Source organism: Dyella ginsengisoli, from assembly GCF_044904665.1.
Lineage (GTDB): Bacteria > Pseudomonadota > Gammaproteobacteria > Xanthomonadales > Rhodanobacteraceae > Dyella_A > Dyella_A ginsengisoli.
On record NZ_JADIKM010000005.1, the window covers coordinates 220885 to 278555 of the forward strand.

The window sequence follows — 57671 nt, forward strand, 5'->3', positions numbered from 1 at the left end:
GGCGCGTCCTCCAGCGTCACGATGGCCGGATGCCGCGCCACGTATTCCATCGCGTAGGCCAGCTCGCCGGGGCTCTGCGCGTGCACGGTGAACAGGGGTTGGCCGGTGCTCACGCGATCGCGCCCGTGCGCCTGCAGGGTGAGCCCGGCCAGCGGCGCGGAGGGCGCGCCGGCCAGCTTGGCCACGCGCGACAGCCGGCGGTTGTCGATCGCCGCGACGACGCCGTCGCGCGGGGCCAGCACCGGTTGCTGCCAAGGGGCGCTGCCCGGCACGCGCAGGCCACCCTGCGCCGTGCAGATGGCCTGGAATTGCACCCACGCGCGGCCGGAGTCCAGGCACTCGGCGGCCACGGCGCCGGCACCCAGTGCGCTGGCCACGCCGCCCAGTTCGAGCACCGCGGCGGCAATCTGCAGCGCGCGCGTCCGTAGATCGGCCGGGGCGTCGGCGTGGTTCTGCAGCACGGCGAGCACGTCGTGTGCTTCCAGCGCGGGGCCGATGCCGCGCCCGATCGGTTCACGGCCGTCGCTGAGCAGCACGCGCAGCTGCAGCCCGAACGCCGCGGCCACTTCTTCGAGCAGGCGCTTGAGATCGCTTGCTTCGGAGTCGCTGCGTATTTTTGCGGTGGGACCGACCGGCACGTCGATGACGACGTGGGTAGAGCCGGCGGCGATCTTCTTGGACAGCACCGAGGCCACCAACTGGCCGATGCTGTCCACGTCGAGCGCGCGCTCCACCCGGATCAGCACGTCGTCGGCGGGCGCAAGGTTCATCGCGCCACCCCAGACGATGCAGCCACCGCAGCGCTCCACGGTGTGGCGCATCCGGGCGAGGTCCAGCTCCACCGGTGCGAGCATGGCCATGGTGTCGGCGGTGCCGGCCGGCGAGGTGATGGCGCGGGAGGATGTCTTGGGCATCACCAACCCCAGCGCGGTGACGATCGCCACCACGATCGGCGTGGTGCGGTTGCCGGCCAGGCCGCCGATGCAGTGCTTGTCCACCACCGTGGGCTGCGGCCAGCGCAGCCGGGTGCCGGTGTCCACCATGGCGCGGGTCAGCGCGATCACTTCGCCGGTGCCCAGGTGATCGCCGCTGCAGGCGGTAATGAAGGCGGCCAGCTCCAGATGGCTGTAGCGATGCTCGACGATGTCGCGCACGATCCCATGCAGTTGGGCATCGTCCAGCGTCTGACCATAGATCTTGGCGCGTACGCAGGCGAGCGATTCCACGCTGGCCGGATGGGCTATCACCACGTGTTCGTGCGGCTGCGGCTGCAGTGCGCTCCACGCCGATTCGCTGAGGCCGGCCTCATCCGGCGCCAGCAGCTCGCCGTGCACGATCGCCAGCGTGGCCAGCAGCCGGCGCTCGCCCACCTGCAACTGCACGCGCGCATGAGCGCCGAGCCCCTCGCTGCGGCAGATCGGTGAGGCGTGGTGCAGATAGACCACGTGCTCGGCGCCGGTATCGATGCCCAGCCGCCGCAGGCGGTCGCCGCCCACGGTGGGACGATGCGTGGTGGTGCCTGGATCTGCCATGCCGATCTCCATCGACTCGCCTCCGCCGGACCGCTGCCGTGCGCGTTTCGCGTCCTGCCGTGTGGTGGGCATCCCTAGTGTCGCATCAGCACGGCCAGCGGGGCGTGTCCCAGCACGTGGCGGGTGGCTCCGCCCAGTACGCGCTCGCGCACCGGCGAGTGGCTGTAGCCGCCCATCACCAGCAGGTCGGTGCGGTCCTGCTCGGTGGCTTCGAGCAGCGCCTCGCCGGCGTGCGAGGCTGGCGTGCGCAGCACCCGGCGTTGCGCGGCGATGCCGTGGCGGGCGAGGAAGGCGATGGGATCGAAGCGCAGCGGCGGCTCGTCCGCATCTTCATCCGGCAGCGCCGAGGCGCCGTCGAGCAGGGTGACGTGTTCGGCCGCGTGCAGAAACGGCAGCGCGGCGTGGATGGCGCGGGTGGCCTCGATGCTGCCGTTCCAGCCGATCGCTATCCGCGGAAATTGTCCGTCGCGCTCGCCGCTGTCCGCCGGCAGCAGCAGGCAGGGCATGCGGCAGCCCAGCAGGGCCTGACCGAAATGCTCGAACGGATCGTCGCCGGCGAGCGAGTCCCGGTCGAGGATCACAAGGTCGTGCCACGCGCCAAGCCGGTGCAGGGTGTCGGCGAGGCCACCGCGACAGAGCAGCCACTCGGCGTGCGACACGCCGCCCGTCTGGGCGAGGCGGGCGAAGGCGCTCGCGTCGGCTGGGTTGCTCGATGCGTCGTCGGCGCGTTCGAGCAGTGCCAGCACGGTCGGTTCGTGCGCGCGTGCGGCGGCTTCCGCCGGCAGCCGGCACGCCGACAGCCGGCTGCCCCAGCGCGCGGCCAAAGCGATACCCGTCAGCAGTGCGGCATGCGAAACACCCTGTCGCACGGCCAGCAGATCCGCCGGCAGGCCCTGCGGGATCGGCCTGCCCGCGCCGTGCGCCGCGCCCGGGGCATGTAGCGTCTGCGGCGGTACGGCACGGGCATCCGACATCGGCACACCCGTCACAGTGCGAGGGTGTGGATGACCTGCGAGCCGTCGTCCGGATCGAGCTGGCGCTCGAAACCCAGATGGTGGGCCAACTCGCGCATCGGCTCATTGTCGGCCGCGTCGATCGAGAACATCTGCTTGAAACCGTTGCGTCGCGCCAGGTGGATCAGATGCTGCATCAGCAGCACGCCGAGGCCGCGATGGCGCCAGTCGTCCGCCACGGTCACCGCGCACTCGCAGCGCTTGCCGTCCTCGGTGGCGCTGTAGCGGCTCACGCCGACCTCGCGCAGCTTGCCGTTGTCGTGGGCGAGTGCCACGAAGGCCATCTGCTCGGGGTAATGCACGTCCATCAGCTGCTTGATCAGCGCCGGACTGGCCTTCTTGAAGTCGCTCAGGAAGCGCAACCGCTTCGATTCGCCCGACAGGCGGGCAATGAACTCCTCCTCGCGCTCGTGATCTTCCGCGCGCAGCGGGCGGATCAGCACGCGCGTGCCGTCGCGCAGGGCTTCGATCCAGTGCGTGCCCTCTAGGGCTTCCGGTTGCAGTGGCGGTTCGTGCGGACGAGCGGGGGGCTGTGCGCTCATGACGGGCTCCCGTGAGAATGCCATCGCATGCTAGGCCGCCCGCACGGGAGGAGGGTTGACCTCGGTCAAGAACGCAGCCCGGCGGATCGGCCGGCGCCGCCCTTGCTACTGCTGCTACTGCTGCTGCGGGCACCATGCTGCAGATTGCCTCGAGCAGATCCGGGCGCGGAATGGTGATCGCCTTGCGGCTCACTCTCGAGATCCAGGCTCCCTCCCTCCGGACGGACAACCGGCTCACCATCTCTACCGCCAGGCCGAGCTGGCTGGCGATGCCGTAGCTCGGCATGCGGAGGTTCAACGCACTGTCCTCGCGCTGCTGCCGCGCATCGCAGTCGGCCAGACCGCGCAGGAATAGCGCCATGGGTTTGTGCGCCTGCTGCTGGAGCATCGCGATCATGCTCTGGTGCTCTGCAGCGACTTCGCGCCAGGCCATGCGTGTCGACTGGCACAACGGGATCACCCAAGCCGACAGGAGCCTGGGCCGGTCGTCGCAAGTGCGCAGATGTTCGAGCGCTCCGGCGCCACGGCCTGGCGGACATGCGGACCGTTGTCAGGGCGTCTACACCGACCGGCTCGATCGGCAGGCGGGGCTCGGCATCTGCGCTACCCGAGGCACCTTCGACGAAGGTGCGCAATGAGCTGGGGCGGGCCGGATCTGACGGGTGGAACTGATCGCCCTGGCGGAGCAGGGCACTCGCCTCGATGCAGTGCGCGCTTGTACCGGGGCGGTGTCGTCCAGTTGCCTGAGGTGTTCTTCGTCGATGCTGGACGGGATGCAGGGCAGGTTAGTCGCTCGTCGCGCAGTCAACGCCCGTGGCGGGTGCGCAGTAGCTGCTGTGCAGTGCCTCGATCACTCGCAGTGCGGGACCGGGTGGGAGCGCGTAGTAGATCGTCTGCGCCTCCCTGCGGGTGGTGACCAGCCCGTCCTGGCGTAGACGCGCCAGGTGCTGGGACAGCGCCGACTGGCTCAGGGTCATCGAAGCATGCATGTCGCTGACCGAGCGCTCCCCGCCCAGCAGCAGGCAGAGGATCCGCAGCCGTTGCCCGTTGGCAAGCGCCTTCAGAAGCGAGGCGGCCCGGTCGGCATTTTCGCGCATGGCATCGATGTCCATCGCGGCTGGGAAGGGTGCGGGGCGTCGTTTCATAGGGTGCATCTCGGGAATGTTGTACCGGAGGGCGGACTGCCTTGCAGGAACTGTTGACATCTTAAACGTTCTCTAATTAAGATCAAGCTAATTTAGAAGATTCTAATTTAGTGTGCGTTTGATCGGCGGCAAGACGGTGCTCTTTGCGCGGGTCCATCGTCTAACCCGTCACGATCTTTCCGCTCGAGCCACCCGTCAAGGAGTCCACTCATGGCAAACGTCATCGTCATAGGCGCCGGTATCGGCGGCATGTGTGCGGCCTACGAACTGCGGGCTGCGATAGGCAGTACTCACACCATCACGATGGTCGGGGAGGCACCGACCTTCTCTTTCACGCCGTCCAATCCGTGGGTGGCCATCGGGTGGCGCAAGCCATCGGACATCCAGGTGGAGGTGGCGCCTGCGCTGGGTCGCCGCGGTATCGACTACGTTGCATGCGGCGTAGCCCGGGTCGTGCCGCAGGAAAGCCGCATCGAGCTGACGGATGGCCGCAGCCTGGCCTACGACTACCTGGTGATCACCACGGGCCCACGCCTGGCCTTCGACGAGGTGCCGGGGTTGGGACCTCATGGGGGGCACACCCAGTCCGTGTGCACCACGCCACACGCCAACGACGCCTGGACGAACTACGAGGCCTTCGTGAAGAACCCGGGGCCGGTGGTGATCGGCGCGGCGCAGGGCGCCAGCTGCTTCGGGCCCGCCTACGAATTCGCGCTGATGCTCGACACCGACCTGCGCCGGCGCAAGATCCGCGACCGGGTGCCGATGACCTTCGTCACCAGCGAGCCTTACATCGGCCACATGGGGCTGGGCGGCGTCGGCGACTCGCAGGGCCTGCTCGAGCGCCAGTTCCGCCAGCGCCACATCCGCTGGATCACCAGCGCGAAAATCGACAAGGTCGAGGCGGGCCAATTCCACGTCTCCACGCTCGACAGTGCCGGCAAACCGGCTGGCGAGCACACGCTGCCATTCGCCTACTCGATGGTCATCCCGGCGTTCACCGGCGTCGACGCGGTGCGCGGCATCGAGGGGCTGGTGAACCCGCGCGGGTTCGTGCTGATCGACAAGCACCAGCGCAACCCGACCTTCCGCAACATCTTCTCGGCCGGCGTGTGCGTGGCGATTCCGCCGGTGGAGGTCACGCCGGTGCCGACCGGTGCGCCGAAGACCGGCTTCATGATCGAGTCGATGGTGACCACGCTGGTGGCCAACCTGAAGGCCGACCTGGAGGGGCGCGAGGGCAAGGCCGAAGCCACCTGGAACGCGGTGTGCCTGGCCGACATGGGCGACAGCGGCGCGGCGTTCGTGGCGCTGCCGCAGATCCCGCCGCGCAACGTCACCTGGGCCCGCGAGGGCAAGTGGGTACACGTCGCCAAGGTAGCCTACGAGAAGTATTTCCTGCGCAAGATGCGCGCCGGCACCAGCGAGCCGCTGTATGAGCGGTACGTGATGAAGGCGCTCGGCATCGAGCGCATCAAGCCGGGCACCGGCAAGCACTGATCCTGATCCCTTTTCCACCAGAGAACCGTCATGAACATCGATCGTTTCGTCCTCGCGTTTGCCGGCAGCGTGGTGCTGCTGAGCGTGGCGCTGGCCCACTTTGTCTCGCCTTGGTGGCTGCTGCTCACCCTGTTCGTCGGCGCCAACCTGCTGCAGTCGGCCTTCACCGGCTTCTGCCCGCTGGCGATGATCCTGCGCAAGGTCGGCCTCAAGCCGGGCTGCGCATTCGGCGACCGCTGATCCTCCTTCCCCAAGAGAGACCGACATGATCGTGCGTGTGCGTCACCTGGTTTCCCTTTTCGCGCTGGCCCTGCTTGCCGGCTGCGGCGACAAGTCCGCGCCCTCGGCTGGCCAGGCGCCCCGGCCGTCGCTTGCCTCGCAGGTGATCCATGCTGGCGACGCGTCCCGCGAGCAGACGTGGGATGGCGTCGTCGAGGCGGTCAACCAGGTCACCCTGACCGCGCAGACCAACGCCCGCGTGCTGGCCTTGCCCCACGACGTCAACGACGTGGTGGCGGCCGGCGCGGTGCTGGTGCGCTTCACCGACGTGGAGCAACGGTCCTCGCGTGACGCGGCGCTGGCGCAGCTCGCCTCGGCGCGGGCCGGCTACAGCGATGCGCAGGCGTCGTTCGAACGCTTCTCCGCACTGTTGCCCAAGGGCTACGTGTCCAAGTCGGACATGGACAGCGTGCGTGCCAGGCGCGATGCTGCCAAGGCCGCTCTGGAGGCCGCGCAGGCCCAGCTCGCGCAGGCGAAGCAGAGCGTGGACTACACCGAAGTCCGTGCGCCCTACGCGGGCGTGATCACCCGCCGCTTCGTGCACGTGGGCGAAGCGGTGCAGTCGGGGCCGCCGTCGCCGCAGCCGTTGATCGCGATGGAATCCCTTGATGCGCTGCGCGTCAGCGTGCAGGTGCCGCAGAGTTCGGTCGACGCAATCCGCGCCGCGAAGAGCGCTACCATCATCGCCGACGGGCACCGCGTGCCGGCCAGGGACATCACCGTGTTTCCGTACGCCGACCCGGCCACGCATACCTTCACGGTGCGCGTCGAGGTGCCGGGACAGGACAGCGGCCTGCGTCCGGGCACGTCGGTCAAGGCGGCCTTTCCCGTCGGTGACGCGAAGCAGTTGCTGGTGCCGGCGTCCGCGCTGGTGCGGCGCGGCGAGCTGATCGGCGTCTACGTGATAGGCGATCATGGTGTTTCGCTGCGCCAGTTGCGCGTGGGCGATCAGGCAGGCGACCGGGTGCAGGTGCTGGCCGGCCTGGACGACGGCGAGACCATCGCGACCGATCCGGTGGCCGCGCTGAACTTCCTCGCGCAGCAGCGCGCCAAGGATGCGTCCGGCCATGAGTGAAGCAGGGAAGATGGGTATTTCCGGGCGCATCGCACGGGCGTTCCAGGCTTCGCAGATCACCCCGCTGCTGGCCCTGGCAGGCCTGCTGCCGGGCATCGCCGCGGCGATCATCACGCCCAAGGAAGAGGACCCGCAGATCGAGGTCACCATGGCCAACGTCATGGTGCCGTTTCCCGGCGCCAGCGTGGACAACGTCGAGCATCTGGTCTCGTTCCCGCTGGAGCAGAAGCTCTCGGAGATCCGCGGGATCAAGCATGTGTACTCGATGAGCCGCCCGGGCATGGCGGTGGTGACCGTCGAGTTCCAGGTCGGCGTGCCGCGCCAGGAGGCACTGGTCCGCCTGTACAACAAGATCTATTCGAACGCCGACTGGGCGCCGCCCGGCCTCGGCGTTGGCCAGGCGCTGGTCAAGCCGTACGGCATCGACGACGTGCCGATGATGGCGCTCACGCTGTGGTCGGACCGGCCCGAGGTGGACGCCGGCCAGCTCGCCCGTGTCGCGCACACGCTGGAGACCGAGGTCAAGCGCGTCCCCGGTACGCGCGACGTCTACACGCTCGGTGTGCCCGATCGCGCGGTGACGGTGGAGATCGATCCGTCGAAGCTGGCCAACTACCAGCTCACCGTCGGGGATCTCGGCCAGGCGCTGAAGGCGGCCAACATGGCCGCCGAGGTCGGGAGCGAGATCGGCGACAACCGCAACGTGCCGGTGAAGGCCGGTCGCCTGCTGATGAATGCCGACGAGGTCGCGCACCTGGTGATCGGACTGTCCGGCGGCAAGCCGGTGTACCTGTCCGATGTGGCCAGGGTGACGGCGGGTGCCGACCAGCCCAGCCAGTTCGCCTCGTTCTGGGCGCCGCCCGGCGAGGCCGGGCCGCTCACCGGGCTGGTGCCGGCCGTGACGATTGCGATCGGCAAGAAGGCCGGTACCAACGCGCACACCATCGCCAGCGAGGTGCAGGCGCGCATCGCTGCACTGCGTAACGTCTCGATTCCGGACAGCGTGCACGTCACGGTAACCCGCGACTACGGCCAGACCGCCAACCAGAAGGCCGACGAGCTGATGCTGCACCTGGCGCTGGCCGCGCTGGCGGTGGTGGCGCTGGTGCTGTTCGCGCTGGGCTGGCGCGAGGCGGTGGTGGTCGGCGTGGCGGTGGTGGTGACACTGGCGATCACGCTGTTCGCCTCGTGGGCGATCGGCTTCACCATCAACCGCGTGTCGCTGTTCGCGCTGATCTTCTCCATCGGCATCCTGGTCGACGACGCGATCGTGGTGGTGGAGAACATCCACCGGCACATGGCACAGGGCGGCAAGCGCCTGCTGGAAGCGATTCCGCAGGCGGTGGACGAGGTGGGCGGCCCGACCATCCTGGCCACCTTCACGGTGATCGCGGCGCTGCTGCCGATGGCCTTCGTCGGTGGCCTGATGGGTCCATACATGCGGCCGATTCCGATCAACGCCTCGGCCGGCATGCTGATCTCGCTGGCGGTGGCCTTCGTGGTCACGCCGTGGCTGGCCTTCCGCCTGCTCGGCCACCACGAGCACCACGCGCCGCCAGGTCATGCCGAAGCGGTCAAGCCCTCGCGCATCGACGCCTTCCTGCAGCGCTTCTTCATGCGCCTGATGACGCCGTTCCTGGCGGGCCGCGCCGCGTCGCGCAAGCGCCGCATGTTGTTCGCCGGCATGGGCCTGCTGGTCGTGCTGGCGGTGGGCCTGGTGGGCGTGAAGGCGGTCGTCCTGAAGATGCTGCCGTTCGACAACAAGAGCGAGTTCCAGGTGGTGCTCAACATGCCCGAGGGTTCCACCCTCGAGCAGACCCAGCGCGTGCTGGTGGAGATGAGCCAGGTGATCGACAAGGTGCCGGAGGTGAAAGACTTCCAGATCTATGCCGGCACCTCCGCACCGATGAACTTCAACGGCCTGGTGCGCCAGTACTACTTGCGCAACCAGCCGTACCAGGGTGACATCCAGGTCAACCTGGTAGACAAGGACGAGCGTTCGCGGCAGAGCCACGAGATCGCCAGCTCGGTACGTTCTGCGCTGGCCGCGGTGGCGCGCAAGTACCACGCCCACATGGTGCTGGCCGAGGTGCCGCCGGGTCCGCCGGTGATGGCGCCGATCGTGGCCGAGATCTACGGGCCGTCCTACGGCGGGCAGCGCCAGCTGGCGCAGACGATGGAGCAGATGTTCGGCAAGACCGACGGCATTGCCGATATCAATTCGAGCGTGGAGAGCCCGGCTGCCCGCCGCAAGGTGTTCGAGATCGACCGCGAGCATGCCGCCACGCTGGGGGTGAGCCAGGCCGAGATCGTCTCCGTGCTGCAGGCGGCGATGGGCGGCGACCGCGCCACCTACCTGGGCGAGCCCGGCATCAAGTATGCGGTGCCGGCGCTGCTGCGGCTGTCGCCGGCGGCGCTGGCGTCCACCCAGACCATCCTCTCGCTGCGGGTGCGTTCGCGCAGCGGCGCGCTGATCCCGATCTCGGAGGTCGTGAAGGTGGTCGACGAGCCGTGGGCCGGTGCGGTCTACCACAAAGACCTGCGGCCCTATGCCTTTGTCACCGCGGACGACGCCGGCAGCGAGGACAGCCCGATCTACGGCATGTTCCGGCTGGTCGGCAAGCTGGGGGCAGGCAAGGTGGACGGCGACACGCTGACCCAGCACTTCACCGGGGCGCCGCTCGGCGACGACCACTACTCGATCAGCTGGAGCGGCGAGTGGGAGATCACCTACGAGACCTTCCGCGACATGGGCATCGCCTATTCGGTGGGTTTGGTGCTGATCTACCTGCTGGTGGTCGGCCAGTTCCGCAGCTACCTGGTGCCGCTGGTGATCATGTCGCCGATTCCGCTGACGGTGATCGGCGTGATGCCAGGGCACTGGCTGTTCGGCGCGCAGTTCACCGCCACGTCGATGATCGGCATGATTGCGCTGGCCGGCATCATCGTGCGCAACTCGATCCTGCTGGTGGACTTCATCAACCACGCGATCGCCAGCGGCCTGTCGCTGGAAGAGGCGGTGGTCGAGGCCGGCGCGGTGCGCGCCAAGCCGATCATCCTGACCGCGATCGCGGCGATGCTCGGCGCGTTCTTCATCCTCACCGACCCGATCTTCCAGGGCCTGGCGGTGTCACTGGTGTTCGGCGTGCTGGTGTCCACGGTGCTCACCCTGCTGGTGATCCCGCTGCTGTATTACGCCATGCTTGACCGTCGCCGCCGGAAGACCGCGGCGATCACCGATGAAGGAGCGCATGCATGAGCGAGACCCAGGAGTTCACCCTGACCCTGACCCAGGAGAGCGACTACGTCTTCCGTATCGCCTTCGACGACACGCCGATCCCCGAGCTGGTCACCGACGAGACCGCGCCGCTGGGTACCGATCACGGTCCCAACCCGTCGCGCCTGCTGGTGGCGGCCGTGGCGAACTGCCTCAGTGCGAGCCTCCTGTTCGCGCTGCGCAAGTTCAAGAACAACCCGGGCACGCTGGTGACTCGGGCACGCGCAACGCTGGGCCGCAATGAGGAAGGGCGCCTGAGGGTGCAGCACATCGCCGTCACGCTGGAGCTGCCCGAGGCGGCTGCCGACTACCAGCAGGCCGAGCGGCTGCTGGCGCAGTTCGAGCACTTCTGCGTGGTGACCGGCAGCGTGCGAGATGGCGTGCCGGTGGAGGTGAGCGTGCGCGACCGCGACGGCCAGCTGGTCCATCACAGCGAGGCGGAGTAGGGCCACAGGTCGATGATGTCTGCGGCAGGGCGTCGCAGCGGGCCGGATTACATCGAGAGAACTGACGGCGGTCAAAGGGTGAAACGAACGGCTGGTGACAATGCATCCGCCTTTCGACTCAACAACAAGGGAACGCCCCATGAAAGCATCCGCTCTAGCCCTGACCGCCCTGGCCCTCGCCTTCGGCACCGCGTCGGCCGCCTGTGCCGCCGATACCTCTCCGTGGGTGCTCCGCGTCGGCGTCCACACGGTCAATCCGAAGTCGAACAACGGCACCCTGGCCGGCATGAAGGCAACCGTCGAAAGCGACACCACGCCGACCTTCAGCCTCGAGTACATGTTCGACCGCCACTGGGGCGTGGATGTCCTGGCTTCGTTGCCCTTCAAGCACACCGTGCGCCTCGACGGCGTGTCCGCCGCGACCACCAGGCACCTGCCGCCGACGATCGGCGTGAACTACCACTTCATGCCCGATGCCACGGTGTCCCCGTTCGTCGGCGTCGGCCTGAACTACACCCGCTTCTTCGAAACCCGTGGCGTCGGTCCGCTGCAGGGAGCGCATGTAAGCATCGCAAACAGTTTCGGCGCAGCCGCGCACGCCGGCCTCGATCTCCGCATCAACGATCGTTGGCTGGCCACTGCGGATGTACGCTGGATGAGCATCGCCGGTGACGTGAAGGTAAACGGCACCAAGGTCGGCACGGCCAACATCGATCCGCTGGCTTACGGCCTGAGCATCGGTTACCGCTTCTAATACCGGAGAGGCGATCACTTTCGTCCACTAGGGAACCAAGGACATGATCGACAGCACGGTCGTTGAACTCTCGCGGTGGCAGTTCGCTGTCACCGCGCTCTATCACTATCTGTTCGTTCCGCTCACCCTCGGCTTGAGCTTCTTCATCGCCGCGGTGGAGACGGTCTATGTCACTACCGGTCGCGCCGTCTACCGCGAGATGGCGGAGTTCTGGAGCAAGTTGTTCGTCATCAACATGGCGCTCGGCATCGCCACCGGCCTGACCATGGAGTTCGAGTTCGGCACCAACTGGTCGTTCTATTCGGGCTTCGTCGGTGACATCTTCGGCGCGCCGCTGGCGATCGAGGGCCTGATGGCGTTCTTCATGGAGTCCACCTTCGTGGGCCTCATGATCTTCGGCTGGAAGCGGCTGACCAAGGTGCAGCACCTGCTGGTGACGTATCTGGTGGCATTCGGTACCAACCTGTCGGCGCTGTGGATCCTGATTGCCAACAGCTTCATGCAGAACCCGGTGGGCGCGAAGTTCAACCCGGTCACCATGCGCATGGAGCTGGCCAGCTTCTCCGATCTGATCTTCAGCCACGACGCGCAGGCGAAGTTCGTGCATACCAGCATCGCCGGCTATGTCACCGCGGCGATCTTCGTCACCGGCATCAGTGCCTTCTACATGTACCGCAACCGGCACATGGCGATGGCGCGGCGCTCGTTCCGCATGGCCGCGCTGTTCGGCGTGCTGGCGACCGCCGGCGTGATCACCCTGGGCGATGCGCTCGGCTTCATCGGCGGCCAGGCGCAGCCGTCCAAGCTGGCGGCGATGGAGGCGATGTGGGAGACCGCCCCGGCCCCGGCGCCGTTCAACGTGATCGCCTGGCCAGTGCAGGACGAGAAGCGCAACCGGTTCGAAGTGCAGGTGCCTTACGTGCTGACCCCGCTCCTGACCCACACGATGACCAAGGAAGTGCCCGGCGTGGACCGCATCCAGGCGGACGCGGCGCGGCGGATCGCCAACGGCATTCCGGCGGTGGCGGCTTTGAAGGTGCTCAGCGGTGACCCGACCAATGCCGATGCGCTGGCCAGGTTCGACGCGCACCAGTCCGATCTCGGCTACGGCTTCCTGGTCAAGCGCTATGCCGCCGACCAGGACGTGGAGAAGGCCACCCCGGCGGATATCCAGAAGGCGGCGAACGACGCGGTGCCCAACGTCTTTGCGATGTTCTGGAGCTTCCGCGTGATGGTGGGCCTGGGCCTGCTGATGCTCGCCTACTTCGTGCTGGCGGTGATCTATTCGGTGCGCAACGACGTGCAGCACAAGCGCTGGTTCCTGCGGCTGGCGCCATGGATGATCCCGGTGCCGTTCATCGCCAACGAGTTCGGCTGGCTCACCGCCGAGATCGGTCGTCAGCCCTGGACGGTGTACGGGCTGCTGCCGACCTGGATGTCCGCCTCCAGCCACAGCGTCGGCTACATGGTGTTCTCGCTGGTCGGCTTCATTGCCCTCTACACGGTGTTCATCGTGATCGAGATGTTCCTGATGGTGAAGTTCATCAAGAAGGGTCCGCATGACGCGGATCACCGCCCGGCACCGACGCCGCGCCCCGCCGTGGGCGGTGGCCATGCGTCTGCTGTCGCCATGATGCGCCAGGAGGACTGAGCGATGGAACTGTATTTCGCATTCAAGGTGCTCTGGTGGCTGCTGCTTGGCGTGCTGCTGATGGGCCTGGCGATCATGGTCGGCATGGACATGGGCGTGGGCACGCTGCTGCGCTTCGTGGGGCGTGACGACAACGAACGTCGCGTCTGCCTCAACGCCATCGGCCCGCACTGGGACGGCAACCAGGTGTGGTTCATCCTCGGCGGTGGGGCGATCTTCGCGGCGTTCCCGCTGATCTATGCCACGGCGTTCTCCGGGCTCTACATCGTGATGCTGCTGCTGTTGTGGACCATGATCGTGCGCCCGCTCGGCTTCGAATACCGCAGCAAGCTGCAGTCGCCGGCGTGGCGCAATGCTTGGGATTGGGCGCTGCTGGTCAGCGGAGCGGTGCCGATGATCATCTACGGTGCCGGCATGGGAAACATGCTGCGCGGCGTGCCGTTCCATTTCGACTGGGACCTGCGCTCGTACTACACCGGCAGCTTCGTGGCCTTGCTCAATCCGTTCGCCGTGCTGTGCGGCCTGCTCTCGCTGTCGCTGTCGATCTACATGGGTGGCGTCATGCTGCTTGGACGCACGGGCGGAGCGATCGCCCCGCGGGCGCGCAACGCGGCGATGGGCGCGGCGGTGGCGGCGATGGTGCTGTTCACCCTGGGCGGCGTGTGGGTGTCGATGATGCATGGCTTCGTGCTCGATCGCTCGCCGGCGCCGGGCCTGCCGCAGAACCCGTTGCAGCAGCAGGTGAGCGTGGTGGCCGGCGGCCTGCTGGCCAACTTCCGCGCGCAGCCGCTGCTGTGGGCGATTCCCGCGCTGGGCTATGCCGGCATGCTGCTGGGCCTGCTGGCGGTGCGGGCGCGGCGCTCGACGCTGGCCTGGTGGTTGGGTGCGCTGGCGTGGATCGGCGTGATCGGCACGGTGGGGGCGGCATTGTTCCCGTTCCTGATGCCCTCCAGCACCGAGCCCTCGCAGAGCCTGACCATCTGGAACTCGGTATCCAGCCAGACCACGCTGCTGTGGGCGACCGGCTTCGCCGCGGTGTTCGTGCCGCTGGTGATCTGGTACACGAGCTGGGCCTTCTGGGTGATGCGCGGCGAGGTCGATGCCCGCGCCATCGAACACGACGACCACGCCTACTGAGGGGCTCGCCATGAAGACTTTTCTGCAATTCCTGATCTACATGCTGCTGGCGGTCGTGGCCATCGTGATGGGGGTGATCCTGGGCGATTACGGCTCGTGGTATTTCGCCTGGTTCGTGGGCACGGCGATGATCGTGCTGGTGGCCGCCGCCGGCGGCGCCTGGATGGACGCGCACGACGAGACGCCCGAAGGGGACGGCAGCGCCGCCCGCTGAGGGGAGAGTTGTCGGGGGAGGGACGAGGGGACCGGCAACGGTCCCCTTCGTTTTTGTCAGCCCAGCAGATCCTGCAGCGCCCGGTACGGACCGTCGGTGGCGGCCAGCGCAGCCGGACTGCCCCGCTGCACGATGCGCCCGGCGTCCAGCACCGCGACCTCGTCGACGAGACCGGCGAGCGGGCCGAGCTGGTGGGTGATCAGCAGCACGGTACGGCCGGCCATCGCGCTGGCCAGCGAGTCGTACAGCGCGCCGGCGGTGGCGGCATCGAGCCCTTCGGTCGGTTCGTCCAGCAGCAGGATCGGCGCATCCTTGAGCAGTGCGCGGGCGATCGCGAGGCGACGCGCCTGGCCTCCGGAAAGCCGCGTGCCGGCCTCGCCGAGCGGGGTGTGGTAACCGTCGGGCAGGGCCTCGATCACCTCATGCACGCGGGCCGCGCGGCAGGCCGCCTCGATGCTGGCGGCATCGGCATCGGGTCTGGCCAGCAGCAGGTTGTCCAGCACGCTGCCGTTGAACAGGTAGGCGTCCTGCGAGACCACCGCGATGTGGCCGCGTGCGTCGTCCGGCGCATAGGCGGAGAGTGGATGGCCACCGAGCAGGATCCGGCCTTCCTGGCAGTCCCAGAAGCGGGCCAGTAACTGCAGCACGCTGCTCTTGCCGGCACCGCTGGCGCCGACCAGGGCGGTGCGCGAGCCGGAGGCGAGCGTGAGGTCGAACCCGTCCAGCACCCACGGCTGCGACGCGTCGTAACGGAAGCGCACGCCATCGAACACCACGCCCGCGTCGACCGGAGTCGGCGACTCGCCCGGCGGCGAGCCGACGGCAGGTTCGGCGTCGACTATCGCAAAGATGCGCCGCGCCGCGGCCAGCTGCTCGCCGAGCATCTGGAAGGCCAGCGGCAGCGGCATCACCGCCTCGAAGGCCGCCATCGCGAACAGCGCCAGCATCGCCAGTTGCGCCGGGGCGATTGTGCCCTGCGCAACGGCGGGAGCGACCGCGATCACCGCCCACCACAGGGCGAGGTTGGCGCACAGGCCGACGGCACCGCCGGCCAGGCCGGAGAGCCCGCTCAGATGGCGCTGGTCGTCGAGCAGGGCCTCGGATTGTTGCTGCACCCTGGCATGCCAGCGCGCCTGTGCGCCGTAGACGCGCAGTTCGGCGTCGCCACCCAGCGCGTCGGCCACGGTATTGCGCAGGATCGTGCGTGCCTGCACCACGCGGGCGCCGGCGGCCGCACCGCGCCGCTGCAGCCAGCGCGGCAGCCATACGCCGGCCGCGGCCAGCAGCAGGGCGGTGCCCAGGGCCACCGGCACGCTGAAGATCGCCATCACCGCGACGACCGCCACGCTGGCGAGCGCCGCGACCACCACCGGCACGAACAGGCGCAGGTAGAGCTGGTTGAGCGTGTCGATGTCGGCCTGGATGCGCGACAGCAGGTCGGTCGCGCGTAGCGCCTGCAGCCGGGCGGGAGCCAGCGGCTCGAGGCGTTCGTAGAACCACACGCGCAACTGGGCGAGCAGGCGGAAGGTGGCCTCGTGGGTGATCAGCCGTTCCAGGTATCTGCCGCCGGTGCGGGTGAGCGCGAACGCTCGGATCAGCGCCGCCGGCGTGAAATAGTTGAACGTGATCCCCGCAACCCCGGCCAGCGCCATCGACGCGATGAAGTGCCCCGATACCGCCAGCAGGCCGACGTTGGCGAGCTGGGCGGCGAGGGCGAGCAGCGCGCCGGCGAGCATCCAGCCGACGTAGGGCTGGAACAGCGCCCACAGGCGAAGCAGGTCCGCCCGGGATTGTGCGGACAAGTCGCGTCGCTTCATGCGGCCACCTGTGTGGCGGCAAGCAAGCGGGCGAACGGTCCGGAGCCGGTGCGCAGCTGCGCGACCGGGCCCTGCTCGACCACGCGGCCGCCCTCCATCACCACCACATGATCGGCGAGGGCCAGTGCGTGCAGTCGATGGGTCACCAGCAGCACGGTGCGGCCGCGGGCGATCCGCGCCAGCGCGGCGAGCATCTCGCGCTGGCTGTGTGCGTCCAGGTGGGCGGTCGGTTCGTCCAGCAGCAGCACCGGGGCATCCTTGAGCAGGGCCCGCGCCAGTGCCAGGCGCTGGATCTGGCCACCGGAGAGCCCGACGCCACGTTCGCCCAGCGGGGTGTCGTAGCCCTGCGGCAGGGCATCGATGAACGCATCGGCGCCCACCGCGCGCGCCGCCTGGCGCAGCGTATCGAGGTTGGCGTCAGGGCGACCCAGGCGCAGGTTGTCGGCGATGCTGCCCTCGAACACATGCGCGCGCTGCGGCACCCAGGCCACGCGTGCCAGCCAGGCGTCCTCGTCGATCTGGGCGAGGTCGGTGTCGTCGAGCCGGATCGTCCCCGCGCCCGGGGTCATGAAGCCGAGCAGCAGATGGAGCAGGGTGCTCTTGCCCGCGCCGCTGGTGCCGACCACGGCGGTGACGCGCCCGGCCGGAGCGGTGAAGGTGCAGCGGTCCAGCGCGACGGTGCCATCGGCATACGTGAAGCCCAGCCCGTGCAGGGTCAGCGCCGGCGGCGCAGCGGGAGCCGGTGCGCTGCCGGTGCGAACGGCGGGTGCCGGCTCGGCGAGGATCTGCACCATGCGCTCGGCCGCGCCGATCGCCTCCATGCGCAGGTGATAGACCGTGCCCATGTTGCGCAGCGGAGCGAAGAACTCCGGCGCCAGCAGCAGCGCGAACAGGCCCGGCAGGAACGCCAGCTCACCCCACATCAGCCGGAAGCCCACCAGCACCGCCACCACCGCGATGCTGACGGTGGCCAGGAACTCCAGCACCACCGAGGACAGGAACGCCACCCGCAGCACCTGCATGGTGCTGCGCCGATAATCGTCCGACACCCTGGCGACCACCTCCGCCTCACGCCGGCTGGCGCCGAGCAGCTTGAGCGTGGTCAGGCCCTGCAGCGTGTCCAGGAAACGCGCACTGAGAAAGGCGAGCACGCGCCACTGCTTCTGGTTCAGCTCCTCGGTGCCCTTGCCGATCATCCACATGAACAGCGGAATCAACGGCGCGCTGACCAGCATGACCAGCGCCGACACCCAGTCGGCCGGCAACACCGCCACCAGGATTACCAGCGGCACCAGCGCGGTCATGCGCATCGTCGGCAGGTAGCGCGCGTAGTAGCCCTCCAGCGCTTCCACGCCGCCGACCACGCTGTTCACCAGGTCGCCACGTGCCTGCCCTTGCAGCCATGCCGGGCCAAGCCGCTGCAGATGGGCCATCAGGTCGGCGCGCATCGTGCGGCGCACCGTGGCACCTGCCTGGAACGCGACGCGTTCGGCGGCGCGGGCCAGCGCGAAGCGCGCCGCGAAAACCGCCGGCAGCGCGACCAGCGCCGGCCACATCCGGTGCAACGGCACGCGATGCATCACCCCGGCGTCGATCGCCCACGCGACGAGCCACGCCTGCGCCACCAGCAGCACGCCGTTGACCAGGCCGAGCAGCATCGATCGCCGCAGCTGCGCCCGCACCCGCGGCCGGAAGCGCTTGAGCCAGGTTTCGGGACTCGGCAGATCGGAGGCGGCAGGCACGCGGCGGGCACCATCGGCAGCGGGAGCGGGAAGCGTCGCGCCGGGCACGCGAGCCGCCGCAGGATAGCAGTGCCGGTTGCTCAGCCGGTGCGGCGCGCGGGCGTGGGGTCGTGCCGCCAGAGGCGCCGCATGATCGCCAGCCACGCGATCGATGCGACCAGCATCGTGGCGATTGCCAGCACGGTCCGCCCGTCCGGCACCGCCAGCCCCATGACCCGGCGCAGGAACGGCACGGCGATCACCGTCGTCAGCATCACCAGCACCGCGACCAGCATGCGGCCCACCCACGGATTGCGCGCGGCGCCGGGCGCTCCCTGGCGATTGGTCAGGGTGAGCGCGAACACGCCGCCGACCAGCGCGGCAAAGACCGCCGTCCGCGCCCGCGCTATGTCATCGCCGTGGGCGAGCAGCAGGCCATAGCCGGCGAGCAGCACCGACGCCACGCCGGCTCCCTGCAGCACGCCGCGGGCGAGGTTGCGCCAAGCGAACGGCGATGCCCCCGGCGCGCGTGGCGGTTGCCGCATGATCTCGTCCGACGCGGGCTCGGCCTCGAACACCACCGAGCAGGCCGGATCGATCAGCAGCTCGAGCAGCATGATGTTCACCGGCATCATCACCAGCGGCCAGTGCGCCAGCGTGGGCACCAGCGCCAGCGCGATCACCGGCACATGCACGGCGAACACGAAGCGGGTGGCCAGGGTGATGTTGGCGTAGATGCGCCGGCCCTGGCGGATCGCCGCCACGATGCTGGCGAAGCTGTCGTCCAGCAGCACCAGCGCGGCGGCCTCGCGCGCCACGTCGGTGCCGCGCTCGCCCATCGCGATGCCCACATCGGCGGCCTTGAGCGCCGGGGCATCGTTGACGCCGTCGCCGGTCATCGCCACCACGCGGTCGCCGTGGCGCAGCTGCTGCACCAACCGCAGCTTCTGCACCGGCTGCACGCGCGCGCACACGTCGACGGTATCGAGCCGTGTGCGCAGGGCATGGTCGTCCAGCGCGTCGATCTCCGCACCGGTGAGCACCTGCGGGTGCTCGCCCAGGCCGACCATTCGTGCGATCGCCTGCGCCGTGGCCGGGTGGTCGCCGGTGAGCATGATCACGCGCACGCCGGCGGCGCGGCATTCGGCCAGCGCGGCAGGCACCTCCGGCCGCGGCGGATCGATCAACCCGACCAGGCCGAGGAAGGTGAAGCTGAAGTCGTGCTGGCTGGCCGGCCACGCGCCGCCCTGCCAGGTGCCGCGCGCCACGCCCAGCACGCGCAGGCCGCGCTCGGCCATGGCCTGCACCTGCGCATGGATTGCTGCGCGCGCCGATTGGGGCAGATGGCACAGGTCCGCCACCGCCTCGGGCGCGCCCTTGGTGGCGAGCAGGTGGCAGTCCGGCGCGCCGTGCGGGTAGACGCGCGTCATGGCGAGAATGTCGGGCGAGAGACCGTATTCGGTTTCCGGCTGCAGTTCGGCGTGCAGGTGTTCGGTGCCGCGCAGCCAGCGCTGGCCGGTGTCCTGGATCGCCTTCTCCATCGGGTCGAACGGATCGGCGGGCGTGGCCAGCACCGCGAACTCGAGCAGGGCGTGAAAGTGTTCGGGCAGCGTCGGTGCTTCCATCGCGGCGAAGTGTTCGCCGTCCACGGCCAACTCGGCCACGCGCATGCGGTTCTGGGTGAGCGTGCCGGTCTTGTCCACCGCCAGCACGGAGATGGCGCCGAGGGTTTCCACCGCATCCATGCGCCGGGTGAGCACCTTGTGCCGGGCGATGCGCCACGCGCCGAGCGCGAGGAACACGGTGAGGATCACCGGGATCTCCTCCGGCAGGATCGCCATGCTCAGCGCCACGCCGGCGAGCACGCTTTCCAGCAGGCCGTGGCGGTCCCACAGCCACGCGAGCAAGAAGTACGAGACGGCCAGCGCCAGCCCGCCGACGGTGAGCTGGCGGATCAGCCGGCGCGACGCCCGCTGCAGGCCCGAGACCGCCTCGCGGGTGCCGGCCAGCGACTGGCCGATCGCCCCGAAGGCGGTGGTTGCGCCGGTGGCGAAGACTTCCGCCACGCCCACGCCGCGGGTCACCACCGTGCTGGCGGACAGCGTGCCGGCGGCTTCGCCGGGTAACTTGCTGACCGGCACCGGCTCGCCGGTGAGCAGCGACTCGTCCACGTCGAGCTGGCCGTCGAGCAGGTGCGCGTCGGCGGCTATGCGATCGCCTTCGTGCAGCACCAGCAGGTCGCCGACGACCACTTCCACGCCCGGCACGCGCAGCTCCGCGCCATCGCGGATCACCAGCGCGCGCGGTGCGGACAGCTCGCGCAACGCTTCCAGCGCGCGCTGCGTCTTGCGCTGCTGCGCCAGCGTGATGCCGATGACGAAGATTACCGAGGCCAGCAGGAACATCGCCTCGGCGCGGTCACCCAAGGCCAGGTAGATGCCGCCGGCCACCAACAGCATCAGGAACATCGGCTCGGCCAGCACGCCGAGCGCGATACGCCACAGTGATTTGCGTTCGCCGCCAGGCAGCACGTTCAGGCCCTGCGCGGCGAGGCGTCGCGCGGCCTCGTCGCGGCTCAGGCCAGGTCGCGTGGTGGTCGCTGTCGCGCCCGACGAGGGTGACGGCATGCCCGGCTCCGTGCATATCGCGCCGGCCCGCTGCCGGCACGCATGGGCGCATCATCCACCCGCGTCGCTCAGTGGCAAACCAGTACCGGCACGTTCGACTTCAGCAGCACCTTGTGCGTCTCGCTGCCGAGCAGCAGCCGGTTGAGGCCGCGCCAGCCGTGCGACGCCATCACGATCAGGTCGCAGTGCTTGTCCGCGGCCGTCTGCGCGATGGCCTGGTGCGGGCGGTCGTCCAGCACGTAGCTGGTGTCGCAGGCCACGCCGGCCTTGGCCGCCAGATCGCGCACGTCGGCGAGGTAGCGCTCGGCGCGGGCGATGGATTCCTGCGTGTAGCTCAGCTCGGTGGCCGCCAGCATCTCGGCCATGTACGACACGGTGTGAAACGGTGGCACCACGTGCAGGGCGTGGATGCGCGCTTGGCAGGTATGCGCCAGCTCGATGGCCGTCTTCGCCGCGCGTACCGACAGCTCCGAGCCGTCGGTGGGAACCAGCAGGTGCTTGAACATGGGTCGACTCCCGCGAGTAGGTGGCGGCGCCAGCGTGGTCCGCGCGCGATGCGCCCGCCTTGATGGACGTCAAGCGTCCGGCGCGTCAGGCTGTCGCACGCTTGCCCCGATGGATCGCCAGGAGTCGCCCGTGCCGTTACCCGAGTCCGCTTCGTCCGAGCCCGCGGCACCGTCGCTGTCGCGGCGGCTGGGCGCGGGTTTGATCTCCGGCGCGGCGGACGACGATCCCAGCGGTATCGCCACGTATTCGCAGGCGGGCGCGCAGTTCGGGCTGGCGCCGCTGTGGTCGCTGTATCTCACGCTGCCGCTGATGATCGGCATCCAGATGGTCAGCGCCGAAGTGGGGCGCGTGACCGGGCGCGGGCTGGCGGCGAACATGCGCCGGCATTTCCCGCGCTGGCTCACCGCGGCGCTGGTCGGTCTGCTGCTGGGCGCGAACATCTTCAACCTGGCCGCTGACATTGGCGCCATCGGCGAGGCGGCGGCGATGCTGCTGGGCGGCTCGTCGATGGCGTACGCGCTGGGGCTGTCGCTGCTGTCGATGACGCTGGAGGTGGCGGTGCCGTTCCCGCGCTATGCGCCGGTGCTGCGCATCCTCACGCTGAGCCTGTTCGCCTACGTGCTCACCGCGATGGTGGTGGACGTGCCCTGGCGCGAGGTGCTGGCCGCGATGATCTGGCCGCGCTGGGCGCCCGGGCCCGGTTACCTGCTGATGCTGGTGGCGATCTTCGGCACCACCATCAGCCCGTACGTGTTTTTCTGGCAGGCCTCGCAAGAGGTGGAGGAGGAGATTGCCTCCGGCCAGCCTCCGCTGCGCGACACGCCGCTGGTGGCGCCTGGAGCCTTCCGACGCATCCGCTTCGATACCGCGGTGGGCATGGTGTATTCCAATGCGGTGGCGTTCTTCATCATGCTCACGGCGGCGGTGGTGCTGCATCCGCACGGCGTGACCGACATCCAGAGTTCGGCGGACGCGGCCCGTGCGCTGCGGCCGCTGGCCGGGCCGTTCGCCGGCGCGCTGTTCGCGCTGGGCATTCTCGGCACGGGGCTGCTGGCGCTGCCGGTGCTCGCCGGTTCGGCCGCCTACGCGGTGGCCGACGTGTTCGACTGGACCGAAGGCCTGGGCCGTCGACCCAGCGAAGCGCGGCTGTTCTACCTGATCCTGGTCGGCTCGATGCTGCTGGGCCTGCTGCTGAGCTATTCCCCGATCGACCCGATCCGCATGCTGTTCTGGTCGGCGGTACTCAACGGGGTGATCGCGGTGCCGCTGATGGCGGGCATCATGGCGATGGCCTCGCGACGATCGGTGATGGGCGATCTGGTGATCTCCCGCCCGCTGCGCTGGCTGGGCTGGCTGGCGACGCTGGCGATGGCCGCGGTGGTGATCGCGATGCTCCCGTTCTGGCACTGAGCGCAGCTGGCTGACGTCATGCGAAGCGGGCGTTGATGCCGGTCAAGACGCCGACTGCCGCCCGGTGCACAATCGAACCCTCATGACGCCATGCGAGGAACGCCCATGATGGACCTCATCATCAACGTCGAACGGATGGAGGACGACGCCCCCGCCAACGTCGTCGGCATGGCCACGGCGCGCCGGATAGGTGCCTTCGTCACCGGAATGCACGTGGTGGCGGTGTATCCGCCGATCATGACCATGCCCGAGGCGATGGCCCTGCTCGACACCGAGGAACGCGCCGCGCAGGCGCACGGCGGCTGGTGGCAGGGGTTGTGCGAACGCTACGGCGTGCAGGGCGAGTGGGAGGTGATCCGCGGCAGCTATGTGCCGATCCTGGCCAAGCGCTCGCGGTTGGCGCAGTTCATCGTGACGGACCTGCCGGTGAAGAATCCCGATTCGCCGATCGGCTTCGACAACATCACCCGCGCGCTGTTCGGTGACGCCGCGCCGATGCTGCTGGTGCCGGAGACCTGGCAGGGCGTGGCCACACTGGAGCGCGTGCTGATCGCATGGAACGGCTCGGGCGAGGCCGCCGACGCGGTGAAGGCGGCGCTGCCGCTGCTGCAGCGTGCGAGCAAGGTGCGCGTGCTCGATGGCGAGCGCGCCGGCTTGCCGGGCCTGGCACCGCCGGCGCTGTCGCTGCGCGCGTGGCTGGCCAGGCAGGGCGTGACGGTGGAGTGGGAACACTTCGACGACTCGCCCAACACCGGCAAGGCGCTGCTGGACGAAGCGCGCGCGATGGACGCCCATCTGCTGGTGATGGGCGCTTGGGGACGTTCGCGGCTCAGCGAGCTGGTGCTAGGCGGCGCGACCCGCTACGTGCTGGATCACACCCATCTGCCGCTGTTGATGGCGCATTGAGCGCCCGCGCATTCACGGGCTGAGCGCGGCCCGCGTGCCGGCCTGGCCGCGGGCGTGGCCGGCACCGCCGTCCAGGCTGGCGGTGACGCTGGCGCCGCAGTCGCCCAGGGTCGCGGCATTGCCCAGCCAGCGCTTGTCCGGGTAATAGGCAAACACCACCGAGCGCTCGCGGATCGCGTCGATCAGCTTGTGCGCCACGCCCGCACGCACTGCCGGGCAGCCCCAGCTGCGGCCGATCCGCCCCTGCGTCTTGGCGAACGCCGGGCTCACATAGTTGGCGCCATGGATCACGATGGCACGGCTCTCGGCGTTGTCGTTGAAGCCGTCGTCCAGGCCCTTCAGCCGCAGCGAGTAGCCGTTGTGCCCCTGGTAGGTGCCGTCGGTGACGAAGGTGCCCAGGCTGGACATCAGGCTGCCCGGCGCATTGGAAAAGCGCTCGGTCAGGTTGTCGCCGCTGTTGCGTCCGTGTGCCACCCACTCCTTGAACAGCAGGGTGCGCCGGTTCACGTCGAACACCCACAGGCGCGGCTCGGTGGAGGGCCGCGAGTAGTCGATCACGCTCAAGGTGCGTGTCGGCATCGCTTTCTGCACGCACTGCAGCGCACGAGTCGCCAGGGCAATCACCTTGGGATCGGCGGCCGGCGCGGCGCGGGACAGCGCGCTGGCCAGATCGCCCGATGCGTCAGGCGCTGCGGCGGCCGCCCGGGATGCAAACGGCAGCATGAAAAGCAGGGAAACAACGGGGAGCACACGACGCACCAAGGTGCGAGGGGCAAGAATCGACATGGGGGATTACCGCATTCAGCAGGGACGGGCAGCGGCCAGTCTCGCCAGCGCAAGCTGAACGAATTGTCAGGGAAAAATGAACGCAGTCAGCGGCTTCCGTGATTTGTGACGGGTTTCGCGCCGGTGCTGCCACCGCCAGCGGGTTCGGATTCGAGCAGCTTGGCGTAGGGCGGTCCGGCCGGATTGCCGTAACCCGGAAGATCCGTCACCAGCACGGTGGAACCGGGTACCAGCGCCTCCTGCAGGCGCGCACCGAATGTTTCAGGAACCTGCAGGTGGCCGGCCATCTGGCTCGGCTCGGGCACCGGGCCGCTGCCCAGGATGCGGTAAGCCGACCAGTTCGGCAGGCCGCGGGCCACCGCCGTCTCGGTAGCGCCGGGGCGGGCACCGGTCATCACGTAGAGCACGATGCCGCTGGGGGCGGGGTCGGCCACCATTTCGAGCGGCGAGCTGTCGACCAGCAGGCCGCCGCGCAGGACGTAGACGGTGCGGTCGTGGGTGCTCACCACCACGCTGACTGGCGTCGGTTCGCCGGCCAGCGGCAAGGCGCCAGCCGATGCGGATGCGATCACCGTGGCCGCCGACATCGGCGCGCCGTTCAGGTCGATCGGTGCCACGGCCGCCGGGTGGGCGATTCGGGCGGGTGATATGCGGGCGTCGGCCACCACCACGGTGCCGCCGCGCTGGGTGATCGCAAACAGCTTCTCCGCGAAGGCCTGCGGCAGACGCACGCAGCCATGCGAGGCGGGGTGGCCGGGCAGGGTGCCGCCATGCAGCGCGATGCCGTCCCAGGTGAGCCGCTGCATGTACGGCATCGGCGCGTCGTCGTAGAGGTTGGAACGGTGTTCGCGCTTCTTCTGCAGGATGGTGTAGATCCCCGGCGGCGTCTCGTAGCCGGGCTTGCCCGAGCTGATCGGACCGGCGCCGATCGCCACGCCGTTGCGATACACGTAGATCTGCTGCTCGTCGAGGCTCACCACCACCACCACCGGGCCGCTGGGGGCGATTTCCGGATGCCAGAAGAAGCGCGTGTCGCCGCCGGTGGCCCGGATGGCGGTGATCGTGACCAGTGCCAGCAGGGCGCAGAGGATCAGGGCGGGCAGGTGACGGGACGCATGGCGTCGAGGATCGTGCATGAAGTTCAGCGAGGTTGGCGCTCAGGTGTAGCTGCGGTCGAGCAGGGGCTCGACCATCATGGCCTCCGACAACCGCCCCAGCAACTCGGTGATGGCTACCAGTACGTCATCGGCGCTGACCACGCCGACCAGGGTGTCCTCGCCATCCACCAGCGGCAGGCGGCGCACGCCGCTGCCGCGAAGGATGCCCACCACCTCGGCCAGGGTCGCATCGGCGCGGCAGGTGGCGAGCGGCGCGGACATCACGTCTCCCAGCGTGGTGGTGTCCAGATCGCGCCGGGCGGCGATCGCCTCGGTGACCAGGTCGCGGTCGGTGACGATGCCGACCGGCACCGGTACGGTGCCGTCCTCGCGCACCACCACCAGGCAACCCACCTGCTGCCGGCGCATGAGGCACGCCGCGTCGCGCAGGGTGAGCGTGGCGGGCGCTTGGATGACGCGGGCAGTACCGATGTCCGAAGCGCGCATGACGATCACTTCCGCAGGGGCTGGAACCAGCTTAAGCGGCGTATTGCCCGGGGCATTGATGACGGTCAACCCGCGCGCGCCTGTCTCCCGCGCCACGCCAGGAGGCCCATGGAAAGAACGCTGCCGAGCGCGGCCAGCGCCATGTCCTGCTGGGCGTCCCAGGAGTCGCCCTGGGTGCCGAGGTAGGCGGCGCCCAGCTCGCCGCCGAAGCGCAACGCGGCCAGCCACTCCACCAGCTCGTAGATCACCGAGTGGGACATCACGAAGCACACCGGCAGGATCCAGCGCCACACGCCGCGGGGCGGAGCGCGATGGGCGAACAGCTCCACCGCCATCGGCGTCACCAGCGCGCCGTAGAGAAAGTGCACCGCGCGATCGAAGTGGTTGCGGTGCAGCCCCAGCAAGGCGTTGAGCGAGTGGCCGGTGAGGCGGGCGAACGCCTCGTCATACGGCACCTCGGAATAGGTGTAATGCGCGCCGACCTCGTGCAGCAGCAGGAACGCGAACAGCGCCAGGTAGGCGCCCCGCGAGAAGCGCAGGCGCCGCCAGCCGAACACCAGCAGCGGCACCGCCACCAGCACGATCGCGTTCTCCAGCGCCCAGTCCTGGCGATAGCGCGGCGCGATGCCGAGCGCCACCGCGGCGAGCGCGAACAGCGCCAGCAGGGTCAGCCCGAAGCGAGCCGATGCGCCCTCGTACTCTCGATCCATGCGTCCTCCGATGCCCGCTCGCCGCCCACCACCCGCCCCCCCGCCGGACGTGGCGGCAGTCTGGCACGCTGAACCGGCACCCGGCGTATGATGCCGGGCCAAGCGTGGGCCGGATGCCGGACGCTCGTTCAAGTGCCACCAGGGGATGTCGATAAGTCCTGAAGCGTCAGGCGGGTGCCGCATCGGCATCAGCCTGTTGCGTCGAAGCAAGCGGCGATCGGCAGTGGCAATGGACACCGATGTGAATGGGGCGACGAGGCATCACCAGACACGCAGGACGGTCGACGTGGAATCCGGCGAACAGGCAGCGGGGACGAACGGTTTGAAGGCACCGGTGACCGGCGATGCGCAGGCGGCCGGCCTGGAGCTGCGCTCGCGGTTCTACCAGAGCGTCGCCGAAACCCTGACCCTGCTGCACACCGCTCCGGGCTATGACCGCCGGCTGGCGGTGGTGGAGATCGCCCGCATCCTCGCCGCCACCATGAGCCTGCCGCTGGTGTGGATAGGGCGTCGCCCGCCGGAGGAGGCGGCCGTGCAGGTGCTGGCTGCCGCCGGACCGGAATCGGATTACGCCACTACCCTGCAGCTGAGCAATCGCGCCGACGAGCCGGGCGGCAGCGGCCCGGTAGGCATCGCCCTGCGCGAGCATCGGGCGCAGGCGGCGGCGATCGACGCACCGGTGTTCGCGCCCTGGCGCGCCGCGGCGGCGAGGCACGGCTTCAGTTCCTGCATTGTTGCCGCGGCGGATACCCGCGACGGTGGCCAGCTGATCCTTGCCGTGTACGCCGGCGGCTCGGCCGATCTCAGCGAAGACCTGCTGGACTGGGCGCAGCGGCTGGCCGACGAACTGGCGCGCTTCTGGGATCACCAGGCACTGGTCGAACGCAGCGCGCGCATGAGCCGCTATCGGGACGCGCAGCGCACCATCCAGCGCGCGCTGCTCGACCAGCCCGACCCGGACGCGGTCTACCGCACGCTGGCCCAATCCTTGGTGGACATCGCCGGCGCGGCCGCGGTCGACGTGCACGTGGCCGAGCCGCAGACCGGGCTGCTGCGGCGTGCGGCGCTGGTCGGTCCGATCGCCGATGCTCTGCGGCAGCTGTCGCCCTCGCTGCGACACGACGGTCGCGAAGGGCTGACCACGCCGCTGCTCGCCTTGCGCTCGCGCCAGCGGCAGGTCCGGGTGCGCCCGCGCGAGCGCAAGGACATGTCGCCCATGTGGCAGCACGATCCGCTGGCGCAAATGGGTGCGATGGGCTGCTGGCCGATCATGCCGGTGTCCGGCGGCCCGGCTGGACACACCCCCGAGCCGGTCGGCGTGTTCGTCATCGTGACGCGCGAGGAGGACGCCTTCGACGACGACTTGTGCCGGCTGCTGGACGAGCTGGCCGACGCCACCGGACTGGCGTTGAGCCAGCACGAGCGCCGCCGCCTGTTGCAGGAAGAACAGCAGCGCCAGACCTATCTCGCCCTGCACGACGCGCTCACCGGACTGCCCAACCGCCGTGCGCTGGACATGCACCTGGAGTGCGCCATCGCCCGCGCCGAGCGCAGCGGGCGACTGGTGGCCACCGGCATGCTGGATCTGGACGACCTCAAGCCGATCAACGACCGCTACGGCCATGCCGTCGGCGACCGCCTGCTGGTGGAAGTAGCGCAGCGCCTGCAGCACGCGCTGCGCCCGGAGGATTACGTGGCCCGGCTCGGTGGCGACGAGTTCGTGCTGGTCTGCGAAGGCCTGCACCACGAGCGCGAACTGGAACCCCTGCTGGAACGCGTGTGGCAACGCCTGAGCGAACCGTTGGTGATCGACGGCGTGACCTTCCAGCTGGCGGCCAGCCTCGGCATCGCGCTGTTCCCCGACCACGCCAGGGCCAGCGGCGAGCAGCTGCTGCGGCGCGCCGATCAGGCGATGTACCAGGTGAAGGCGCGCAAGCGTCAGCGCGAGCGCTGGTGGTCCACTCCGCTGGTGCCTGCCGAACCGGCACTGGCGCCGGAGGACGATGGCCGCAGTCAGCCGCCGTACGGGCCATCGGCCGAGGCGGTGTTGCGACCTTGGGTCGAGCTGGTCGCACCACGCGTGCCCGCGCTGATCGCCGCGTTCAACGCCGAGCTGCAGGGGCACGAGGGCATCGCGCGCCTGCTCGAGGTACTGCCCGATGCCGATCGCGAACAGCTCACCGATCGCTTCACCAAACACGTGCGGGTGCTGCTGCAACCGGCGCTGGATATCGAGACCCATCGTGCCCAGGCCAGTCGCGCAGGTCGCTTCCACGCGGCAGCGGGGCTGGAGGAGGTATGGCTGCTCGAAGGCATCGAGCGCTTGCGCGACCTGATCGCGGCGATGCTCGGCGACGACGCAAGGCGCGATCGCCGGGCGCTGGGCATCGTGCTGCAGCGGCTGGGACTGGAGCGCCAGTGGCAGCTGGAAAGCATGCGCGACCTGCAGCGCGCGCGCGTGGCGCTGCTGGCCCGGCTCAACGCGTTGGCCTGGTCGGCCGACGGTTTTCTGGAACTGATCCAGGGCGTGGTCGACATGCTTGCCGCGCACGACGAGATCGCCTCGTGTGCGGTGGGACGACCCGATGCGTCCGGCCAGCTCACCTACGAGGCGGTGGGTGGCGAGCCGTCCACCAACTACCTGATCGCGCTGGGACGCGGCGAGGCGGTGCCGATCCGGGTCAATGCCGATAGCCCGCTCGGTGGCGGCCCGACCGGCCGTGCATGGCGCACCGCCACCGTCCAGCGCTGCCTGCATTACGGCACCGATCCGGCGATGGTGGCCTGGCGCGAGCAGGCGCTGGCGATGGGCGTGGTGTCCAGCGTGGCGGTGCCGCTGTGCCCGTTGCCGGCGACGCCATCGGCCGTGCTCACCATCTACAGCCCCTACGCCGGCGGCCTGCAGAGCGAAGACCAGCAGGCCTTCGTCGACCAGCTCAAGAACCTGCTCGATCTGGCGCTGGCCCGCCTCGCGCCGCCGCGGCCGGGCACCGCGCTGCTGCCGTTCTTCGTGCGCCAACGCTGGCGCGCGCTGATCGCTACCGACGCGCTGCAGGTGCATTACCAGCCGGTAGTGCGGCTGCGCGACGGTCGGGTGACCGAGCTGGAAGCGCTGGCGCGCCTGCGCGACAGCGACGACCAGCTGCTGATGCCCGGACGCTTCCTGCCCGCGCTCGGCGACGACGACCTGGTGGGACTGTTCCGGCAGGTGCTGCTGCAGGCGACCGCCGAGCGCGAGCGCCTGGCACAGCTCGGCCACTCGCTGGACATGTCGGTGAACGCACCGGCCGAAGCGCTGCAGGACCCGCGCTATGCCGAGGCCGCTGCCGCGGTGCTGGCCGCGGGCACCTGCCGCGCCGAGTCGCTGCTGTTCGAGATCCTCGAATCGCCGCTCGGCATGGAGCACGACGCACCCGAGGCGATGACCGGCATGCGTGCGCTCAAGGCGCTGGGCGTACGGTTGGTGGAGGACGATCTCGGTGCCGGCTACAGCTCGCTGATCCGCCTGCGCCAGTGGCCGTTTGATCGCATCAAGATCGATCAGGCGATCGTGATGCAGGCCGTGGACGACCCGCTGCGCACCCTGCGCTTCATCCGCCAGCTGATCCGGCTGGGCCACGACCTCGACCTGGAGGTCGTGGTGGAAGGACTGGAGACGCTCGGCCTGAGCGAGGCGGCGCTGCTGCTGGGCGCCGACATGGGGCAGGGCTACGCACTGGCGCGGCCGATGCCGGCCGGGGCGTTGCCGGACTGGCTGCGCAATGTCCACCACGGCTGGACGGCGACCGTACCGAGCACGGCGCTGGGCGCGCTCGCCGGGGCGCTGCTGTGGGAGGAGCATCTGCACGCCCTGCCGCTGGACAGCACGTTCTGGCGACAGCACGTCGATGCCGCCTGCGCGGTCGGCCGCTATCTCGATCGCAGCGTGCTGCCGCTAACGCTGCTGCGCGAGGCGCACGAAGCGATGCATGCCGCGGCCCTGGCCGGCCCGCACGATGCCGGCTACCGACATGCGCGCGAGCGCTTCCTGAGCTTGCTGATCGAGCAGGTCGGGATCGAGGAGAGCCAGCGCGCTGCCGCAGCCTGACTGCGGGGTCAGTACGCCAGCTGGCGCTTGCCAAGGGCCTTGGCGCGATACATCGCCGCGTCCGCCCGGTGCAGCAGTTCCTGCGGAGTTTCCTCGTCGCGACCCGAGTGCAGCGCGACGCCGATGCTGGTGGCCAGCGTGACCGCCACGCCCTCGATCTCCTGGTCCATCACCAGTCGTTCCAGCACCGCGGCAGCCACGCGCCCGGCCGACTGCTCGTCGGCGGGGTCGAGATCCTCCAGCACTACCACGAACTCGTCGCCGGCCAGCCGCGCGACGTAGTCGGTTTCGCGCACCGCGCCGCGCACGGTGGCGGCGAAGTGCTGCAGCACGGCGTCGCCGAACTCGTGGCCGAGCGTGTCGTTCATCTGCTTGAAGCCGTCCAGATCCATGAACAGCACGGCCATCGGCTGCCCGTGCCGGCGCGAGCGGGCCATCGCTTCATCCAGTCGCTGCATCAGCGCGCGGCGGTTGGGCAGCCCGGTGAGCGCGTCGTGCATCGCCTCGTGCTCGATCCGCTGGTACAGCCGCTTGCGCTCGGTGATGTCCTGCGCAAGCAGGTAGAAGCCGGATACCTGGCCGTCGTCCTCGGTGCGCGGCACCAGGCTGGCGTAGAACCACATCGGGCCGGTGAGCGCCTGCAGCTGGTATTCGACGGCGACGCTTTCACCGGACAGCACGCTCTGCAACGAAGGGCGCAGGTGCTCGAACGTGGCCTCGCCCCAGAAGGCGCGCGCGTCGGTGCCCACCAGCGACTCCGGCGAAATGCCGAACCAGTCGGTGTAGGCGCGGTTGTGGAAGCGGTAGTGCAGGGTGTGGTCGATGAAGGCGATCATCGCCGGCACGTTGTCGGTGATGGTCTTCAGCCGCGCCGCGCTCTCGCGCAGGGCCAGTTCATCGGCCTTGCGCCGGCTGATGTCATGCAGGAACGCGTTGATCAGCCACTGGCCGCCGACGCGTGTGCTGCCCAGGGTCAGCTCCAGCGGGAATTGCTCGCCGTTGCGGCGCAGGCCGACCAGTTCGATGCGCTGCCCCATCAGGTGGCCGCTGTCCGGGGCATGCGCGAGGAAGCGGCGGAAGCCGGCCAGGTGCGCATCGCGCAGGTGCGGCGGCACGATCGTCTGCGACAGCGAGCGACCGATCACTTCGGCGCGCGGCCAGCCAAAGATCAGCTCGGCCGAACGGTTCCAGGAAATGATGCGGTCGTCGGCATCCACCTCCACGAATGCGTCCGATGCGTTGCGCAAGGTGTCCTGGAAGCGCTCCTTCTCTTCGTTGAGCGCCCGCTGCGCCGCTTCGCGGATGCCGATCTCGCCTTGCAGTCTGGCGACCACCTCGTGCAGTTCGCCGGTGCGCTCGACGATGCGTTGCTCCAGCGTGCGCTGCAGCGCTTCGAGCTCGTGCTGGACGCGCTTGCGCGGGTTGATGTCGGTGAGCACGGTGACGAGGTTTTCCGGCTGGCCCTGCGCGTCCATCAGGGCCGAGGCGCCGAGCTGCGTCCACGAGATGCTGCCGTCGGCCCGCACGAAACGCACTTCCAGATTGAGCGCATCCACGTCGCCGGCCAGCACCGTGCGCAGCAGGCGCGTGCCCGCATCCAGATCGTCCGGATGCACGATGTGCTGCGCCTGCGCGCCGATCAGGCGCTCGCGCGGGTGGCCGACGATGTCGCAGAAGCGCTGGTTCATCTCCAGCCAGCGCCCCTCGGGCGTGGCCACGGCGATGCCGACCGCGGCATGCGTCACGGTGCGGGCAAACAGCATCTCGCTGCGTTCCAGCGAGGCCTTCACTGCCTGCGCCTCGACCGCCTCCTCCCGGCTGCGCAGGTGTGCCTCGACCATGTCGGCCAGGTCGTCCAGCGCCGCGGCGTCATCGGGGCCGAACGTGCGCGGCTCGCGATCGATCAGGCACAGCGTGCCCAGCACCAGGCCGTGGCGCGAGCGCAGCGGGCGCCCGGCATAGAAGCGGATGTGCGGCGGTCCCAGTACCAGCGGGTTGTCGTGGAAACGCGGGTCCTGCTGCGCGTCGCACACCACCATCGTGCCGGGTTCGAGAATGGCGTGGCCACACATCGAGTCGTTGCGCGGGGTCTCGCGCACCTTCATGCCTACCCGCGACATGAACCACTGCCGGTTGCTGTCCACCAGCGTGATCAGCGCGATCGGCACCCGGAACAGCCGCGCGGCGGTGCGGGTAATCCGGTCCAGCGCCGGATCGGGCGTGTGATCGAGCACGTCCAGCGCGTGCAGCAGCGCGAGGCGTTCGGTTTCGTTCTCGGGCAGGCGGGGGGCTTGCATCGCGGGTATGGATCGGCCTTGGCGCGCCGCCCTGTGGGGCGGAGTTTGGAGAGATCCCTCTGCGTTGAAGTGTGCCGGCGGCCGTCTCCGGTCAACGCCTCGCAGGCATGTTGCCATGCCTTTGCCGGTGAAAAACCGGACGCAAGCGCGCAGGCCGCCGCGCGTTCACTCGCGGGCAGGGCGGCGGTCGGGAAAGGCTTCGGCGTGTCCGGAACGACAAAGGGCCCGGCAATGCCGGGCCCTTTGTCGTCGATTCGGTGGTGGGCGGTACAAGGATCGAACTTGTGACACCTGCCGTGTGAAGGCAGTGCTCTACCGCTGAGCTAACCGCCCGCCGAGAGCGCGCAAATATACGGGGTGTCCGTGCGGTGGTCAACCGGGCATCGACACTTTTTACCGGTTGCGGGTAGGGCAGCGCGCGGGGGGATTGCTAGACTGGCGCGCTTTCCACCCCGGACCTGCCCCGATGGACCTGTTCCAGCACGAACTGCACCGCATCCTCGCCGCCCTGCAGGGCTTCGAACTGACCCCGTGGAAGGCGGTCGGCCTGCTCGGTTCGCTGATGTTCACCAGCCGCTGGTTCGTGCAGATGTACTACACCCGCAAGCTCAAGCGGGTGGTGATGCCGCTGGCGTTCTGGTGGCTGTCGGTGTGCGGCAGCGCATTGCTGCTGGCCTATTTCATCGTGGGCAAGAACGACTCGGTGGGCATCCTCTCGAACTTCTTCCCGGCGTTTGTTTCCATCTACAACCTGGTGGTGCACATGCGCGACGTGAAGCGCCGCCAGGTGGTCGAGAGCGAGGTCTGACGCCGCCCGCTCAGTCAGGATCGTAGTCCAGCACCGGTGCCAGCCAGCGCTCGGCTTCCTCGCGGGTCCAGCCCTTGCGCCTGGCGTAGTCGTCGACCTGCTCGCGGGTGATCCGGCCGACCACGAAGTACTGGCTGTCCGGATGCGCGAAGTACCAGCCGGAGACGGCGGCGGCCGGGTACATCGAGAAGCCCTCGGTGAGCGTGATGCCGGCGTTCGACGGGGCGTCGAGCAGGGCGAACAGCGCAGTCTTCTCGGTGTGGTCGGGGCAGGCCGGGTAACCCGGGGCCGGGCGGATGCCGCGGTAGGTTTCTGCGATCAGCGCATCGTTTTGCAGTGACTCGTCGGGCGCATAGCCCCAGAACTCGCGGCGCACGCGTTCGTGCATGCGTTCGGCGAAGGCTTCCGCCAGCCGGTCGGCCAGTGCCTTGAGCAGGATCGCCGAGTAGTCGTCGTGCCCGGCCTCGAAGCGCGCCACGTGCTCCTCGATGCCGATGCCCGCGGTGACGGCGAAGCCGCCGATCCAGTCGTGCTTGCCGGCGGCCTTCGGCGCGATGAAGTCGCTCAGGCAGAAGTCGGGGCGCTCGGCCGGCTTGTCGACCTGCTGGCGCAGGTGGTGCAGCGTCGTGCCCTGCGCGCTGCCGTCGAGGACGATATCGTCGCCGACGCTGGCCGCCGGCCAGAAACCGATCACGCCACGCGCGGTCAGCCACTTCTCCGCGATCAGCGTGTCGAGCATTTTCTGCGCATCGGCGAACAGCTCGCTGGCCTGGGGGCCGACGATCTCGTCGGAGAGGATGGCGGGATAGCGGCCGGCCAGTTCCCACGCGTTGAAGAACGGCGTCCAGTCGATGTAGCCGCGCAGTTCGGCCAGGTCGTAGTCATTGAACACGTGCAGGCCGGGCTGCTTCGGCTGGGACGGCTCGTACGCCTCCCAGTCGCAGCTGAAGCGCTGGCCGCGCGCCTTCTCCAGCGACACCAGCTGCTTGCCGGGGCCGCGGTTGCGGTGACGCTCGCGCACGTCGGCGTACTCGGCGCGCACTTTGTCCATGAAGGCGTCGACCAGCTCCTTGCTCAGCAGCGACTGCGCCACGCCGACCGCGCGCGAGGCGTCCTTCACCCACACGGTGGGTGCCTTGTAGTGCGGGTCGATCTTCAGCGCAGTGTGCGCGCGCGAGGTGGTGGCGCCGCCGATCAGCAGCGGGATGTGGAACTCCTGACGCTGCATCTCGCGCGCCACCTGGGCCATTTCCTCCAGCGAGGGCGTGATCAGACCCGACAGGCCGATGATGTCCGCGTTGTGCTCGCGCGCGGCGTCGAGGATCTTCTGCGCGGGCACCATCACGCCGAGGTCGATCACCTCGAAGTTGTTGCAGCGGAGCACCACGCCGACGATGTTCTTGCCGATGTCGTGCACGTCACCCTTCACCGTGGCCATGATGATGGTGCCGTTGTTCTTGCCGGCGTCGCCGGTGCGCAGCTTCTCTTCCTCGATGTAGGGGATGAGGTGGGCAACGGCCTTCTTCATCACGCGGGCGGACTTCACCACCTGCGGCAGGAACATCTTGCCGGCGCCGAACAGGTCGCCGACCACGTTCATGCCGTCCATCAGCGGGCCTTCGATCACGTCCAGCGGGCGGCTGGAAAGCTGGCGCGCTTCCTCGGTGTCCTCGACCACGAACTGGTCGATGCCGTGCACCAGCGCGTGGCTCAGGCGTTCGCGCACGGGTTTCTCGCGCCAGGCCAGCGTCTCGACCACCGCCTCGCCCTTCTTGCCCTTGAAGCGCTCGGCGATCTCCAGCAACCGCTCGGTGGCGTCGGCGCGACGATTGAGCACCACGTCCTCGACGCGCTCGCGCAACTCGTCGGGGATGTCGTCGTAGATCATCAGCGCGCCGGCGTTGACGATGCCCATGTCCATGCCGGCCCGGATCGCGTGGAACAGGAACACCGAGTGGATCGCCTCGCGCACGGTGTTGTTGCCGCGGAAAGAGAACGACACGTTGGACACGCCGCCGGAGACATGGCTGAGCGGGAAGCGCTTCCTGAGCTCGCGGGTCGCCTCGATGAAGTCGACCGCGTAGTTGTTGTGTTCGTCGATGCCGGTGGCGATGGCAAAGATGTTCGGGTCGAAAATGATGTCTTCGGGCGCGAAGTCGAGCTTTTCGGTCAACAGCGCGTAGGCGCGCGAGCAGATCTCCACCTTGCGCGCGCAGGTGTCGGCCTGGCCGACCTCGTCGAACGCCATCACCACCGCGGCGGCGCCGTACTGCTGCACCTTGCGGGCCTGCTCCAGAAAGGCCGCCTCGCCCTCCTTCATCGAGATCGAGTTGACGATGCCCTTGCCCTGCAGGCAGCGCAGGCCGGCTTCGATCACCGACCACTTGGAGGAATCGACCATCACCGGTACGCGGGCGATGTCGGGCTCGGCGGCGATCAGGTTGAGGAAGCGGGTCATCGCCGCCTCGGAGTCGATCAGGCCCTCGTCCATGTTGACGTCGATGATCTGCGCGCCGTTCTCCACCTGCTGGCGCGCGACCTCGATCGCCTCGCCGTAGCGGTCTTCCTTGATCAGCTTGCGGAACTGCGCCGAGCCGGTGACGTTGGTGCGTTCGCCCACGTTGACGAACAGCAGGTCCGGCGTGATGACCAGCGGTTCGAGACCGGACAGGCGGGTGTAGCGGGGAGCGTTCATGGAATAGAAAAGCCGGCAGTAAGTGCTCCCTTTCCCCTGGCGAAGCTGGGGGAGAGGGTCGGGGTGAAGGGGCGCTCTGATGCATGGGTAAAGCGGACAGCCAAGAGCCTCCCCCTCACCCAACCCTCTCCCCCGAGCGGGGCTCGGGGGAGAGGGCTCAAGCGTGTGGCGCCCTGAGCTGTTGCTTCCTCGCTTACACGCGAGGCAAGGTTCAGGCGTCGGGGTAGCTGGCAACTCACGCCGCGGCCTCGTCGAGCGACGGCAGCGCGCGCGGCGCGCAGTCCTTCACTGCTTCGGCAATGGCGCGGATGTGCGCCGGGGTGGTGCCACAGCAGCCGCCGACCAGGTTGAGCAGGCCGTCCCTGGCGAAGCCGCGGATCACGCTGGCCATCTGCTCGGGCGATTCGTCGTATTCGCCGAAGGCATTGGGCAGGCCGGCATTCGGATGCGTGCTGACGTAGCCGTCGGCTACCCGCGCCAGGGTCTGGATATGCGGTCGCAGGTCGGCCGCGCCGAGCGCGCAGTTGAGTCCCACCGACAGCGGGCGCGCGTGCTGCACGGAGTAGTAGAACGCCTCGGCGGTCTGGCCCGAGAGCGTGCGGCCGGAGCGGTCGGTGATGGTGCCGGAGATCATCACCGGCAGGCGCGCGCCGCGTTCGCGGAACAGCTCGGCCAGCGCGAACAGCGCCGCCTTGGCGTTGAGCGTGTCGAAGATGGTTTCAACCATGATCAGGTCGGCGCCGCCGTCGATCAGGCCGCCGGCTGCCTCGGTGTAGTTGGCCGCCAGCTCCTCGAAGCTCACGTTGCGAAAGCCCGGATCGTTGACGTCCGGCGACAGCGAGGCGGTGCGGCTGGTGGGGCCGAGCACGCCGATGACGAAGCGCGGCCGGTCCGGCGTTTTCGCCTCCACTGCGTCGCAGGCGGCGCGGGCCAGTGCGGCACCGGCGCGATTGAGCTCGTAGGCGAGGTGTTCGAGGTGATAGTCGGCCTGGCTGATGCGGGTGGAGTTGAAGGTATTGGTTTCGACCAGATCTGCGCCGGCCTCCAGGTATGCCGTGTGCACGCCGCGGATGATGTCCGGCTGGGTCAGCGTGAGCAGGTCGTTGTTGCCCTTCAAGTCGCAGGCGCCGGGGTGGTCGTGCGCGTGGGCGGTGTCGTGTCCGTCGGCGAAGCGGTCGCCGCGGAACGCGGTCTCGTCGAGCTGGTGGCCTTGCAGCATGGTGCCCATGCCGCCGTCGAGGATCAGGATGCGCTCGCGCAGCGCGGCCTGGAGCTTGGCGACGCGCTCGGGATGGAGCCAGGGCAGGGTGGTCATGGGGCAAACTCCGGGGTGGCCTGCGGCTTGCGCGCCAGCAGGCTGATGACTTCGAAATGCGGTGCCTTGCGCTCGCGGCTGAGGCGGTTGGCGCTCACCACGTCCAGCCCTGCGGCCGCGGCGAAGCCGCTGAGCTGCCTGAGCGAAAAGCCGAGATTGATGTGGTCGAACGGCTCCACCACCGCGCGGTGGTCGTGCTCGCCCAGGGTGACCGCGAGCAGGCGCCCGCCGGGGCGCAGCACGCGGGACGCTTCGGCGACGGCCACGGCCGGCTCGGCGGCGTAGGTCAACGCATGCAGCATCAGCACGAGGTCGAAGCGGCGTTCGCCCAGATCCAGCGCCTGCATGTCGCCCTGGCGTACCTCGACGTTGGAAAATGCTTGCAGGCGTCGTGCCGCGGCCTCGACCACGCGCTCGCTGGAATCGATGCAGACGATGGACCGCGCGTGCGGCGCCAGCAGCTCGGCGGTGATGCCGTCGCCGGAAGCGATGTCGAGCACATCGCCGGTTTCCAGCAGTTGCAGCAGCGAGCGGGCCAGCGTTTCCCAGGTGCGGCCCGGCGAGTAGTGGCGCTCCATGTCGCCGGCGACGGTGTCGGCCCAGCCCGCCTCGCGGGCGCGCTGCGCCAGCACGCCTGGAATGCGCGCGGCATCCTCGCGCAGCAGGGCGTCGTCGATGCTCTCGCGCAGCGACTTCAGCAGCAGATGCTGGTGCTCGTCACCTTCGGTGTTGGCGCGGTAGTAGGCTGAGACGCCGGCGCGGCGGTCGCGCACGAGGTTGGCCTCCTTCAACTTGGCCAGGTGCGTGGATACCCGCGGCTGGGCCAGATGGAGCACCGAGGCGAGCTCGGCCACGGTCAGCTCCTCGCCCTCCAGCGCGGCCAGCAGGCGCACGCGGGTGGGATCGGCCAGCAGTCGGAGCACGCTGGAGGCAGTTGCCAGATCCATGCGTCATCCTTTTATCGCGATACAAAGATAAGCAAGGCTAGGCCTGCATTGCCGGGGCGTCAAGGGTTGACATTCGGGGTGCCGCGGCGGGCTGTCGCAGCTCGGCGTCCGGGATGCGCGGTAGACCGTAAGAGTGGGCTGGCGCGCAGCGCTGCTGCAGTTGCACACGGCCCAGTGGGTCAGCCACGTTAAAATGGGCGGCTAAGCCATCGCACCGGAGTAGTTCATGGATTTCCGTTTTACCGAAGACCAGCTGTCGATCCAGTCGATCGCGCGCGATTTTGCCCAGAAGCGCATCGCGCCGGTGGCGGCCGAGCTGGACGCCAAGGGCGAGTTTCCGCTGGACAACATCCGCGAGATGGGTCAGCTCGGGCTGATGGGCATCGAGGTGCCGGAGGAATACGGCGGCGCGGGCATGGACACCATCGCCTACGTGCTGGCGATGATCGAGATCGCCGCGGCCGATGCCGCCACCTCGACCATCATGTCGGTCAACAACTCGCTGTTCTGCAACGGCATCCTCAAGCACGGCACCGAGGAGCAGAAGCAGAAGTACGTGCGCGCCATCGCCCAGGGCGAGGGCATCGGTGCCTATGCGCTGACCGAGCCGCAGTCCGGCTCCGACGCCTCGGCCATGCATACCCGCGCCACGAAGAACGAAAATGGGGACTGGGTGATCAACGGCAAGAAGAGCTGGATCACCTCCGGCCCGGTGGCGCGCTACATCGTGCTGTTCGCGATCACCACGCCGGGCATCGGCGCCAAGGGCGTGTCGGCCTTCATCATCGACACACAGAAGCCGGGCTTCCACGCCGGCAAGACCGAGCCCAAGCTCGGAATCCGTGCGTCGGCCACGTGCGAGATCGAGCTCAACGAGTACGTCTGCTCCAAGGACGACGTGCTGGGCGAGATCGGCAAGGGCTTCTCCATCGCGATGGGCGTGCTCGACGCCGGCCGCATCGGCATTGCCTCGCAGGCGGTGGGCATCGCTCGCGCCGCCTACGAGGCCACGCTGCAGTGGTCGCGCGACCGCAAGGCGTTCGGCCATCCGATCGGCACGTTCCAGATGACCCAGGCGAAGATCGCCGACATGAAGTGCAAGCTCGACTCGGCCATGCTGCTCACGCTGCGCGCGGCGTGGACCAAGATGGAAGCAGAGAAGAACGGCGGTCGCTTCAACACCGAGGCGTCGGTCGCCAAGCTGGTGGCGTCCGAGGCGGCGATGTGGATCGCGCATCAGGCCGTGCAGATCCACGGCGGCATGGGTTACTCCAAGGAGATGCCGCTGGAGCGCTACTTCCGCGACGCCAAGATCACCGAGATCTATGAGGGCACCAGCGAGATCCAGCGCATGGTGATCGCTCGGGCGGAGACGGGTTTGCGATGACCAGCGAGGAGTGAGTGGAGAGGAGTGAGGAGTGAGAGGTAGAGCGTTGTCCGCCTCTCATTTCGGCCCCGGTATTTCTGACCACAAAAAGCAAAATGCCCCGGCCTTGGCCGGGGCTTTTTGTTTGGTTTGCCATTCACGCGGAGAGGAAGAACGAGCGGTCGCTCTCTCTCACTCCTCTCCGCTCACTCCTCGCCTCAAGCTCCCCGCCGCGGATCGGAGTCGAAAGGCTGCATGCCACCGTGGTGACCGGCCGGCTTGCCCGACTCGGGACCGTCGAGCCTGTCGCCGAGCAGGCGGCGCACCACCACGTAGAACACCGGGATCAGCAGCAGGCCGAGGAAGGTGGCGAACGTCATGCCGCCGATCACTCCGGTGCCGATGGCGTGGCGCGAATTGGCGCCGGCGCCGGAGGAAATGGCCAGCGGCAGCACGCCCAGGATGAACGCCATCGAGGTCATCAGGATCGGGCGCAGGCGCAGGCGGGACGCCTCGATCACGCCCTCGCGCAGGCTCTTGCCCTCGGCCTGTTTCTCCACCGCGAACTCCACGATCAGGATCGCGTTCTTCGCCGCCAGGCCGATCACCGTGATCAGGCCGATCTTGAAGTAGATGTCGTTCGGCAGGCCGCGCAGCATCGAGAACACCACTGCGCCGAGCAGGCCCAGCGGCACCACCAGCAGCACCGCCACCGGAATCGACCAGCTTTCGTACAGCGCCGCCAGGCAAAGGAACACGATCACGATGGACAGCACCATCAGCAGCGTGGCCGAGTTGCCGGAGAGGATTTCCTGGTAGGACTGGCCGGTCCAGTCGTAGCCGAAGCCCTTGGGCAGGTCGTCGTTGACGATCTTCTCCATCTCGCCCATCGCCTGGCCGGTGGAGTAGCCCTGCGCGGCGTTGCCCACGATCTCCACCGCCGAGTAGCCGTTGTAGCGGGCCAGCGCCGGCGAGGCGAGGGTCCACTTGGCATCGACCACGCTGGAGATCGGGATCATCTGCGTGCTGCCGTCGCTGGCGACCTTCGCGCTCGGCGTATAGATGTGCTGCAACGCGTCCGGGCCCATGCGATAGGCCTGGTCGGCCTGCATCAGCACGCGCTTCACACGGCCGGCGTAGGCGAAGTCATTGACGTAGACCGGTGCCAGGGTGAGCTGGATGGCGTTGTAGATATCGCTCACCGAAAGGCCCAGCGTTTGCGCCTGCACGCGGTCCACCTTCAGCTGCAGGGCCGGGGCGTCTTCCAGCGCCTGCGGGCGGATGCCCATCAGCTTGTTGTCCTGCGCGGCCTTGCCCAGCAGCGTGTTGCGCGCCTTGGTCAGTTCGCTGCGGTCCTGGCCGGCACGGGCCTGCAGCCACATGTCGATGCCGCCGAACTGGCTCAGGCCGCGGATGGTCGGCAGGTTCACCACGAAGATCTGCGCGTCGCGGATGCCGTGCAGCATGCCGTTGGCCTTGGCGATGAACTGGTCGGCGGTCACGTCGCGCTTGGCCCAGTCCTTCAGGCGGATGAAGGTCATGCCGGTGTTTTCGCCGGCGCCGACGAAGCTGAAGCCGGAGATCTGGAACATGCCCTCGACCGCCGGATCCTTGATCAGCCTGGCGCGCACCTGCTTCATCACGTTCTGGGTGCGCTCCACTGACGCACCCGGCGGCAGCGAGACGATGGCCAGCGCGAAGCCCTGGTCCTCGCTGGGCACGAAGCTCGTGGGCATGCGCACGAACAGCACGCCGCACAGCACACAGATCGCGGCGAACACCATCATCCAACGCGGCGCATGGCTGATCGCGCTGCCGATGTGGCCGCTGTAGATCCGGGTGACGCGCTCGAAGATGCGGTTGAAGCCGCGGTAGACAAAGTTCTTCTTGTGCTCGTGCTCGGGCTTGAGGATGCTCGCGCACAGTGCCGGCGTGAACGACAGCGCCAGCAGGGCCGAGAAGCCCATCGACACGGCGATGGTGAGCGCGAACTGCTTGTAGATCACGCCCGAGGCACCCGGCTGCAGCGCCGAAGGCACGAATACCGCCGCCAGCACCACGGTGATCGCCACGATCGCACCGGTGATCTGGCCCATCGCCTTGCGCGTGGCTTCCTTCGGCGACAGGCCCTCCTCGGTCATGATGCGTTCGACGTTCTCGATCACCACGATCGCGTCGTCCACCACGATGCCGATTGCCAGCACCATGCCGAACAGGGTCAGCTGGTTGACCGTGAAGCCCAGCGGCAGCAGGCCGAGGAAGGTGCCCAGCAGCGCCACCGGGATCACCAGCGTGGGGATGATGGTGGCGCGGATGTTCTGCAGGAAGATCAGCATCACCAGGAAGACGAGGATCATCGCCTCGATCAGCGTGTGCATCACCTCCTCGATCGAGATCCGCACGAACGGCGTGCTGTCATACGGCACGAACCAGCTCACGCCCTGCGGGAAGCTCTTGGCCAGTTCGGTCATCTTCGAGCGAACGGCGGTGGCCACGTCCAGCGCGTTGGCGCCGGGCAGGAGCTGCACACCGAACGCGCCGGCCTCCTTGCCGTTGTATTGGGCGTGGAAGCCGTAGTTCTGCGGGCCGAACGCGATGCGGGCCACGTCGCTGAGCCTGACCGTGGTGCCGTCGCTGTTGGCGCGCAGGATGATGTTGCCGAACTCCGCAGGCGTGGAGAAACGCCCCTCGGCCGATACCGTGGCGCTGAAGCCCTGGCCGGCGGGCGCTGGATCGGCACCGAGCGAGCCGGCGGCGAACTGCACGTTCTGCGCGCGGATGGCTGCCAGCACCTGCGAGGCCGACAGGCTGTAGCCGTGCAGCTTGTCCGGGTTGAGCCAGATGCGCATGGCGTACTCGGAGCCGATCTGGCGGATGCTGCCGACGCCGGAGATGCGCGAGATCTGGTCCAGCACCTGCGACGACACGATGTCATTGAGGCGCGCGCCGTCAATGGCCGGATTGTCCGAGGTGAGCGCCACGAACATCAGGAAGTCCGGGTTGGCCTTGGCCACCACCACGCCCTGCTGGGTCACTTCCGAGGGCAGCCGCGGCGTGGCCAGCGACACCTTGTTCTGCACCTGCACCTGGGCGATGTCGGGGTCGGTGCCGGTCTCGAAGGTGAGGGTGACCGAGGCCGAACCGTTGGCGCTGGAGGACGAGCTGAAGTACAGCAGGTGGTCGATGCCGGTGAGCTGCTGCTCGATCACCTGGGTGACCGTCTTCTCGGTGGTGTCAGCGCTGGCGCCCGGATAGGACGCGCTCACCGTCACCTGCGGCGGCGCGATGTTGGGGTAGGACTCGATACCCATGTTCAGCACGGCGAGCGTGCCTCCCAAGGTGATCAGGATCGCCACCACCCACGCGAAGATCGGGCGGTCGATGAAGAAACTCGGCATGGTCGCGCTCCGTTACTGCTTGTCGGCAGGCGCCTTGCCTGCCGCGCCGGGTGACTGCGCCTGGGCGGAGTTGGGTGAGGCGCCTGCCGCATCCTGCTTCCACGGCTCGGCCTTGGCCGGCGCGCCTTCCTTCACCGTCTGCAGCCCGGAGACGATCACCTGGTCGTTCGCGGCCAGTCCGTCGGTGACGATCCAGTCGGTGCCGCTGACCTGGTCGGCGGTGACGTTCTTGCGCAGCACCTTGCCGTCCTTGCCGACCACCATCACGTAGGCACCCACGGTGTCGCGCTGCAGGGCCGGCTGCGGCACCTCGAACACCTTGTGCTGCTCGCCGAGCTGCGCCTTCAGCGTCACGTACATGCCGGGCAGCAGGCGGTGTTCCGGGTTGGGCACCTTGGCGCGCAGGTCCACCGAGCCGGTGGCGGGGTTCACCGCGGTGTCGGAGAAATCCACGGTGCCCTGATGATCGTAGGGGCGACCGTCCGGCAGGCTCACCGCGACGCTGGCGCGGTTGTCGGCAGCCAGCGTCACGTTGCCGGTGGCCTGGGCGCGGCGCATCTGGTCGAGCTCGCCGATGCCCAGCGTGAAGTTCACGTACAGCGGATCGACCTGGTCCACCGTGGTGAGCAGCGTCGCCTCGCCCTGGCCGACCAGCGCACCCTCGGTGACCTGCTGCTTGCCCGCGCGTCCGTCGATCGGCGAGGTGACGCTGGCGTAGCCGAGGTTGATCCGCGCGGTCTGCACGTTGGCCTGCGCCTGCTGCACGCTGGCGGCGGCGGTGCGCTCGGCGGCCAGCGCGTTGTCCAGATCGGACTTGGACACGTAACCCTTGGGCGCCAGTTCGCGCACGCGGTCGGCGGCGACCCTGGCGTTGGTGTAGCTGGCCCGCGCCTGGGCGAGGTTGGCCTGGCTGGCGTCGAGCAATGCCTTCAGCGGCGCCGGATCGATCTGGAACAGCAACTGGCCCTTCTTCACGTCCGAACCTTCCTCGTACGTGCGCTTGAGCAGCACGCCGGCAACCCGCGCGCGCACGTCGGCGCTGCGATACGGCGAGAGCCGGCCCACCAGATCCTTGGTCAGCGGCAGGCTCTGCGGCTGCACCGTGACCACGCCGACCGTGGGCGGCGGCGGTGCCGCCTGTGGCTTGTCCTTGCCGCCGCAGGCCGCCAATGCCAGCAGGCCCAGGCACAACAGCGGTGTGCGCAGTGAAGAAGGGCTCATGAAAACTCCATAGCTTGCGAGATCGGGGAAGGGGGTGCTGCCATGCCACGTCGCCTGTGCCGTGGCGGGAACAGGGGCGTAGCGGGTCGAGCTGGTTGAGTCCCGCGGCGGCGATGGCCAATGCGGACGCATCGACAGGCGACGGCCGGGGCGGGGCAAGCGGACACTATACCCGGCAGTTCACAATATGTCCCGCCACGACCTGTTGCAGGACGGCCGTCTTTTTGCACTTGCAACAACGCAATGGTTGTGACCCGCGTTGACCGACAGGCATCTCTCCGGATCACGCAGGATCCTCCCGACAATGCCGTGCCACACATGATGCGATCACGGTGGCCGCATATCGCGGCGCGGTCTGTGCGGATCGCGTTTTCTATTGCGCTGCAGCGTGAGGCGATGCGGCGTGACGGCATGTTTTCCATGCGCCCGGGCATGGCGCGAAGCCGCGCCGCGCGGTGGATTCAGGCGGTGGCGGGGCGTATCCTTCGCGGGCTTTTGGTTCCCCCTTTGCCTCCACTGAACAGTAGAAGCCATGAATGCGATCCGCGCGGCCGAAAACGTCTCTCTCGCAGCAGCTGTAGCCGAAGAAATCAGCAAAAAGGAATTGCCCGCCCAGCGCCTCCAGGAGGCGCAATTTTTTATCCGCGCTTTTTTCGCCCGACTCGCCGACGGCGACCAGTCCCTGCACACCGCGGCCGAGTGGGCCGAACTGGTGCTCAACCTGCTCGACTTCATGCGTCAGCGCCGACCGGGTCGTGCCGCGGTGCGGGTGATCAACCCGGCGAGCGGTCATGACGGTCGCAGCGTGGTCGAGGTGGTGACCGACGACACGCCGTTCCTGGTCGATACGGTGAGCATGATCCTGTCGACCGAGCTGCAGATCCACGCCGTCATCCACCCGGTGGTGAAGGTGACCCGCGACGGCGACGGCCAGCTGCTGGCGCTGGGCGACGATGCCGCGGCAGCCGAGTCGGTGATGCATTTCGAGATCGATCGCCTGGGCGACGGCGAGCCGCAGCAGGCGCTGAAGGCGCGCATCGAGACGGCGCTGGACGACGTGCGCCTGGCCGTGCGCGACTGGGCGGCGATGCGCGACAAGGCGCTGGCGATCGCCGCCGAGCTGCGGTCGCGCACCGGCCTGCCGGACACCCTCGCGCGGGAATCGAGTGAGTTCCTGCGCTGGCTGGCCGACGACAACTTCACCTTCCTGGGTTTTCGCGAGTACGAAGTGCGCCAGGGTGAAGCGGGTGACGTGCTGCAGTCGGTGGAAGGCTCCGGGCTGGGCATCCTCGCCGGCAACGAGCGCTCGCTCGCGCCGCGTTCATTGAGTTCGCTCGGCCGTCGCGATGCCGCCAACGCCGGCGCCATCGAACCGGTCATCCTCACCAAGACCAACGCGCGCTCGCAGGTACATCGCCCGGGCCACATGGATTACGTCGGCGTGCTGCGTTTCGACGCCGCCGGCAAGCCGGTGGCCGAGCAGCGCTTCCTCGGCCTGTTCTCCTCCAATGCGTACATGGCCCGCCCGCAGGACGTGCCGCTGGTGCGTGAAAAAGTGGAGGCGGTGCTGGACCGCTCCGGTCTCAAGCGCGACTCCTATTCGGGCAAGTCGCTGCGGCACATCCTGGAGACGCTGCCGCGCGAAGAGCTGTTCCAGTCCAACGAGGACGAGCTTTACCAGGCGGTGAACGGCATCCTCGAACTGCGCCAGCGTGCCCACACGCGCCTGTTCGTGCGCCGCGACCGCTACGGCCGCTTCTTCACCTGCATGGTGTTCGTGCCGCGCGAGCGCTTCAACACCACGGTGCGCGAACGGATCGAGGTGTTGTTGCGCGATGCGCTGCACGGCGAGGAACTGGATTCGGCCGTGCAGATGGGCGAGGCCGCGCTGGCCCGCCTGCACGTGGTGGTGCGTCCGCGCGTGGGCGAGCAGGTGAGCTACGACCTGCATGCGCTGGAAGAGGGCGTGGCGCGCATCGTGCGCAACTGGTACGACGAGGTGCGCGACCTGCTGGTGCGCCAGCTCGGTCCGCACCAGGGCGTGGTGCTGGCCAACCGCTACGCGCGCGCCATGCCGCCGGGCTACATCGACGAGGTGGTGCCGGCGGTGGCGGCCATCGACATCGCCGCACTGGCCAGCCTGGACGGCGACAATGCGATCCGCATGTCGCTATACCGGCACGAAGACGGCTCGCTGCGCTTCAAGGTGATTCACTTCGGCGAGCCGATCCCGCTCTCCGAGGCGCTGCCGATGCTGGAGAACATGGGCGTGCGCATGCTGGCCGAGCATGTCTACAGCCTGGAAAGCAAGGATCAGCCGCTCACCATCCACGACTTCGAGCTCAAGCCCAAGCAACCGCTGAGCTTCGAGCTGGAACACGTGCGCGACCGCTTCGAGCGCAGCTTCGAGGCGCTGTGGCGCGGCCAGGCAGAGAGCGACGGCTTCAACAACCTGGTGCTGTTCGCACAGGCCGACTGGCGCCAGGTCGCCGTGCTGCGCGGCTACTGCAAGTACCTGCAGCAGGTCGGCATCGCCTTCTCGCAGACCTACATGGAAGCCACGCTCAACCGTTACCCGGCCATCGCCGGCGTGCTGATCGAGCTGTTCCACGCCAAGTTCGACCCGCGCCGCGAGCAGCTCACCGCCGAGGAGCTGGCGCGCGCCGGCGACGACCTGCGCCGCGAGATGCTGGCGCTGATTCCCGAGGCCACCCGCGCGGCCCGGCCGGAGCTGGTGGACGGCATGGTCGCCTGCCTGGCCAAGCCGCGTGCCGAGCAGGTGCAGGTGCTGACCGAGGCGCTGCGCACCCTGCTGGACGACGTGGCCAGCCTCGACGACGAGCGCATCGTCAAGAGCTACCTCGACGTGATGGGCGCCACGCTGCGCACCAGCTACTTCCAGCAGTGGAACGGCCAGTTCCGTCCGTACATCAGCTTCAAGTTCGACTCGCACCGCGTGCCCGATGCGCCCAAGCCGGTGCCGTACCGCGAGATCTTCGTGTACTCGCCGCGGGTGGAGGGCGTGCACCTGCGCTTCGGCCCGGTGGCGCGCGGTGGCCTGCGTTGGTCCGACCGCCGCGAGGATTTTCGCACCGAGGTGCTGGGCTTGGTGAAGGCGCAGATGGTGAAGAACACCGTGATCGTGCCGGTCGGCTCGAAGGGTGGCTTCTACGTCAAGAACCCGCCCGAAGGTGGCGACCGCGACGCGCAGCAGGCCGAGGGCATCGCCTGCTACCGTCTCTTCATCGCCGGCCTGCTGGACATCACCGACAACCTGGTCGAAGGCCAGGTGGTGCCGCCGCACGACGTGGTGCGGCACGACCAGGACGATCCTTACCTGGTGGTGGCCGCCGACAAGGGCACGGCCACGTTCTCGGACATCGCCAACGCGATCTCGGTGGCGCACGGTTTCTGGCTGGGCGATGCATTCGCCTCGGGCGGCTCCAACGGCTACGACCACAAGGCGATGGGCATCACCGCCAAGGGCGCGTGGGAGTCGGTGAAGCGCCACTTCCGCGCGCTGGGCCGTGATTCGCAGACGCAGGACTTCACCTGCGTGGGCATCGGTGACATGTCCGGCGACGTGTTCGGCAACGGCATGTTGCTGTCGCGCCACATCAAGCTGGTGGCGGCGTTCGACCACCGCCACGTGTTCCTCGATCCCGCGCCCGACATCGAGCGCTCGTTTGTCGAGCGCGAGCGCATGTTCAAGCTGCCGCGCTCCAGCTGGCAGGATTACGACAAGTCGCTGATCTCCACCGGCGGCGGCGTGTACCCGCGCAGTGCCAAGTCGATCCCGATCTCGCCGGAAGTGCGCGCCGTGCTCGGCATCAAGGGCGACGCCACGCACATGGCGCCAACCGAGCTGCTCAGCGCGATCCTCAAGGCGCCGGTCGACCTGCTGTGGAACGGCGGCATCGGTACCTACGTCAAGGCGACCAGCGAAACCCATGCCGACGTGGGTGACCGCGCCAACAACGCGCTGCGCGTGAACGGCGCCGAGCTGCGCTGCAAGGTGGTGGGCGAGGGCGGCAACCTGGGCATGACGCAGAAGGGCCGCATCGAGGCTGCCCAGCACGGCGTGCTGCTCAACACCGACTTCATCGACAACTCCGCCGGCGTGGACACCTCCGATCACGAGGTGAACATCAAGATCCTGCTCGGCGACGCCTTGCAGCGCGGCGAGCTCACCGAGGAGGCGCGCAACGATCAGCTTCGGGTGATGACCGACGAGGTCGGCCAGTTGGTGCTGTGGGACAACTATCGCCAGAACCAGGCGATCACCCTGATGGAGCACCAGTCGATCAAGCGCATTGGCTCGATGGCGCACTTCATCCGCACGCTGGAGGGCGAGGGCCTGCTCGATCGCCAGGTGGAAAATTTGCCCAGCGATGCCGAGCTCACCGAGCGCAAGACCCGCGGCCACGGCCTGACCCGGCCGGAGCTGGCGGTGCTGCTCTCGTACGACAAGATCAAGCTGTTCCAGCAGCTGCTGGAGTCGGACGTGCCGGAAGATCCGTACCTCTCCAAGGAGCTGGTGCGCTACTTCCCGGAGCCGCTGCACGAGAAGTACGCCGGACATATGCAGCGCCATCGCCTGAAGCGCGAAATCATCGCCACCGCGGTGACCAACTCGACGATCAACCGCATGGGCGCCACCTTCATGATGCGCATGCAGGAGGACACCGGGCAGGGGCCGGCGGCGATCGCCAAGGCGTACACGGCGGCGCGCGAGATCCTCGATGCCCGCGAGCTGTGGGCGCAGATCGAGGCGCTGGACAGCCAGGTGGCCGAAAGCACGCAGATCGACGCGATCCTGCAGATCTGGAACCTGCTGCGCCACATGACGCGCTGGTTGCTCAATCGTCCGGGCGGCACGCTGGACATCGCCGCCAACGTGGAGCGCTACCAGAACCACGTCAGCGAGCTGCGCAAGGCGCTGCCGGCGGCGCTCACCGACACCGGCCGCGGCGACTTCGAGTCCAGCCAGGAGAAGTGGGTGGGCCTCGGCCTGCCGACCGAACTGTCGGTGCGTCTGGCGCGGTTGTCCGAGCTGCGGGCAGCGCTCGACATGGTCGAGGTGGCGCAACAGAGCGGGGCGCCCATTGCCCGGGTCGCCACCGTGTTCTACGAGCTGGGCGAGGCGCTGGACCTGGAGTGGCTGCGCGACCAGATCGAGGCGCTGCCGGTGGAAGGTCACTGGCATGCGCAGGCTCGCGGTTCGCTGCTGGACGAGCTCAACCACCAGCATCGCGCGCTGGCACTGCAGGTACTGACGCTGTGCGGGGAGCGCACCGATCGTTCGCCGGTGCGGGCGTGGCTTGAGCGTGACGACGCCACGCTCAAGTACACCCGCAGCATGCTGGCGGAGATCCTCACGCAGAACGCGGACTACCCGATCGCCTCGGTCGCGGTTCGTCGACTGGCCCAGCTCGCGCAGGTGCCGGTCGGCTGACCGGTGCCGCTGCCCTCCTTCGCGCAAGCGGGGAGGGCATGCCCATGATGGGGACATCCCGCGCCGCGCCGTCGCGAGACGACGCGGCGCTCCTGTAAGCTCGGCCCACCTTCCCGGTTGCCGACACGTCCATGCGATTTGCCTTTGTCGCCAGCGAAACCCAGGTCGCCCAGCAGGCGCGGCGCAAGTTGATCGAGCAGTACGGCGACGTGCCAGTGGCCGACGCCGAGGTGATCGTGGCGCTCGGTGGCGACGGCTTCATGTTGCGCACGCTGCATGCGTACCGGGACCTGCACCTGCCGGTATACGGCATGAAGTTGGGGCGGGTCGGCTTCCTGATGAACAAGCACCGGCTGGATGATCTGGCCGGCCGCATTGCGCTGGCCCACGTCGCCACGCTGTACCCGTTGGAAATGCACACCACCAACGCCGACGGCGAGGTGGCATCGGCGATCGCCTTCAACGAGGTGTCCCTGCTGCGTCAGAGCAATCAGGCGGCGCATCTGGAGGTCAAGCTCAACGGCACGGTGAAACTGGCAAATCTCGTGTGTGACGGCATCCTGGTGTCCACGCCGGCCGGGTCGACCGCCTACAACCTGTCCGCCCACGGGCCGATCCTGCCGCTGGACGCCAACGTGCTGGCGCTTACACCGATCAGCCCGTTTCGTCCGCGCCGCTGGCGTGGCGCGATCCTGCCGCATCTCACCGAAGTGGGGCTGCGGGTGCTCGATCCGGGCAAGCGGCCGGTGAGCGCCACGGCCGATTTTCACGAGGTGCGGCACGTGCGCGAGGTGCTGATCCGGCAGTCGCGCGAGCACGGCGTGCGGCTGCTGTTCGATCCCGAGCACAATCTCGAGCAGCGGATTCTCGACGAGCAATTCGCTGCCGATTGAGCGACGCGTGAGACCGGGCGGGCGAGGAGGAGAGCAGGGCCCGTCATCTCTCATTCCGCACTCCTCTTCACTGACGGCGCGCTCGTTGCGCTAGATTGCCCTCATGACCCGAGCCACCGCCCACGATCCTTCCTCATCCGGTGACAACCGCCTGGTGGTGGCGATTTCCTCGCGCGCACTGTTCGACCTTGGCGACAGCCACGAGCTGTTCGAGCGCGACGGCCTGGACGCCTACCGCAGCTTCCAGATCGAACACGAGGAAGAGATCCTGCAGCCGGGTGTCGCCTTTCCGCTGGTGCAGAAGCTGCTCGGCCTCAACAAGCTGGCGGGCGACGTGCCGCCGGTCGAAGTGATCCTGCTGTCGCGCAATTCCGGCGACACGGGACTGCGCATATTCAACGCCATCCAGCATTACGGGCTGGAGATCAGCCGCGCCGCGTTCACCAGCGGCGCGCCCACCTCCGACTACATCGCGCCGTTCAAGGCGGACCTGTTCCTGTCTGCCAACGCCGAGGATGTCGGGCGCGCGCTGGCCGCCGGTGTCGCGGCGGCCACGATCCTTCCCAGCACGGCGCCGCCGCGAGCCAGCGAGCAGCTGCGTATCGCCTTTGACGGCGATGCCGTGATCTTCGGCGACGAGGGCGAGCGGGTGTCGCGCGAGGAGGGACTCGACGCATTTCACCGGAACGAGCACGAGCGCGCTGCCGAACCGCTTTCTGTTGGCCCGTTCCGCGGCTTCCTCACCGCCGTGCATCGGCTGCAGGCGGCCTTCCCGGCCGAGAATTCGCCGATCCGCACCGCGCTGGTCACCGCCCGCTCAGCACCGGCGCACAAGCGGGTGATCCTCACCCTGCGCAAGTGGGGCGTGCGCATCGACGAGGCGCTGTTCCTCGGCGGCCGCGACAAGGGACCGTTTCTCGACGCATTCGGCGCCGACATCTTCTTCGACGACTCGCCGGCGAACGTGGAGTCGGCCCGCAAACACGTGGCGACCGGCCACGTGCCGCACGGCGTCAGCAATCGCTGACGCGTGCCGGCTTGCGTCGGTCAGGGCACCGGATGTCCCTTGCTGGCCGTCCAGATCGCGTACCAGTCCTCGGCATCAAGGCTGACGTCGAGCGCGGCGACCGCCTCGCGCAGGCCCTCGACGCGACCCGTGCCGGTGATCGGGTATGGCCGCGAGGGATGGCGCAGGATCCAGCCGTAGGCCAGCGTCGCAAGGCTCACGCCGAGACGCGCAGCTATGCCGGTCATTTCATCTCGCACGCGCAAGGCCTGCGCGTCGTCGCCCGCAAACAGTCGTCCGCCGGCCAGTGGCGACCAGATCATCGGGCGCAGGCCCAACTGCTGGGCCTGGTCCAGCGTACCGTCGTCCAGCGCGTGCAGCGCCAGCGGCGAGAGCTCCAGCTGGTTGGTGAGCAGCGGATGGTGCTGGTGGAGCAGGGCGAACTGGCTGGCGCTGTGGTTGGACACGCCCCAGTGCGCCACCTTCCCTTCGCGGGTGAGCGTGCGGAAGGTGTCGGCCAGTGCGGCCGCGTCCATCAGGTAGTCGGGGCGATGGATCAGCACGAGGTCGAGCCGATCGGTATGCAGGTTGACCAGGGACTGCTCCACCTGTTTCCGCACGTAGGCAGCGCCCGTGTCGTAGTGGTTCACCCGATACGGGCGATCGGCGGAGCGCAACCGGATACCGCATTTGCTCACCAGTTGCATGCGCTGGCGCAACGCGGGCGCGGCTTTTAGCGCTTCACCGAACAGGGCTTCGGCCCGGTAGTCGCCGTAGATATCCGCGTGGTCAAAGCTGGTAATGCCAAGTTCCAGCGCCTGCTCGATCCAGCGCACGCGCGCGGCGACATCAAGGTTCCAGTCCGCAATCCGCCAGAGGCCGGCGATGACGGTGGAGAGCGCAAGAGCTGGCTGTGTCATGGCGGGCGTGCGGGGCAGGGTGGGCCAGTCTGCCAACCTGCGCCATGGGCGACAAGCGTAGCTAGACCAGCTTCTGCCGACGCCACCACGGCGTGACTTGCCCCTCGCGCACAAGCGTGAACATGCCTGCGCCGAGGATCAGGGCAATGCCGATCAGCATGGGCCAGTCCAGCCGATCGCCGAACAGCCAGTAGCCAAAGCCGATCGCCCACAGCATCTGGCTGTACTGGGTAGGTGCGATGCGGTTGGCCGGGGCGAGCAGGGTGGCAAGCATCAGGAGGACGCCCGCCAACCCTTGCATCAGGCCATACCCGAGCAGCAGCAGCCAGGCATGCCAGTCCGGCCACACGAAATGCGGCAACATCAGCAGCCCGCCGATCAGCAGCGGGCCAATGACCCCGGCGCCGTAAAGACTGATGCGCTTCTCATGCTGTCCGGCCAGCCGCATGGCCACCATCGACACCGCCCCCGACAGGCCGCACAGGATGGCGGCGAAGTGGCCGAACCCGAGCTCGCGGAAGCCCGGTCGCAACACCACAAGCACGCCCACGAAGCCGGTGACCACGGCGGTCCAGCGCCGCCAGCCGACATGCTCCTTGAGAAAAACCACTGAAAGCAGGGTGACGAAGATCGGCATGAGGAAGATCAGCGCGAAGGTCTCTGCCATCGGCAGCAGGGTGAACGCGATCACCGCGGCGATGTTGCAGATGCCGCCGGTGACTGCGCGGATCCACCACAGCCCGGGGCGATTGGCGATCACCACGTCGCGCAGGCGATCACCCGGCGAGCGGATCAACGGCAGTGCGCCGAGACACAGCAGCGCACCGAAGAAGACCGTTTCATAGGCTGGCAGCGCCCCGTGCAGGGATTTCACGCAGGCATCGCTGATGGCGTAAGCCGCGTAGCAGGCAAAACCGAGGATGACGCCTTTGCGCATGGGGATCCGGCAGGGGAAACGCGGCCGGTAATTGTCCCATAGGCGGGTGCCCTGGCTGCTCCGCGGAGGTTCCGGCGGGTTCCCCGTGAGGCTGTCGCGCCAAAAAAAGAAAAAGCCCGGCAGGTTGAACCGGCCGGGCCTTGAGGTGGCGTCTATCGAACTGTCGCCGCTAAGCCTTGCTGGGCAACGATTATGGAACGTGATCCGTTCGAGCTACCGTCAAAGTTACCGTCAGGCGACTACGGTTGCCTGCCGACCGACGTTGGCATGTGGGCCACCGACTCTGCTCCACCTGACTTGTGCCGTCGGCTCTCGCCGGACGGCCATCGGATCGGTCCAGACTCGCGGGAACAATCAGTATGCGGTAAGCAGAAAGCTCCGTCGTCAGCTCGCGGCCCGGGCGGGTTTAGGTTCAAGCTGAGCAACTTCGCAATGCTAGCCCCACCGGTCTCGATTAACCTGTAAGCAGATTCAGTGCCCGTGGGGCGAAGTTGTATACGGATCTTTTGTTCCCACCTTGCCGCTGTACGGGTTCACATTTGGCTTGCTCGACCAGTTGTCGACCTTCGTATGATTTGGCTCCGTGCGGAAGCTCGGAGCAACGTAAACACCTGCCTTCGTTACATGACCGCGCACATGCACAATTGAGGAGCGTGGCGCGTGATATGCCTTCACTCTGTAGCTTCGAGGCCCCTTGGCGAAGACTGACATGCAGCAAAGTAGCAAGACGGCAACGATGAGAATTTTCATCAAATTTGCTCCATGGCGAGGGTATAGCTACAACCCGCTTCGTTTTTCAAATGCAAAAATCAGATTTTGCTACCTGCCACTTCCTTCCTTCTTGATCCGTTCCATCCTCTGCCACAGGGCCCAAGTAAGGAAAGCTCATTTCGATCAGGCTTGCTTGCCCTTGCGACCAAAAAATTACAACGTAGGTTGCTAGTCCGTTGTAGTTGAGCGTATGTGTTGACTGGTTTAGTTCACTTCCATTGACAATGGTTGCTTCGACTTTGTAGCCGGACGACCATCCGTAGTTAACGGCATATTTGGCGCAGACCGTCGCCCTCTCGCTCGCACCAGCGGAGCCCGCAAGCAATGACAACGCCACTATCGAAAACAGCGTAAAGGCCTTCATGCCATTACTCCCCTTGAGTAAAGCGTCATTCCTAACCCAAATTCTGAACCTGCAAAGACTTATCGTCTAGCGTCCACGCTGCTGACGGAGATCAGTGGCCACAACTCAGCGCGGGAGCCTGCTCGCCACGTCTCTCCGATCTTGCTCGCAGCACCATGATCCGCAAAGGATTTTCCGGGCTGCCTTCCTTACAACTTGCCTGCACTTCATTGTTTTTTATTCCGGAACCTCGCCAGCACTATCCAACACCAGCGCATCAATCACACTGGAATAGTCGCCCCGCCGCGCACCTATGACACGTAGGGCTTCGTCGCTGGGGTAGTAGTCGATTCGAGCATACATAGCGCGGCGGTCGCGCTGCTGCTCCAGCTTTCTGGCCTTGCGCCACGCTTGCCACTCAGCATAGTCACTGGCACTCAAGACCGCTTGTCCGGGTTCCCAACTCATTGCCTCACCTCCTCCCCATGGGCCCGCCACCATGCAGCCGTCTGTTTTTCCTGCCGTCGATAGGCCCAGCGACGAAACGGCACCACGTACAGCGCGCAGGTGCCCACGTCGAACCGACGCACGTCACGCGGGCGATTGTTCCAGCCGGGCGAGCGATCAGCAGCAGCCAGCGCCGCCAGTGCGTCCGGGGGTAGTCTGGTCTTTCCGGTCATCATGGTTTTTCCTCGGTGCCGATAGCCTTGGAAGCTCTCAAGCGCCTAAAGCTGTTCATCTATTTAAGTGTGCTGTTTTGACACTTGGGCCCGTGTGCTGTTTTGACACTTGGGCGAGGTATTTGTCGGGGATTGCGTACATGGCTGGCGTCCTGCCCGTCTGCCCGTTGCGTGACTCGGCCGTCAGGATCAGGAAGCCGGCGGAAACGGCGCGGCGCAGGTAGGCATAGAACCGCCTGCTGGTGTCGATGCCGTGCTGGCCCTTGAAGTCAGACCACGGCACGCAAAGGCTTCCATTGTTGAAACCATCGAACCGCCGATAGAACGCCAACACGATGGCGCAGGAGGCGGCGGGCAGCATTAGCCACTCTGGCGCGTCCAGCAAAGCGTGCGGCAATTGTGCAAAGCCCTGCGAGCCGCAGGCGCTCGCGTTGCGGGCGATGGTGTCCACCTCGTTGGCGCACAGTGGGGGACGGCAACGTGCGGCGTTGATGCGTTGCAGACGGTCGCTCACGCCTTCCGCTGGTATGCCCTTGCGCACCAGACCGCATGCAAGATCGAACAGCGTGCTGTTCCGCTCGCCTTCGGGGATCGTGTCCGCCAGCTTGCGTGCTGGTGTGATGCAAGCGCGTGCTGACGCATCGTTTGATGCTTCGCCGGAACCCAACCATGCCGCGATGGCCGCATACGGATACGGCGGCCTGCCGTGCTGTTCGATGATGCGTGACGAGAACGGCGCGCTCTTGTTGTGCAAGAAGCCCGGCAGACGCATAACGCGCGGCAAGTCGCACACCGTCGGGTCACTGGCGAACCGCGACGCTATCGCCTGCTGCATCGGCTTGAATTGTTCCAGCGGCACACCGTCGGCCAGCCAGTACGCATGCCAGCGTCCGGGCGATGACTCCACGACGATATGGGGCGTCAGCTCCGTGGCGCGAACAGGCGCCAGCGGGGAGCCGTCCAGATCGGCAAACACGGCGCGGATAGCCTGCACATTGCTGGCCTTGCGCGCGGTGCCGTCACCCGCGTTCACCATGACAAAAACACCGGCGCCCTGCTGATTCAATCGGGACAGCGCAGCGCCGTGCTTGTTTAGGTCACCGTGAAATACGCGGATCAGGTGCTTGCGTTTACGGCCGCTGTCATCGAGGGTCTGAAACGTGAAACGGGAACCCAGCGCCGATAAGAACGCGCGTGCCGTCTCCAGATCAATGGCGGGGCTGGCCCATTTTTCAGCGGCTCCCATCGCTACCTCCGATGGCGCTGGAATTGCCGTAAAGGGGGGCTGCTGAGTGCCTGCTAATACCCTCTGGCATCAGATCCACTTTCCGTTCTATGCGCGCCAGCAGCGCCATGATTGCGTCTACACGGTGCGCAGCCTCGGCCGCGTCGGGTTCGGGATCGTCGGTTGCACCGGCATAGTCGCGCAGGTGACCTTGGGCATCGTCCATGGCCATTGCGGCCAGGTGAAGTGGGCCCGTGTAGATCGGGCTTTGCGAGTCGAGCCGGTTCATGCCGCCGCCTCGATCAATGCGCGGATATCCTCGACGCGCCATGCGGTAATGCGGCCACCAAGCGCGCGGGTCGGTTGCGGATAGCGGCCAGATCGGACGCCGGCCCAGAACGTCGATTTACTAACCGGAATGATTGCCGGGATGGCTGGCGCGTTGTCAGTCGCGGGTTTGCCGACTATCTGCCAGATGCGCAGGTATCCGGTCTCGGGGAGTGCGTGCATTGCGGTCTAGCCTCGTGTCGTTGGGAACGAGGTCAGCCTAGGAAGTGCGCCGCGTGTCTTGCCGCTATAGCGGTTTCGTCATCCTCTATAGCGGATTCGTATCCGGCTCCAAAGCGCGCGATTCCTCCAGTAGCCTGCGGATTG

Annotated in this window: 45 protein-coding genes and 1 tRNA gene (2 of these 46 only partly in view); 17 read left to right on the forward strand and 29 right to left on the reverse strand. The window is 67.9% G+C overall.

The window, feature by feature from the left end; translation table 11 throughout:
* The 4 genes from ISP17_RS16915 to ISP17_RS16930 all read right to left on the reverse strand — a co-directional run.
* Positions 1–1532 carry the 5' portion of a thymidine phosphorylase family protein gene (locus ISP17_RS16915; RefSeq protein WP_404635223.1) on the reverse strand. It extends 4 nt beyond the left edge of the window, so only the first 1532 of its 1536 coding nucleotides appear in the window; the start codon lies at positions 1530–1532; its stop codon lies beyond the left edge, outside the window.
* A 74-nt stretch (positions 1533–1606) separates the two neighbouring features.
* On the reverse strand, positions 1607–2506 hold the full coding sequence (locus ISP17_RS16920) for a universal stress protein (RefSeq protein WP_404635225.1): 900 nt from the start codon (positions 2504–2506) through the stop codon (positions 1607–1609).
* An 11-nt stretch (positions 2507–2517) separates the two neighbouring features.
* The gene (locus ISP17_RS16925) at positions 2518–3087 is read right to left on the reverse strand and encodes a GNAT family N-acetyltransferase (protein ID WP_404635227.1); all 570 of its coding nucleotides are present in this window, start codon (positions 3085–3087) and stop codon (positions 2518–2520) included.
* A gap of 785 nt (positions 3088–3872) precedes the next feature.
* Positions 3873–4232 carry an ArsR/SmtB family transcription factor gene (locus tag ISP17_RS16930; protein WP_404635229.1) on the reverse strand — a complete coding sequence of 120 codons (360 nt, stop codon included), beginning with the start codon at positions 4230–4232 and terminating at the stop codon, positions 3873–3875.
* 210 nt (positions 4233–4442) lie between these two features.
* On the opposite strand from ISP17_RS16930, the gene ISP17_RS16935 reads away from it, so the two are divergent.
* From ISP17_RS16935 to ISP17_RS16975, 9 genes are all read left to right on the forward strand, one after another.
* Positions 4443–5732 carry an NAD(P)/FAD-dependent oxidoreductase gene (locus ISP17_RS16935; protein ID WP_404635231.1) on the forward strand — a complete coding sequence of 430 codons (1290 nt, stop codon included), beginning with the start codon at positions 4443–4445 and terminating at the stop codon, positions 5730–5732.
* A 30-nt stretch (positions 5733–5762) separates the two neighbouring features.
* Positions 5763–5972, forward strand: a complete 210-nt coding sequence (locus tag ISP17_RS16940) for a YgaP family membrane protein (RefSeq protein WP_404635233.1) — start codon at positions 5763–5765, stop codon at positions 5970–5972.
* Positions 5973–5997: 25 nt separating this feature from the next.
* Positions 5998–7086: an efflux RND transporter periplasmic adaptor subunit gene (locus ISP17_RS16945; protein ID WP_404635235.1), complete on the forward strand. Its 1089-nt coding sequence runs from the start codon at positions 5998–6000 to the stop codon at positions 7084–7086.
* On the forward strand, positions 7079–10345 hold the full coding sequence (locus ISP17_RS16950) for an efflux RND transporter permease subunit (protein ID WP_404635237.1): 3267 nt from the start codon (positions 7079–7081) through the stop codon (positions 10343–10345). The genes ISP17_RS16945 and ISP17_RS16950 overlap by 8 nt, the downstream gene beginning before the upstream one ends.
* The gene (locus tag ISP17_RS16955; RefSeq protein WP_404635239.1) at positions 10342–10809 is read left to right on the forward strand and encodes an OsmC family protein; all 468 of its coding nucleotides are present in this window, start codon (positions 10342–10344) and stop codon (positions 10807–10809) included. The genes ISP17_RS16950 and ISP17_RS16955 overlap by 4 nt, the downstream gene beginning before the upstream one ends.
* A gap of 139 nt (positions 10810–10948) precedes the next feature.
* Positions 10949–11563, forward strand: a complete 615-nt coding sequence (locus ISP17_RS16960) for an OmpW/AlkL family protein (RefSeq protein ID WP_404635241.1) — start codon at positions 10949–10951, stop codon at positions 11561–11563.
* 43 nt (positions 11564–11606) lie between these two features.
* Positions 11607–13214 carry a cytochrome ubiquinol oxidase subunit I gene (locus tag ISP17_RS16965; RefSeq protein ID WP_404635243.1) on the forward strand — a complete coding sequence of 536 codons (1608 nt, stop codon included), beginning with the start codon at positions 11607–11609 and terminating at the stop codon, positions 13212–13214.
* Positions 13215–13217: 3 nt separating this feature from the next.
* Positions 13218–14351 carry a cytochrome d ubiquinol oxidase subunit II gene (gene cydB / locus ISP17_RS16970; protein ID WP_404635245.1) on the forward strand — a complete coding sequence of 378 codons (1134 nt, stop codon included), beginning with the start codon at positions 13218–13220 and terminating at the stop codon, positions 14349–14351.
* 10 nt (positions 14352–14361) lie between these two features.
* The gene (locus tag ISP17_RS16975; protein ID WP_404635247.1) at positions 14362–14565 is read left to right on the forward strand and encodes a hypothetical protein; all 204 of its coding nucleotides are present in this window, start codon (positions 14362–14364) and stop codon (positions 14563–14565) included.
* 56 nt (positions 14566–14621) lie between these two features.
* Here the strand turns inward: ISP17_RS16975 and cydC are convergent, their stop codons facing one another.
* The 4 genes from cydC to ISP17_RS16995 form a co-directional block, all read right to left on the reverse strand.
* Positions 14622–16382, reverse strand: coding sequence for a thiol reductant ABC exporter subunit CydC (cydC, locus tag ISP17_RS16980; RefSeq protein ID WP_404635249.1), 1761 nt, complete (start codon positions 16380–16382; stop codon positions 14622–14624).
* Positions 16379–18124 (reverse strand): thiol reductant ABC exporter subunit CydD, encoded by a 1746-nt coding sequence (gene cydD, locus ISP17_RS16985; protein ID WP_404635251.1) that lies wholly within the window; start codon positions 18122–18124, stop codon positions 16379–16381. Before cydD ends, cydC begins: the two co-directional genes overlap by 4 nt.
* 80 nt (positions 18125–18204) lie before the next feature.
* Positions 18205–20730, reverse strand: a complete 2526-nt coding sequence (locus ISP17_RS16990) for a cation-translocating P-type ATPase (protein WP_404635253.1) — start codon at positions 20728–20730, stop codon at positions 18205–18207.
* Between the two features lie 68 nt (positions 20731–20798).
* Positions 20799–21236 (reverse strand): universal stress protein, encoded by a 438-nt coding sequence (locus tag ISP17_RS16995; RefSeq protein WP_404635255.1) that lies wholly within the window; start codon positions 21234–21236, stop codon positions 20799–20801.
* A 130-nt stretch (positions 21237–21366) separates the two neighbouring features.
* Between ISP17_RS16995 and ISP17_RS17000 the strand changes: the two genes are divergently transcribed.
* A complete protein-coding gene (locus tag ISP17_RS17000) occupies positions 21367–22647 on the forward strand; it encodes an NRAMP family divalent metal transporter (protein WP_404635257.1) in 1281 nt (426 codons plus the stop codon).
* A 105-nt stretch (positions 22648–22752) separates the two neighbouring features.
* A complete protein-coding gene (locus tag ISP17_RS17005; protein ID WP_404635259.1) occupies positions 22753–23553 on the forward strand; it encodes a universal stress protein in 801 nt (266 codons plus the stop codon).
* 12 nt (positions 23554–23565) lie between these two features.
* Here ISP17_RS17005 and ISP17_RS17010 read toward each other — a convergent pair whose 3' ends face one another.
* The 4 genes from ISP17_RS17010 to ISP17_RS17025 all read right to left on the reverse strand — a co-directional run bounded on the left by ISP17_RS17010 (position 23566) and on the right by ISP17_RS17025 (position 26653).
* The gene (locus ISP17_RS17010) at positions 23566–24339 is read right to left on the reverse strand and encodes a murein L,D-transpeptidase catalytic domain family protein (RefSeq protein ID WP_404635261.1); all 774 of its coding nucleotides are present in this window, start codon (positions 24337–24339) and stop codon (positions 23566–23568) included.
* Positions 24340–24425: 86 nt separating this feature from the next.
* Entirely contained in the window at positions 24426–25475 is a 1050-nt protein-coding gene (locus ISP17_RS17015) for a L,D-transpeptidase family protein (RefSeq protein WP_404635262.1), read from the reverse strand.
* 21 nt (positions 25476–25496) lie between these two features.
* Positions 25497–25943 (reverse strand): CBS domain-containing protein, encoded by a 447-nt coding sequence (locus ISP17_RS17020; RefSeq protein ID WP_404635264.1) that lies wholly within the window; start codon positions 25941–25943, stop codon positions 25497–25499.
* 65 nt (positions 25944–26008) lie between these two features.
* Positions 26009–26653, reverse strand: a complete 645-nt coding sequence (locus ISP17_RS17025; protein WP_404635266.1) for a DUF2238 domain-containing protein — start codon at positions 26651–26653, stop codon at positions 26009–26011.
* A 286-nt stretch (positions 26654–26939) separates the two neighbouring features.
* Here ISP17_RS17025 and ISP17_RS17030 point away from each other — a divergent pair, with 286 nt between their 5' ends.
* Positions 26940–30740, forward strand: a complete 3801-nt coding sequence (locus ISP17_RS17030; protein ID WP_404635268.1) for an EAL domain-containing protein — start codon at positions 26940–26942, stop codon at positions 30738–30740.
* 8 nt (positions 30741–30748) lie between these two features.
* Here ISP17_RS17030 and ISP17_RS17035 read toward each other — a convergent pair whose 3' ends face one another.
* Both ISP17_RS17035 and ISP17_RS17040 read right to left on the reverse strand, forming a co-directional pair.
* Positions 30749–33037, reverse strand: coding sequence for a sensor domain-containing diguanylate cyclase (locus ISP17_RS17035; RefSeq protein WP_404635270.1), 2289 nt, complete (start codon positions 33035–33037; stop codon positions 30749–30751).
* 258 nt (positions 33038–33295) lie between these two features.
* Positions 33296–33370: transfer RNA gene (locus ISP17_RS17040), tRNA-Val, on the reverse strand.
* A 133-nt stretch (positions 33371–33503) separates the two neighbouring features.
* Here ISP17_RS17040 and ISP17_RS17045 point away from each other — a divergent pair.
* Positions 33504–33845 (forward strand): lipid-A-disaccharide synthase N-terminal domain-containing protein, encoded by a 342-nt coding sequence (locus ISP17_RS17045; RefSeq protein WP_404635272.1) that lies wholly within the window; start codon positions 33504–33506, stop codon positions 33843–33845.
* Positions 33846–33855: 10 nt separating this feature from the next.
* On the opposite strand, the gene metH is transcribed toward ISP17_RS17045, so the two are convergent.
* From metH to ISP17_RS17060, 3 genes are all read right to left on the reverse strand, one after another.
* A complete protein-coding gene (gene metH, locus ISP17_RS17050; RefSeq protein ID WP_404635274.1) occupies positions 33856–36540 on the reverse strand; it encodes a methionine synthase in 2685 nt (894 codons plus the stop codon).
* 235 nt (positions 36541–36775) lie between these two features.
* Positions 36776–37855 (reverse strand): homocysteine S-methyltransferase family protein, encoded by a 1080-nt coding sequence (locus tag ISP17_RS17055; protein ID WP_404635276.1) that lies wholly within the window; start codon positions 37853–37855, stop codon positions 36776–36778.
* On the reverse strand, positions 37852–38802 hold the full coding sequence (locus ISP17_RS17060) for an ArsR/SmtB family transcription factor (RefSeq protein WP_404635278.1): 951 nt from the start codon (positions 38800–38802) through the stop codon (positions 37852–37854). The genes ISP17_RS17055 and ISP17_RS17060 overlap by 4 nt, the downstream gene beginning before the upstream one ends.
* A 226-nt stretch (positions 38803–39028) precedes the next feature.
* Here ISP17_RS17060 and ISP17_RS17065 point away from each other — a divergent pair, with 226 nt between their 5' ends.
* Positions 39029–40189, forward strand: coding sequence for an acyl-CoA dehydrogenase family protein (locus tag ISP17_RS17065; protein ID WP_404635280.1), 1161 nt, complete (start codon positions 39029–39031; stop codon positions 40187–40189).
* Positions 40190–40386: 197 nt separating this feature from the next.
* Here ISP17_RS17065 and ISP17_RS17070 read toward each other — a convergent pair whose 3' ends face one another.
* Both ISP17_RS17070 and ISP17_RS17075 read right to left on the reverse strand, forming a co-directional pair.
* Complete coding sequence (locus ISP17_RS17070; protein ID WP_404635282.1) at positions 40387–43566, reverse strand: multidrug efflux RND transporter permease subunit; 3180 nt, start codon at positions 43564–43566, stop codon at positions 40387–40389.
* A gap of 12 nt (positions 43567–43578) precedes the next feature.
* Positions 43579–44787: an efflux RND transporter periplasmic adaptor subunit gene (locus ISP17_RS17075; protein WP_404635284.1), complete on the reverse strand. Its 1209-nt coding sequence runs from the start codon at positions 44785–44787 to the stop codon at positions 43579–43581.
* Positions 44788–45319: 532 nt separating this feature from the next.
* Between ISP17_RS17075 and ISP17_RS17080 the strand changes: the two genes are divergently transcribed.
* The 3 genes from ISP17_RS17080 (at position 45320) to ISP17_RS17090 (ending at position 52162) form a co-directional block, all read left to right on the forward strand.
* Positions 45320–50242 (forward strand): NAD-glutamate dehydrogenase, encoded by a 4923-nt coding sequence (locus ISP17_RS17080; RefSeq protein WP_404635286.1) that lies wholly within the window; start codon positions 45320–45322, stop codon positions 50240–50242.
* A gap of 131 nt (positions 50243–50373) precedes the next feature.
* Positions 50374–51135, forward strand: a complete 762-nt coding sequence (locus tag ISP17_RS17085) for an NAD kinase (protein ID WP_404635288.1) — start codon at positions 50374–50376, stop codon at positions 51133–51135.
* A 103-nt stretch (positions 51136–51238) separates the two neighbouring features.
* The gene (locus ISP17_RS17090; protein ID WP_404635290.1) at positions 51239–52162 is read left to right on the forward strand and encodes a 5'-nucleotidase; all 924 of its coding nucleotides are present in this window, start codon (positions 51239–51241) and stop codon (positions 52160–52162) included.
* A 20-nt stretch (positions 52163–52182) separates the two neighbouring features.
* On the opposite strand, the gene ISP17_RS17095 is transcribed toward ISP17_RS17090, so the two are convergent.
* The 10 genes from ISP17_RS17095 to ISP17_RS17140 all read right to left on the reverse strand — a co-directional run.
* Positions 52183–53061 carry an aldo/keto reductase gene (locus tag ISP17_RS17095; protein WP_404635292.1) on the reverse strand — a complete coding sequence of 293 codons (879 nt, stop codon included), beginning with the start codon at positions 53059–53061 and terminating at the stop codon, positions 52183–52185.
* A 61-nt stretch (positions 53062–53122) separates the two neighbouring features.
* Positions 53123–53998 (reverse strand): DMT family transporter, encoded by an 876-nt coding sequence (locus ISP17_RS17100; protein ID WP_404635294.1) that lies wholly within the window; start codon positions 53996–53998, stop codon positions 53123–53125.
* Between the two features lie 471 nt (positions 53999–54469).
* Positions 54470–54748 (reverse strand): hypothetical protein, encoded by a 279-nt coding sequence (locus ISP17_RS17105; RefSeq protein WP_404635296.1) that lies wholly within the window; start codon positions 54746–54748, stop codon positions 54470–54472.
* Positions 54749–54794: 46 nt separating this feature from the next.
* Positions 54795–55133, reverse strand: coding sequence for a hypothetical protein (locus tag ISP17_RS17110; RefSeq protein ID WP_404635298.1), 339 nt, complete (start codon positions 55131–55133; stop codon positions 54795–54797).
* A 216-nt stretch (positions 55134–55349) separates the two neighbouring features.
* Positions 55350–55580 carry a hypothetical protein gene (locus tag ISP17_RS17115; protein ID WP_404635300.1) on the reverse strand — a complete coding sequence of 77 codons (231 nt, stop codon included), beginning with the start codon at positions 55578–55580 and terminating at the stop codon, positions 55350–55352.
* Positions 55577–55795 (reverse strand): hypothetical protein, encoded by a 219-nt coding sequence (locus ISP17_RS17120; RefSeq protein WP_404635302.1) that lies wholly within the window; start codon positions 55793–55795, stop codon positions 55577–55579. Before ISP17_RS17120 ends, ISP17_RS17115 begins: the two co-directional genes overlap by 4 nt.
* Before the next feature lie 52 nt (positions 55796–55847).
* Positions 55848–57038, reverse strand: coding sequence for a DNA-primase RepB domain-containing protein (locus ISP17_RS17125; RefSeq protein WP_404635304.1), 1191 nt, complete (start codon positions 57036–57038; stop codon positions 55848–55850).
* On the reverse strand, positions 57025–57306 hold the full coding sequence (locus ISP17_RS17130) for a hypothetical protein (protein ID WP_404635306.1): 282 nt from the start codon (positions 57304–57306) through the stop codon (positions 57025–57027). Before ISP17_RS17130 ends, ISP17_RS17125 begins: the two co-directional genes overlap by 14 nt.
* Positions 57303–57527 carry a helix-turn-helix transcriptional regulator gene (locus tag ISP17_RS17135; RefSeq protein WP_404635308.1) on the reverse strand — a complete coding sequence of 75 codons (225 nt, stop codon included), beginning with the start codon at positions 57525–57527 and terminating at the stop codon, positions 57303–57305. Before ISP17_RS17135 ends, ISP17_RS17130 begins: the two co-directional genes overlap by 4 nt.
* Before the next feature lie 85 nt (positions 57528–57612).
* Positions 57613–57671: the end of a hypothetical protein gene (locus ISP17_RS17140; RefSeq protein WP_404635310.1), read on the reverse strand. 523 nt of this gene lie beyond the right edge of the window; the window shows 59 of its 582 coding nt (coding positions 524–582); its start codon lies off the right edge, out of view; the stop codon is at positions 57613–57615.

Excerpts from the sequence above, each read along its gene's own strand:
- ISP17_RS17010 (WP_404635261.1), bottom strand. The coding sequence starts at position 24,339 with ATGTCGATTCTTGCCCCTCGCACCTTGGTGCGTCGTGTGCTCCCCGTT.
- ISP17_RS16940 (WP_404635233.1), top strand. The coding sequence starts at position 5,763 with ATGAACATCGATCGTTTCGTCCTCGCGTTTGCCGGCAGCGTGGTGCTG.
- cydC (WP_404635249.1), bottom strand. The coding sequence starts at position 16,382 with ATGAAGCGACGCGACTTGTCCGCACAATCCCGGGCGGACCTGCTTCGC.
- ISP17_RS17075 (WP_404635284.1), bottom strand. The coding sequence starts at position 44,787 with ATGAGCCCTTCTTCACTGCGCACACCGCTGTTGTGCCTGGGCCTGCTG.
- ISP17_RS16990 (WP_404635253.1), bottom strand. The coding sequence starts at position 20,730 with ATGCCGTCACCCTCGTCGGGCGCGACAGCGACCACCACGCGACCTGGC.
- ISP17_RS17065 (WP_404635280.1), top strand. The coding sequence starts at position 39,029 with ATGGATTTCCGTTTTACCGAAGACCAGCTGTCGATCCAGTCGATCGCG.
- ISP17_RS17060 (WP_404635278.1), bottom strand. The coding sequence starts at position 38,802 with ATGGATCTGGCAACTGCCTCCAGCGTGCTCCGACTGCTGGCCGATCCC.
- ISP17_RS17115 (WP_404635300.1), bottom strand. The coding sequence starts at position 55,580 with ATGAGTTGGGAACCCGGACAAGCGGTCTTGAGTGCCAGTGACTATGCT.
- ISP17_RS17015 (WP_404635262.1), bottom strand. The coding sequence starts at position 25,475 with ATGCACGATCCTCGACGCCATGCGTCCCGTCACCTGCCCGCCCTGATC.
- ISP17_RS17020 (WP_404635264.1), bottom strand. The coding sequence starts at position 25,943 with ATGCGCGCTTCGGACATCGGTACTGCCCGCGTCATCCAAGCGCCCGCC.
- ISP17_RS17110 (WP_404635298.1), bottom strand. The coding sequence starts at position 55,133 with ATGAAGGCCTTTACGCTGTTTTCGATAGTGGCGTTGTCATTGCTTGCG.
- ISP17_RS17120 (WP_404635302.1), bottom strand. The coding sequence starts at position 55,795 with ATGATGACCGGAAAGACCAGACTACCCCCGGACGCACTGGCGGCGCTG.
- ISP17_RS16920 (WP_404635225.1), bottom strand. The coding sequence starts at position 2,506 with ATGTCGGATGCCCGTGCCGTACCGCCGCAGACGCTACATGCCCCGGGC.
- ISP17_RS16925 (WP_404635227.1), bottom strand. The coding sequence starts at position 3,087 with ATGAGCGCACAGCCCCCCGCTCGTCCGCACGAACCGCCACTGCAACCG.
- ISP17_RS16995 (WP_404635255.1), bottom strand. The coding sequence starts at position 21,236 with ATGTTCAAGCACCTGCTGGTTCCCACCGACGGCTCGGAGCTGTCGGTA.
- ISP17_RS17100 (WP_404635294.1), bottom strand. The coding sequence starts at position 53,998 with ATGCGCAAAGGCGTCATCCTCGGTTTTGCCTGCTACGCGGCTTACGCC.
- ISP17_RS16975 (WP_404635247.1), top strand. The coding sequence starts at position 14,362 with ATGAAGACTTTTCTGCAATTCCTGATCTACATGCTGCTGGCGGTCGTG.
- ISP17_RS16935 (WP_404635231.1), top strand. The coding sequence starts at position 4,443 with ATGGCAAACGTCATCGTCATAGGCGCCGGTATCGGCGGCATGTGTGCG.
- ISP17_RS16945 (WP_404635235.1), top strand. The coding sequence starts at position 5,998 with ATGATCGTGCGTGTGCGTCACCTGGTTTCCCTTTTCGCGCTGGCCCTG.
- metH (WP_404635274.1), bottom strand. The coding sequence starts at position 36,540 with ATGAACGCTCCCCGCTACACCCGCCTGTCCGGTCTCGAACCGCTGGTC.
- ISP17_RS17080 (WP_404635286.1), top strand. The coding sequence starts at position 45,320 with ATGAATGCGATCCGCGCGGCCGAAAACGTCTCTCTCGCAGCAGCTGTA.
- ISP17_RS16930 (WP_404635229.1), bottom strand. The coding sequence starts at position 4,232 with ATGAAACGACGCCCCGCACCCTTCCCAGCCGCGATGGACATCGATGCC.
- ISP17_RS17005 (WP_404635259.1), top strand. The coding sequence starts at position 22,753 with ATGATGGACCTCATCATCAACGTCGAACGGATGGAGGACGACGCCCCC.
- ISP17_RS17035 (WP_404635270.1), bottom strand. The coding sequence starts at position 33,037 with ATGCAAGCCCCCCGCCTGCCCGAGAACGAAACCGAACGCCTCGCGCTG.
- ISP17_RS17130 (WP_404635306.1), bottom strand. The coding sequence starts at position 57,306 with ATGAACCGGCTCGACTCGCAAAGCCCGATCTACACGGGCCCACTTCAC.
- ISP17_RS17045 (WP_404635272.1), top strand. The coding sequence starts at position 33,504 with ATGGACCTGTTCCAGCACGAACTGCACCGCATCCTCGCCGCCCTGCAG.
- ISP17_RS17105 (WP_404635296.1), bottom strand. The coding sequence starts at position 54,748 with ATGAAAATTCTCATCGTTGCCGTCTTGCTACTTTGCTGCATGTCAGTC.
- ISP17_RS17025 (WP_404635266.1), bottom strand. The coding sequence starts at position 26,653 with ATGGATCGAGAGTACGAGGGCGCATCGGCTCGCTTCGGGCTGACCCTG.
- ISP17_RS17125 (WP_404635304.1), bottom strand. The coding sequence starts at position 57,038 with ATGGGAGCCGCTGAAAAATGGGCCAGCCCCGCCATTGATCTGGAGACG.
- ISP17_RS17095 (WP_404635292.1), bottom strand. The coding sequence starts at position 53,061 with ATGACACAGCCAGCTCTTGCGCTCTCCACCGTCATCGCCGGCCTCTGG.
- ISP17_RS17135 (WP_404635308.1), bottom strand. The coding sequence starts at position 57,527 with ATGCACGCACTCCCCGAGACCGGATACCTGCGCATCTGGCAGATAGTC.
- ISP17_RS16955 (WP_404635239.1), top strand. The coding sequence starts at position 10,342 with ATGAGCGAGACCCAGGAGTTCACCCTGACCCTGACCCAGGAGAGCGAC.
- ISP17_RS16960 (WP_404635241.1), top strand. The coding sequence starts at position 10,949 with ATGAAAGCATCCGCTCTAGCCCTGACCGCCCTGGCCCTCGCCTTCGGC.
- ISP17_RS17070 (WP_404635282.1), bottom strand. The coding sequence starts at position 43,566 with ATGCCGAGTTTCTTCATCGACCGCCCGATCTTCGCGTGGGTGGTGGCG.
- cydB (WP_404635245.1), top strand. The coding sequence starts at position 13,218 with ATGGAACTGTATTTCGCATTCAAGGTGCTCTGGTGGCTGCTGCTTGGC.
- ISP17_RS17055 (WP_404635276.1), bottom strand. The coding sequence starts at position 37,855 with ATGACCACCCTGCCCTGGCTCCATCCCGAGCGCGTCGCCAAGCTCCAG.
- ISP17_RS17090 (WP_404635290.1), top strand. The coding sequence starts at position 51,239 with ATGACCCGAGCCACCGCCCACGATCCTTCCTCATCCGGTGACAACCGC.
- ISP17_RS17085 (WP_404635288.1), top strand. The coding sequence starts at position 50,374 with ATGCGATTTGCCTTTGTCGCCAGCGAAACCCAGGTCGCCCAGCAGGCG.
- ISP17_RS16950 (WP_404635237.1), top strand. The coding sequence starts at position 7,079 with ATGAGTGAAGCAGGGAAGATGGGTATTTCCGGGCGCATCGCACGGGCG.
- ISP17_RS16965 (WP_404635243.1), top strand. The coding sequence starts at position 11,607 with ATGATCGACAGCACGGTCGTTGAACTCTCGCGGTGGCAGTTCGCTGTC.